This is a genomic window from Pseudomonas sp. Fl5BN2, assembly GCF_009908205.1.
Lineage (GTDB): Bacteria > Pseudomonadota > Gammaproteobacteria > Pseudomonadales > Pseudomonadaceae > Aquipseudomonas.
On the sequence record NZ_JAAARL010000016.1, the window covers coordinates 1 to 57,450 of the forward strand.

Here is a 57,450-nt window from a genome sequence, read left to right on the forward strand (position 1 = left end):
ATCCGTGTGCCAAGGTAAGGGGGGGAGGGAGCCAGTGGGGCCCGACACTGCCCCGTCGTCCGCGCTCTGATCCCCGTGCTAGAGCGCTATACCCGGCTAGATGAGGGTGTGTAATTTATTTTACAACGGCTCAATAGAGGCCCGGCAGCAGGCGCCAGCTGCGAGCGCAGTAGTCGTCGTATTCGTCGCCGAAGTAACCGCGCAGCAAGGCTTCCTCGGCGTGAATGCGTGCAATCAGTGGGATCAGGGTCAGTGCCGCCAGCAGCAGCCCCAATCCGGAACGAAACGCCAGGGCCCAGCCCACGGCGTTCACCAGCAAACCCAGGTAGCTGGGGTTGCGCAGGTAGCGGTACAGGCCATCGACCACCAGTCTGTGGTCCGACTGGATGGCCACCAGCCCGCTGAAGCGCCGGCCGAGGATGAACACCGGCCACAGGCGCAGCACACCGCCGAGGATGAACAGCCAGGCACCGAGCCAGCGCAGGCTTTCGTCGCCAAAGGTCCAGAACTCCACGCGGTCGCTGTAGGCCGGGAGGAAGCCGCTCAACAGACCGATCACGGCGAACACCGGCAGCACCCAGCGATTGCCCTGGTCTTCCTGTTCGCCACTGCTCAGGTTGACCTCGCTGAACAGGGAAGCGACCACCATCAGCAGGGTGGCGATGGCGATCAGCGTCAGCGGCAGATGGGCGAAGAAGGCCGCGAAGCCCCCGCGGCCCCAGATCGCCAGGCCAAGGTAGGCGAGGGCGCCGAGAATGCTCGAAACGGCCAACCGGGGAGAGATTTTCATGATGACCTGCGGCGGTATCAGGGGCTTCCCATGAGTGTAGGAGCCCGCTGACGGGCATCCCCGGTCGTTCGTCCGCCAGCGCCGTGGGCCGCTTCAGGTCGGTGTTTTTTCGCTGAGCTGGCTGATCAGGAAGTCAATAAAGGCCCGGGTTTTCTGCGGCACCCGGCGGGCCGAGGGGTAGACCGCATGGATGCTGATCGGCGGTGCCTGCCACTGGCACAGCACCGGCACCAGGCGTCCGGCGGCCAGGGCCTCCTCGACAATGAAGTTGGGCAGCAGGGCGATGCCCATGCCGGCCTCGGCGGCCTGGGCCAGCAAGTCACCGTTGTTGGCATGCAACGGCCCGGTGACGTGGACCCGCTGAGTGTCCTTGCCGTTGCTCAGTTGCAGGCTGACGCCGCTTTGCAGGTAGCCGTAGTTGAGGCACTGGTGGCTGCTCAAGTCCCGTGGCGTCTGTGGGGTGCCGGCGCGTTGCAGGTAGGCCGGTGCGGCGACCATGATCCGTGGCGCCGGGGCCAGCAGCCTGGCAACCATCGACGAGTCGGCCAGGCTGGCGATGCGAATGGTCACGTCGAAGCCGCCACGCACCGGGTCCACCTGCTGGTCGCTGAGCACCAGTTGCAACTCGATGTTCGGCTGCTGCTCGTGGAACAGCGGCACCAGCGGCCCCAGGCGCCGCAAGCCGAAGGACATCGGCGCATTGACCCGCAGGACGCCACGCAGCTCGCCCATGCCATCGCGGGCCCGTTGTTCGGCTTCGTCCAATGCCGCCAGCACTTCCCGCGCCGACTCGTAGTATTCGGCGCCGGCCTCGGTCAGGTGCAGGCTGCGAGTGGTGCGCTGCAGCAGTTGCACGCCGATGGCCTCTTCCAGGGCCTGGATCTGCTTGCTGACCTTGGAGCGCGGTACGTCCATCGAGCGTGCGGCAGCGGCAAAGCCGTTCTGATCCACGGTGACGACGAAAGCGCGCATGCATTCGATACGGTCCATGATTGTCCCTGATTTGGAATCAATGATTCTCGATTCTAGGGAATTGTTCCTGTTTCAGCCATGGCCTAAATTAGCCACCAAGCCGGACGCACAAGGGCGCAAGCGGCGCCATCAGCCGGTCATGTTCGACCCTCACTCTCTGACTGCAAAAGGAACGCGCCATGTCCATTCGTGAACTGCTGAACCCCACCAACTCGGCCCTGATCCTGATCGACCACCAGCCGCAGATGTCCTTCGGCGTACAGTCGATCGATCGCCAGACCCTGAAGAACAACACCGTGGCCCTGGCCAAGACGGCGCAGATCTTCAAGGTGCCGACCATTCTCACCTCGGTGGAAACCGCCAGCTTCAGCGGCTACATCTGGCCGGAGCTGCTGGCGGTGTTCCCGGATCACCAGCCCATCGAGCGCACCTCGATGAACTCCTGGGAAGACCAGAAGCTGGTGGCGGCGGTCAAGGCCACCGGGCGCAAGAAGCTGATCATGGCGGCGCTGTGGACCGAGGTCTGCCTGACCTTTCCGGCCCTGGAAGCCCTGGCCGAAGGCTATGAGGTGTACATCGTCACCGATGCCTCTGGCGGCACCACCCAGGAGGCCCACGACATGTCGGTGCAGCGGATGATCCAGGCCGGTGCAGTGCCGGTGACCTGGCAGCAAGTGCTGCTCGAATACCAGCGCGACTGGGCGCACAAGGACACCTACGACGCGGTGATGGACCTGGTGCGTGAACACAGCGGTGCCTACGGCATGGGCGTGGACTACGCCTACACCATGGTGCACAAGGCGCCTCAGCGTCAGCTGTAAGGCATCGGTTTGTCGGCCAGGGGCGATCAGCCCCCTTTGCCGGCAAGCCAGCTTCTACGCTTGCCCAAGGTTGCACTGTTCCGGATGCCGTCGGTGTCCGGTGTTCCTCCCCCCAGCACTGTGGAGTCATTGATGGATATCCAACTCACCGACGGTGTCGTGACCTTGCTGGTGCGCCACCGGATCAAGCAAGGCCAGGACCAGGCGTACGAAACCTGGCTGCGCCAGATCATCGCCAAGGCCCGCACCTACCCGGGGCACTTGGGGATCGACGTGGTCCGCGGCCACAGCGGTGGCCTGGGACAGTTCACCAGCGTACTGCGCTTTGCCAGCACCGAGCAGTTGCAGCAGTGGCTGGACTCCGCCGATCGTCGAGAACTGGTGGAACAGGCTCGGCACTTGCTGGCCGACGGCGACCAGACCGAAATCAACGCCGACCGGGAGTTCTGGTTCACCCCTCAGGAAGTCGGGGCGCCGACCCCGCCGCCACGCTGGAAACAGGCCTGCGTGACCTTCCTGGTGATCCTGCCGCTGACGTTCCTGGTGCCCCAACTGTGGAAACCGCTGTTTGCCCAACTGCCCTGGCTGGGTGGCTACGTGCAAGCCAACGTGCTGATCACCCTGAGCATCGTGCTGCTGGTGGTCTACGTCTTCATGCCCCGGGTCACCCGCCTGTTCCGTCGTTGGCTGCAACCGCACAGCGCAGCCTGAAACCCTTCGCAACCTAGATTCGAGCCCCACGTCCTTCATTCGGAGTAGTGCCATGAACCACAACGCAATTGCCGACCTGATTCTCTTCAATGGCCGCCTGCACACCGTGGACCGGGCCAAGCCCCGGGCCAGCGCGGTGGCGATCAAGGACGGGCGCTTTCTCGCCGTGGGCAACGATGCCCAGGCCATGGCCCTGCGCGGCAGCACAACCCAGGTCATCGACCTCCAGGGGCGCACGGTGATTCCCGGCCTCAACGACTCGCACCTGCACCTGATCCGTGGTGGCCTCAACTACAACCTGGAGCTGCGCTGGGAAGGCGTGCCGTCGCTGGTGGACGCCTTGCGCCTGCTCAAGGACCAGGCCCAGCGCACCCCGGCGCCGCAGTGGGTGCGGGTGGTGGGGGGCTGGAACGAATTCCAGTTCGCCGAGAAGCGCATGCCGACCCTGGAGGAACTCAACCAGGCGGCCCCGGACACCCCGGTGTTCGTCCTGCACCTGTATGACCGCGCCTTGCTCAACCGTGCCGCGCTGCGGGTGGTGGGCTACGACCGCAACACGCCGAACCCGCCGGGCGGCGAGATCGTCCGCGACGCCAACGGCAACCCCACCGGCATGCTGATCGCCCGGCCCAACGCGATGATTCTGTATGCGACCCTGGCCAAGGGGCCCAAGCTGCCTTTGGAATACCAGGTCAACTCCACCCGCCAGTTCATGCGTGAACTCAACCGCCTGGGGGTCACCAGCGCCATCGATGCCGGCGGCGGCTTCCAGAACTACCCGGACGACTACCAGGTGATCAACGAACTGGCGGCCAAGCAGCAATTGACCGTGCGCATTGCCTACAACCTGTTCACCCAGAAACCCAAGGAAGAGCTGGCGGATTTCAAGCACTGGACCAGCAGCGTCACCTACGGCCAGGGCGACGACTTCCTGCGGCACAACGGGGCAGGGGAGATGCTGGTGTTTTCCGCCGCCGACTTCGAGGACTTCCTCGAACCACGCCCCGACCTGCCGCAGAGCATGGAGCAGGAACTGGAACCGGTGGTGCGCCACTTGGTGGAGCAACGCTGGCCGTTCCGCCTGCACGCCACCTATGACGAATCCATCAGCCGCATGCTCGACGTCTTCGAGAGGGTCGACCGCGACATTCCGTTCAACGGCCTGCCGTGGTTCTTCGACCACGCAGAAACCATCAGCCCGAAAAACATCGAGCGGGTGCGGGCCCTGGGCGGTGGCATTGCGATCCAGGACCGCATGGCGTTCCAGGGCGAGTACTTTGTCGAGCGCTACGGCGCCAAGGCCGCCGAGATGACCCCGCCGATCCAGCGCATGCTCGCCGAAGGCATTCCGGTGGGTGCCGGCACCGACGCCACTCGGGTCTCCAGCTATAACCCCTGGACCTCGCTGTACTGGATGGTCAGCGGCAGGACGGTGGGCGGCCTGGAGCTGTATCCCCAGGGCTTGAGCCGCGACACCGCGCTGGAACTCTATACCCATGGCAGTGCCTGGTTCTCCTCGGAGCAGGGCCAGAAAGGCCAGATCAAGGTTGGGCAACTGGCGGACCTGGTGGCCTTGTCGGCGGACTATTTCAGCGTCGAGGAAGAGGCGATCAAGTGGATCGAATCGTTGCTGACCGTGGTGGATGGCAAGGTGGTGCATGCGGCAGGGGACTTCGCCAAACTGGCCCCGCCGACCTTGCCGGTGACACCCGACTGGTCGCCAGTGGCGAAGGTGCCAGGGCACTGGAAACCCACCTCGCCACTGCTCAACCAGGTGCACCAGTGCAGCGGGCCGTGTGCGGTGCATGCCCATGGCCATGAACGAGCCCGGCACTCGTCGGTGCCGGTGAGTGACTTCCAGGGGTTCTGGGGCGCGTTTGGCTGTTCCTGCTTCGCCTTCTGACCTCAATCCCGCTTGCAGGAGCTGGCTTGCCGGCTCCTGCAGGCCGTTTGTGCTTCTGTTTATCACTGAAATTTATCGAGATTTTTTTCCTGATTATTAGGATCAATCTGATATTTCGTTCGTCGAGGCGAGTCTAGTATCGGCCGCCATCCAGACACCCTCCATCGGTGACTCCTTCGGCAAATTGACGCCAGAATAGTGGCACTTTAATATTGCGCCTTTCGTCTTGACCCTGCTGCCGTCTGAACCACCGAACAGAGTGTTCGCTTGCCCCGAGGATGAGATCGAGCCGGGCTGCACCTCGCCCTGCTGTTTTCGTGGTGGGCGGCTGTAGAGCAACCCTCAAGCAACCCGCGGGCAAGTGCGTCACCGATTGTCTGGGTGACTCCCCCGCTGCTATCCCGTTGCACTTTTATTTGCGCTCTTTACCTGAGAAACATGACATGGATGTTCGTCAGTTTGCCTTCCTGGTCCGTCAGCCCTCGGCTGCCCTGCAATCCCGTGATTCGTTTTGGGGCCTGTCGAAACGCGGGTTGGCGTTCATCCTGGCCAACGTGATGTTCTGGCAGCCCGTGGTGGCCATGGCCGACGGCATCGTGGTCAACGGTGGCGGCACCACCCTCGGCCAGGCCGGCAATGGCGTGCCCATCGTCAACATCGCCACGCCCAATGGCAGTGGCCTGTCGCACAACCAGTTCAGCGACTACAACGTTGGCCAGCAGGGCGTAATCCTCAACAACGCCACCAACCGTACCCAGCAAACCCAGCTTGGCGGGATCATCCTCGGCAACCCCAACCTGGGCGGTCGGGCGGCCAACATAATCCTCAACGAGGTCAACGGCGGCAGCCCCAGCCAGCTCAAGGGCTACACCGAAGTGGCCGGGCAGTCGGCCCATGTGATTGTCGCCAACCCTTATGGCGTGACCTGCAACGGCTGCGGCTTTATCAACACCCCCAAGGCCACCCTGACCACCGGCAAGCCGGTGATCGAGAATGGCCAGCTCCAGCGTTATCAGGTGGACCAGGGCAGCGTCGCCATCGAAGGCGCGGGGCTGAACGCGAACAATATCGACCAGTTCGAAATCATCACCCGCAGCGCCAGGATCAATGCCGAGATCCAGGCCAAGCACCTGGCGGTGATCGCCGGGGCCAACGACGTTGACGCCCAGACCCTCAAGGCCACGGCGCGGGCGGCCAACCCGGCGGATGCGCCGCAGCTGGCCATCGATTCCTCGGCCCTGGGCGGCATGTACGCCGGGGCCATCAAGCTGGTGGGCACCGAAGCCGGGGTCGGGGTGAAACTCGACGGCAAGATGATCGCCAGCGGTGGTGATATCCAACTCGACGCCAATGGCCAGTTGCGCATGGCCGAGGCGAGCGCCGAGAAAGGCGCGGTGGCGATCAAGTCCCAAAGCCTAGACGCCCAGGGCGCGGTATTCGCCGGGACCGATCTCGAGGTGCAGACCCAGGGCGACCTGAACAACCACAGCACCCTGGCAGCGGCCAACAGCGTCAACCTCAGCAGCGGCGGGCAACTGAACAACCACGGGATCATCGAGGCCGGGGTCAACTTCGACAACAGCCGCAACCCCAATGGCGATGTCACGCTGAGCGCGAAGAGCCTCAACAACAGCGGCAAGAGCGTGGTGGCCAGCCGTGATCTGACGGTTACGGCCAAGCAGACCCTGAACAACCAGGGCGGCACCCTGAGCGGGCAACGCCAGGTGACGGTCAGCGCCGGGACCCTGGACAACCAGAACAAGGGCAAGCTGCTCAGCGCCGAGCGCCTGCAACTCAATGCCGATCAGGTGCTCAACGGCCAGGGTGGCCTGATCAAGAGCCAGCAGTCCCTCAATGCCACCCTGGGCCACCTGGGCAACAGCGGCGGCGAACTGTCGAGCCAGGGCAGCAGCACCCTGGTGCTGGCCGGGCTGGACAACCTCACCGGCGTGGTACTGGCGCAACAGACCCTGACCATCACCGGCAGCGCTGAGCTGGACAACCAGGGCGGGTTGCTGTCGGGCTGGCAGGGCCTGACCCTCAAGGGCATCGGCCTGAACAACAGCAACAAAGGCACCGTCTCCAGCCTCAAGGGCGGTGTCGACATTACCCTCAGCAACGCCTTGAACAACCGCCAGGGCGGTGGCCTGGTCAGCCAGCAGGCCCTGGACGTCAAGGCCGCGAGCCTCGACAACAGCCTCAAGGGCATGATCTCCAGCGCGGGTGCACAGGGCCTCAAACTCAGCGAGCGGTTGGACAACAGCCAGGGCGGCTCGATCGACAGCGCCGCCACCCTGACCCTGCAGGCCATGGCCCTGGGCAACCAGGGCGGCACAGTCAACGCCACCGGCGATCTGGAATTCATTGGTGGTGATCTGGACAACAGCCACGGCACCTTCACTGGCAAGCAGGGCGTCACCCTCGACCTGCTGGGACACTTGATCAACAACCAGGGCACGCTGTCTGCCGCCGGCCCCTTGCTGCTCAAGCGCAGCACTAAGGTTGAGAACCAGGGAGGCGAACTCTCCAGCCAGCAGTGGCTGCGGCTGTTCACCGAGCACTTGGACAACCGGCAGAAGGGCCGGGTCGCGGCCAATGATTCAGTGTTGATCAGCGCCAGTGGCGAAGTGCAGAACAGCGATGGCGGGGAGATCCTCAGCCGCGAAGCCGACCTGCAACTCAATGCCGAGCGCCTGGATAACGCCAAGGGCCTGCTGCAGGCCAAGACCAACCTGGGCCTCGATGTGGCGGCCGACGCCGGCAACCAAGGCGGGCAAGTGATTGCCCAGCAGGGCGACCTGACGCTCAAGGCGGCCCACCTCGACAACCGCGCGGGCAAGGTCTCGGCCCTCAGCGGCGGCGCCACCCTGGAAACCGCCGCCGATGGCCGCCTCGACAATCGCGACGGCGCGCTCTTCGCCCAGCAGGCGCTGCATATCAGCGCCAAGGACCTGGACAACAGCGCCGGCCAGATCAGCGCCCGGCAGATCGAGCTGGAACTGGCTGGTGCCCTGGACAACCGCCAGGGCCTGATCGAAAGCCGCAGCACCCTGGCCACCGCCGCCGCCAGCCTGGACAACCAGCGCGGGCAACTGCGGGCCCTGGGTCTGGCGAGCAAAACCCGCTTCGATATCGGCGGCACTTTCGACAACCGCGACGGCTTCCTGGAAACCGCCAACCATGACCTGGCCTTCGACGCCGGCGGCTTCAACAACCGTGGCGGCAGCCTGCTGCACAGCGGCAGTGGCGTGTTCGGCATCTCCATGGCCAACCTCGAAGACGTCGGCGGCCGCCTGAAGACCGCGGGCCAACTGACCCTGGAAGCCGAGCGCTGGACCAACAGCAGCTCGATCCAGGCCGAGCAACTGACAGTCAACGTCGACCACCTGACCCAGACCGCCGATGGCCAGCTCCTGGCGGGTAACGGCCTGATCGGCAGCGGCAGCCACTGGAGCAACGACGGCCTGATCGGCAGTGACGCCGCGATCAGTGTTGACCTGAGTGGCAACTACGCCGGCAAGGGTCGCCTGAGCAGTATTGGCCAACTGGATCTGCACGCCGCTCAACTGGACCTGACCGACAGCGCCAGCATCGCCGGTGGCGGCAACACCCGCATCAACATCGATGGCGCGCTGAACAGCGCCGGACGCATCACCGGCAACCAGAACCTGCACCTCACCGCCACCAGCATCAACAACCGCGGCACCCTGGGCAGTGGTGATGACCTGACCCTCACTGCCGCCACCCTGGTCAATGACCAAGGCCTGATCTCCAGCGGCGGCAACCTGCAACTGCTGACCACGAGCTTCACCAACCGCTACGCCCAGGTGTACAGCCTGGGCAGCGCACTGATTGCCAAGGACAACCAGCAAACCAAGGCCGACCTGCTGGACAACCGCTCGGGAGATATCGAAAGCCTCGGCAAGCTGACCATCGCCGCCACCACCGTCAACAACGTCATGGACGTGCTGCAGTACATCGAGCACGAAAAAAGTGCCGCCGGCATCACCCGCCTGTCCTGCAACATGATTCCCGGTGCCGGCTGCGACGACCGCGGCGGCGGCCGCATCAACGGCCTGTGGGAACTCGCCGAAACCGACCGCCTGCGGGTGACCAACAGCAGCGCCGCCGCCAGCCTCAACAGCGGCGCCGACCTGCAGATCGACACCCAGGTACTGACCAACACCAGCAGCCTGATCACCGCGGCCGGCGACATCAACGTCAAGGCCGAGACCGTCCACAATCAGGGCTTGCAACCCCAGGAAATCACCACCCTGCGGCGCTACTGGAGCTTCGTCAACGAAACCGGCAACGCCGCCGCCCATGCCGCCGCCTTCAACGCCCGCAACAACCCGACTCCGTCTGCCAGCTTTGCCTCCGACCTCAGCGCCTTTATCGGCTGGACCGGGGTGATGCTGGGCTCCAGCAGCAAAGTGGTGGATGGCGACCAATCCTTCGCCGCCACCATCCAGGCCGGTGGTAAGGTCAACCTCAAGGCTGACAAAACCCTCGACAACAGCGTGATCCGCTCCTTCTACGAGTACGTCGGCGCCGGCAAGACCCTGACCGACACCGGCATTGGCAACGGCTACTCGACGCCGATCCGGATCAACCCGCAACTGCCCCCGGAATTGGCCCAGCAACAGGTCAACCCGCTGGTACTGCCGGGCTTCACCCTGCCCACCAGCGGCAACGGCCTGTTCCGCCTTAGCGGCCAGGGCAGCAGCACCGCACAAGCCCCGACCCCGGCACAGATCGCCGGCCTGCCGGACGCCGCGAGCCTGTCCCGGCCGCACAAATACCTGGTGGAAACCAATCCGGCGCTGACCAACCTCAAGCAATTCATGAGCTCGGACTACCTGCTGTCCAACCTCGGCTACAACCCCGAGGAGAGCACCAAGCGCCTGGGTGATGGTTTCTACGAACAGAAACTGATCCAGCAAGCCATGGTGGCCCGCACCGGCCAGCGCTTTATCGATGGCCAGGACAGCAACGAAAAACTCTTCAAGCACCTGATGGACAACGCCATCCAGAGCAAGCAACAGCTTGAGCTGGCGGTGGGCGTGACCCTGACCTCCGAACAAGTCGCCGCCCTGACCCACGACATCGTCTGGCTGGAAAGCCATGAAGTGAATGGCGAACAAGTGCTGGTGCCGGTGCTGTACCTGGCGCACTCCAACAACCGATTGGCTCCGAATGGCGCGCTGATCGCGGGCAAGGACGTGAGCCTGATAGCCGGCAAGGATCTGAACAACGTCGGCACCTTGCGTGCGGCCAATGACCTGTCGGCGGTGGCGGGGGAGAACCTGGTCAATAGTGGGTTGGCGGAGGCGGGCAAGGGCCTGAATCTGACGGCAGGCAAGGATCTGCTGAACAAGGCCGGTGGTGTTATCGCTGGGCGTGATGTGGCCTTGACGGCAACTGATGGAAACGTGGTTAACGAACGCACTTTGACCTCGCACCAAAGCAACAAAGGGCCCTACGCGCAGCAGCGGGATTTTGTCGACAGTGCTGCACGGGTTGAGGCCGCGAACAACCTCGCCATCAGTGCAGGACGCGATTTCAATAACAGTGCGGGAGTCCTAAAGAGCGCCGCTGATACCCACATCACCGCTGGCCGCGATGTCAGCCTGACGGCTGTGGAGCAGGTGGTCGGCAACCAGTTGAACGCCAACTACCGTGACAAAAGTGTCACCCAGCATGGTTCGACGCTTGAGGCAGGTCGCGATCTGTCCATCAGTGCCGGTCGCGATATCACGGCAATTGCCAGCCAGATTGAGGCCAAGCGTGACGTGTCGATGTCGGCCAAAGAAAACCTGACATTGGCCTCTGCGGCGAATGAGCAGCACTGGTTCAGCCAGACCAAGAGCTTCAAGGGGCAGGAGGATCATGTTCAGCAGGTGGCTACCACTGTGGTCGCTGGCGGCAATGTGGCGCTCAAGGCCGGTGAGGATCTTCAACTGACGGCCAGCCGAGTGACGGCAGGGGATGAGGCGTATCTCTATGCGGGCAACGATCTGAGCCTCAATACTGCAGAGAACAGCGACTACTCCTACTACTCCAAGACCAAGAAAGGTTCATGGGGCAAGAAGAAGTCGACGATGACCGAAAGTGGCAGCGAGGAGGCCGTGTCCTCGGTCATTCAAGCCACAGGCAAAACCACCGTCGTTGCCGCCAATGACATCAATATCAGCGGTTCCACGGTGAACAGTGACAAAGGTGATCTGTCTGTTCTCGCCGGTCACGATATCAACCTGGACGCGGCACAGAACAGCCAGTTCAGCGCTTCAGCGAAATCCAAGTCGGGCGGGTTCGGCCTGTCCAGCATGAGCAAGAAGAGTGCGGATTCGTCGAGTAGCACTTCGCTAACGGGGTCGACCCTCAGCGGTAACACCACGCTGGTACAGGCCGGGAATGACCTGCTGGTGTCTGCCAGTAATGTGGTGTCCACCGAGCAGACCAACCTCCAGGCGGGCAAGGACATCCGCATCGAAAGCGGCATCGAGACCTTCAGCTCGCAGCACAGTCAGTCCACCAGCAAGTCCGGTCTGATGAGTTCCGGCGGGATTGGCGTCACCTTGGGCTCGTCGACGAACAGCTTCAAGCAAGACACCCAGGGCCAGACCGAGAAGGGCAGCACGGTCGGCAGTGTGCTGGGCAACGTAGTGGTCACAGCCGGCAAGGACCTGACGGTCAAAGCCTCGGATGTAGTGGCGGGTAAGGACATCAGCCTGATCGGGCAGAACGTCAGCATCCTCGACGCCGAGAGCAAGAGCAGTACCAGTAGCCGTCAGGAGAGCAAAAAAAGCGGCTTGACCCTGGCCTTGTCAGGGGCTGTGGGATCGGCGGTGAACACTGCGGTACAGACTGCGCAGGACGCCCGGAAGGAAGATGACAGCCGCCTGGCGGCGTTGCAGGGGATTAAAGCCGGATTGTCCGGCTACCAGGCGTGGCAGGGAGCGCAGGCAGTTGAAGCCGGCGCGCAAGAGGGGAGTTTTTTTGGGATTGCCTTGTCTCTGGGAACGCAGAAATCCAGTTCCAAACAGGTGCAGGAACAGAGCCTCAGCCAGGGCAGTAGCCTGACCGCAGGTAACGATTTACGGGTCATTGCCACCGGCGGCGGCCAGTCCGGTATCGGTGGTGACCTGTCGGTGATCGGCGGGAAGCTGCAGGCGGGCCACGATGTGTTGCTATCGGCTGCACGCGATATCGACCTAAGGGCCGGGGCCAATACCCAGAAGCTCGATGGATCGAACAAGAGCGGCGGCGGTGCCATCGGCATCAGCCTGGGAGTGGGATCCGGTGGTGGTGGCCTATCGGTTTTCGCCAATGCTAATAGCGGTGTCGGCAAGGAGAAGGGCAATGGCACCTCCTGGACTGAAACCACCGTCAATGCGGGTAACCAGCTGACACTGAACAGCGGCCGAGACACAACCTTGGAAGGTGCACAGGCCAATGCGCAGAAAGTGGTGGCCGATATCGGCCGCAACCTGACCCTCACCAGCCTGCAGGACAGTGATCGCTTCGACTCCAAGCAGACCAACGTCAGTGGCGGTGTGAGCTACGCAATCATCGGCAGTGGCAGTAGTGCTTCGATGAGTGTCAGCCAGGACAAGATCAAGTCCAGGTTCGACAGCGTGCAGGAACAGACGGGGTTGTTCGCTGGTAAGGACGGTTATCAGGTCACCGTGGGCGAGCACACCCAGCTCAATGGCAGCGTGCTTGCCAGTACCTCAAATGCTGACAAGAACAAACTCGACACGGGCACGCTGGGGTGGTCCGACATTCGCAACAAGGCCGACTTCAGCAGCCAGCATCAGAGCGTAAGTGGCGGCACTGGTGGCGATCTGGGCTCGATGTTCATGGGCAATATGGGCAGCCTGCTCTTGGTGGGGAGCAACAACAGTGGGCATGACAGCAGCAGCACTTACGCCGCTGTTTCTGATGGACAGATCACAGTCCGCAATCCGGACAAACAGCAGCAGGATGTGGCAACCCTCAGTCGCGACGTGGAACACGCGAATAATGCCCTGAGCCCGATTTTCGATAAGGAAAAAGAGCAGAAACGCCTGCGTCAGGCGCAGCTGATTGGCGATATCGGCAATCAGGCGATGGATATCATTCGGACTCAGGGCTCCATCGAGGCGGCCAAGGCTCAGAAAGATCCGCAGATGCTTGAGGCGGCCCGACAGAAGCTGGTTAGGGAAGGCAATCTCTCCCCAACGGGTGAGCAGCTTGCGAAGCAGGTCAACGAGACCGTAATGGAACAATACGGTACCGGCAGCAACCTCCAGCGTGCGGCGCAGGCCGTGACGGCAGCGGTACAAGGACTGGCGGGGGGCAATTTCAGCCAGGCGTTGGTGGGCGCATCGGCCCCTTATCTGGCTGGGCTGATCAAGGAAAGTATTCCCGACAATCTTGAAGCCCGAGTTATGGCTCACGCGGTTCTTGGTGCCGTATTGGCCAAGTCGCAAGAGAACTCTGCTTTGGCCGGTGCGGCTGGGGCCAGTATCGGAGAGCTAGTCGCTACCAAGCTGTTCCCGAACAAATCCGTTGATCAACTGACAGAGGCCGAAAGGCAGCAGATTTCGGCGCTATCGACATTGGCCGGTGGCTTACTGGGCGGGTTGGTTGGCGGCGACTTTGCCAATGCCGTGGCCGGTGGTGAAACCGCCAAGAATGCTGCTGAGAACAATGCCATGGGCATGGAGGTTGGTACTAACCTCGCGCTTTGGTTATCCAATAACAAAGACTGTGACATCGAGTGCAAAGGCAAGATTGCGCAGCAAGGAGCTAGCGGTGGTCTAGTACTTTCTGCTGCTATGTTGGCGGCTGTAACCGCCACTGCAGCGACTCCTGAAGTCATTGCTCTTGCCCGTGCTTCCATGGCTGGTTGCAAGGCTAATCCGGTACTGTGCGTTAACGAAGTCAATATTTGGTTGGCCGAGTTTGTGGCGAGTGAGGCACTACCAGCAGGATTGGTCGCCGGTGGAGCGGCCAAACTGACGGCGGAGCAGCTCAGCGACGTCCGAGCATTGATGGAGCTACAAAAGCAGACTGGGAAGTCGGTGAGTTCCGAGGCGTTGTCTGTTGTTTTGGGGAAAACAACTGGAAATCCTGCTGCTCCTACACTGGCCGGGAAGGGTGGGAGTATTGATGGTTTATCGACCTCAGAAAAAACTTTAGGTGGCGCGGGTGGTAGTTGGAAAGTTATAGATGAGGTAATGGATCCTTCTGTAGTAAAGCAAGTTAATAGCCTTAGTTGCGGGCAAGCCTGTGTTGAAATGATGCTCGGGGATCGCAAAATTAATGCTTCTCAAAGTATTATTTCAAAGCTTGCGGGTGACGGAGCAACTTATGAGACACAGTTGGCCTCTGTACTGAATAAACTAGACTCTTCTGGCTCTCGTAAGTGGGTTGGGTCTGGTGTTGATGCAGACGATATTGGAACGTTTCATGGGCTGAGTTCAACAGGGGCGTGGGCTGCTCAGCTTTGGGAGAGAGGTAGTAAAATTGGACATTGGGTTGTGGTAGATGGTTTGGATGGCGGCGGGCGTGTGATGATTCGTGATCCATGGAAGGGGACTAGCTACAAAATGGATATGAAAGAATTTCAGGGGACGTGGAATGGTTATTCAATCTGGGGGCAGTAGATTATGAAATTAATGGTTGTTAGTTGCGAGGCAAGAAATAAAGGGGTGTACTCGTTTTTTCTAAAGTATGGGGAGCAACTATTTTTGGAGGAGGTAAAGGTGTGTCAAGGTGTCGTGCTATATGTTGAATATGGATTGGGGCTTCAGAGAATATTGCATAAAAATGCAGAGAGTGTGAAAAATATGCATCGATTAGTATTTGAGATTTATCGGGGGGGGGATGTGGTTTTTCCTTTTTATGTTGGTGATTTTTAGTTAGGCAAAGATCTAATTTATGTTGGTTAGAATAATGAAGTAGTCGAGTTCAGGAGTACGGCGGAATCTAGGCGCCAGATTCAGAGCGCCAGCGGTACCAGTTCATCGGCAATCTCCAACGGCACCTTGGAGATTCGTGACCCAGGCCAGCAGAATAAGGACGTCGCTACCCTGAGCCGCGACGTCGAACACGCCAATGGCAATTTCAGCCAGGCGTTGGTGGGCGCATCGGCCCCTTATCTGGCTGGGCTGATCAAGGAAAGTATCACCGACAATCTTGAAGCCCGAGTCATGGCTCACGCGGTTCTTGGTGCCGTATTGGCCAAGTCGCAAGAGAACTCTGAGTTTTTGAAAAATAGGGGCGCGTTTGATTCTGCTGACTGGCTTGATATTTACAAAGGCTAATCGCTGCAAAAGGGGCGACTACATTTCCTGATGGGATTAGTTTCCGAATTGATCAGCCTAAACATCTAGCGACTGTTGATGGATTTACGCAGGAAACTGGGGTTTCAGGTGGACATAATGCTGATGCGTTTTATAGTTTAGTAAAAGACAAAGGTATAAATATTGTAAGTGAAACACCTACAGGTGTTAAGGGAATTACTCATGTTGAGTACAAAGTGCCTGCTAAAGATGCATCAGGGAATTTTACTGGAGGTTATAAAGGTAATGGTTCGAAGCCATTTGAAAAGACAATTTATGATCCTAAGATTTTTACAGATCAGAAAATATTAGAATTAGGTCAACAAGCCGCCGCTAGTGGTTATAAAACGGCTATGGCAACTCCTAATGGAGTTACTAACGTTGCTGCTGGTGGTGTTGGTTTTAGAGTATATGTCGATAAAGCGACTGGTGTAGTAAGAGATTTTCATCCCAACTAATAGCGGAGGATTAATAAAATACATATGAGTGAGAATTTATTTGATATGTCAGATGTTTGTTCTGGGCTGAATGAGATTATAGTAGGTTATTTTAATATTATGCACTCTGATGATAGATTTTTAGATGCCACAGAAAATATTATTCAAAAAGAGTCATTTATGCTTGATGGTGTATATTGTTTTTTCCCAGACATGAGTAGTTGTGAGAAGGAGGAGCATTTTGAAGGAGTTCAGTTTGCTGTTGGCTATCCTCCAACGGAAGATGATATCGTCACAGTTAATGAGGAAACCTGTTATCACTACGTCAGGCTCGCCTGTGAAAGGTATCTAAAATTTCATCCGGAAGATACTGATAAAGTTAATGAGTTACTGGAAAATATACCTACGTAAGCGCGACGGTGGTATTTGTTGGTTGTATTTTAATAAGCATATTAATAATTAATTCTTCTTATCGTTTTTGGGTTTAGTATTTTTAAGTGTAGCGGCAAAAGGAACATTTACACCTAAAGATTTCCCTGAAGTTTCTGCGGAAATTAGTCGCCAGAAACAGTTAAGACATCTAGAGGGAACCCCTCAACTGGCTGAGCGAGGTAAAGGGGGGGATTTGAGCAATGCCGCTGATGCGCAGAAAGTTTTAGATGCTTACCGCTCTGGTAATGCAGTTATTTTAGGTAAAAATGCCCAGGGTTTTCCTGTAGTTCGAGTTGATGGAGTCACTGGAACGAATGTAAATATTGGCGCGGGGATAAGCAGCCAGCCGAAAAATGTTTTCGTAATCAAAGGAACGAAAAACCCAAGCATTGTTCCTACAAGCCCGAATCCTAAATTGGTGGAATGATATGAGTATGGTTATTAGGAATCAAATAATTATCGCATTGATGCAAGCTTTGTTAGGGGCGATCTCTTCTAACTTTAGAGCTGTTTTAATTGACTTTTCGCAAGGGTTGGATGTCAGGTTTTTCTTGGAGCAGGATTTGATTGAGGATACTGACGAGATAGATGATGTAATCACGGAGTTTGACTCGCTCATAATGGGGATTAAGGCATTGCCAGTAAAATATAGTATTGAGGTTGGTGGTGGCAGGATGGACTTTTCTGGTGATAGTGTGATTCCAGTTTATATTAGACGCGAATAACTGCGGCAAAAGAGACCGCGAAAAATCTAGTCTCAGGGGAAACTAAGGTTGTAAGTATTGATAGGTCAGCGGCTAATGATGCTAACTTTATGTTGGCATTAACTTCAGCAAAGAAAGGGTCTGTAGTTAGGGGGCTTTAGAGGAGCACGAGTTTAAACAGGTGTCTGATATCGTTTCATTTAGAGGTGGTGAGTTTAAGGGGGGCGATACACCTAGCTTTGCGGGCATTGATGGCTGGCTTGATGGTGTTTCTGTTCAACTTAAGACAATCAAAGAGGCTAGTATAAATTCGGTTAGAAGAAATATTCTTAGTGGTGCTGAGGATGTGGCTAAAGCTGGGTATAAGGGGGGCTTGTATATTGATGCAGCTAGTGCAGGAGTGTCCATGGAGAAAATGTTAAGTCACTTTAAGTCGGGGGGCAGTCTCAAATGTTGTTGGTGAGGGGCGGTGAGTAATATTTATATAAGACTCAGGATGGCTGGATGAATATATCCTCTGGTCGAGTTTCTCAATATAAATGGTGGGAATGATGTCGGCTGGTTTGTTTGTTCCGATCAGGGTGGTTCCTGATTTTAAGAGTATCTTGGGCGGGCTGTTTAACTTTCTTTCCGGTTTTTTTATATCGGCAGGTCAGCTAAGGGTTGGTGTGAGTCTTGGCGGAGGGGGGGAGCTAATTAATAGTTTTGTCTTTGTGCATGATCAAGAGCAGAAGCCTCTTTGTTGGATTAGTTTTATGGAAGTGGCTGAGGATTTGAGAGAGATCTCAGAAATGGATTTGCCTATTGTTGCTCAGGTTACAAGGGGCTCGAAACATAATATGTTGTTTTCAGTGGCTGTTGCTTGTGCGATAGGAAAAGCGTTCGGAGGGCGAGTGATATATGATGATGCTCAGGTGTATTTTGATTGTAAGAAAGACGTTTATACTCTTTTGGAGAGTGAGGAGTATCTTTCTGTTAGATTGTGAAAGTGGTTGCTGACTTTGGCGGAATGTGTTTTTTGATCTGGACGGATACTGCGCTTTTAGTTAGATATCAAGGTTGAAGCCGGGCGGTTTTATACCACCCCTTTCTGTTTATGTGAATTTTCAACAGGCTGCGTTTTCACACAGCCTGATCAAGCTACCTTTTTGGCTTACTGGAGCACTTGCTCCTGCATCCGCCTCGTCGTCACATCCATCAAGTCACACCCATCGCGCAGCAAAATGCTTCACGCCAGCGACAATTCCTGCAGCACCACTGCGCCTTTGGCGCTTCATCAGAAGTTGCGAAGTTCTCCAGCAGCTGAGTCACGGCACGAGTGCGATACGCCGCTGCATCGTGCAGGACGTCAATGGGGGCTTGGGTATCGATCAGCAGTGAGGGAATATTGCAGTTACGGCCTGTAACAGGCATGTATCGATTGAGAGTCGTCATGGATCTTACTCCTATCTATCGTTGTAACTCCCTACCGCCCGAGCCTCCGCAGCAAAAGGAAATGGTCAAGAAGCGGGGGCCTTGGTTAATGCAGAAAAGGCGGTTTTTGAGCGTATTAGGAGAAACTCGAAAGAGCCTGATCTGACGAATAAGGCGCCGAATACGGTGCTTGATCAGCTTCCTACAAAAGGAGCACTAGTCTCTGCAAAAGACCAACAAGCTCCGAGCCTTTCAAACCAGTTTCCAGGTCATCCAAAAGGGTGGGCAACACTTATCGTAGACACGGAGCTGGCCCAGGGTGCAGGAATATATAATTATGTTGTTATTGAGGATAGTGCGTTGGTGATTGGTCGTAGACTTAGACAGCAGTGGCGAGCGCGGTGGCCAGATCAGCGCCCGGCAGATCGACCTGGAACTCAGTGGCGCCCTGAACAACCGCAAGGGCCTGATTGAAAGCCGCAGCACCCTGGCCACGGCGGCCGCCAGCCTCGACAACCTGCCGACCGGTCATTTGAGTGTTAAAGAGGTTGAGGGGATAAATAAGGTTTTTGAGAAAAATATGGTGTCCGGCAGAGAAAAGGTTAATGTTATTGGTCATCTAGAAAAGGCGGATATTGTGCCGGTCGACTTTAGAGTTCTTAATGATAGTAGTCAGAGGGTTTTTCTAGACTATATTAAGACTTTGTCTGCTGGGCAGTAGTCAAGATTTATTGTTGTGAGGTAGTTATGGGTGGGGCTGTTTGGGTATCTAAAAATATGCCTAGGCCTGAGGGGTATCAATATCTTGGTGGGGTTGTTAATGGCTCTGCATGGGATGCGTTTGGTGAACTTTTGGATGCTGCACTATTGCCGGAATATTTTGGTGTGCACTCTCAAGTTAAGAGTGAGGAAGGACTTTTCTTAAGGTACTATTCTTTTGATGAGTTGAGTCGGTCTGATTTTAATTTGGTTGTCAGAGTTGTTATGGGGTTTATCTTTAATATGCTTGACCCTAGCCCTTGGCAGCTAAAGGGAAAGGCTGTTTGGGATGAGGTAGTGGGGCCATGTATTAAATCGGATCCACGTTATGAGTTGTGAGTTTTTTATGAGTTGTTTTTGGGTTTTTACTTTAGAAAGAGCGGTGGTTTAGGCGTTCAGCCCTTCTTAAGGTTTTTCATGAAGCCCCGGGGGGATGTAGTAGTCTAAGAAAGTGCGAAATAGTCCTATACTTTCGATCGACTTCAGTCCCGCCGACTTTAAAGCGGCAGTAGACCTTTGGTCGATCGGTATCCGACAATCACAAGAGAAGAAGGGCGACCTTCAAGCCGCCCTTTTTTGCTTACTGAAGCACCTGCTCCTGTATTCGCCTTGTCGTCACATCCATCAAATCACACCCATCGCGCAGCAAAATGCTGCACACCAGCGACAGTTCCTGCAGCACCACTGCTACCTGGTTAACCGCGCCGGGGGCATCATCGCCGGGCGTGACGTAACCCTGACCACCACCGAGGGGGACGTGATCAACGACCGCACCCTGACCACCCACCAGAGCAGCAGCGAGGACTTACTCGGTACCCAAAGGTATCAATTGATGATGTGAAAGTGGCCACTTACAAGCTGGCACCTAGGCAGGGTCAAGGGGATAAATTCGAGGCGTGCTCGAACTGCAGCGGTGTACTGAAGCATGCCGATGTGATTACCGGAAGGAAGCACTGATGATTATCAAAAAAAATGCGCTAAGCAACCAGGGTGGATTGTGGACTTTTCGGGGGGTGCCATACACCGGGGGCGTGTTGGAACTCTCGAGTGGTCATGTGGTGGGGGGCGGTATGTATGAGGAAGGCCGCTTTGTTGATGTCTACCGTAGCGAGTTTATTCTTGGGGAGGTGCGCAATGGTATCGAAATGGAACGAGACTATACGGGGGAGCAGTTTTATTGGGAAGGTAAGGTCTACAATGGCTTTTCCTATGAGTTCAGCGGAGATGTATGTGTCAGCGAGCGCTTGTATGAATATGGCTGGGTGATAGAGGAAGTAACATACTTTCCAGATGGCCAGTTGCGTACTGTCGAGATCGGTGAGGATGTTCCACAGAGTTATGAGTGGTTCGAAGGCGGCGGGCTGGAAGCGATGACGGTTCACCAAAATAATGTTTTTATGTTTTCATTGAAATTCTCATTGGAAGGGCTGGAGCGGTTGACTTTGTTGGGCGACTACTTTTCTAGGTTGCCGAAAGTGATTGGCTGCATAAGGTTTCCTGTGTTATGTGATAAAGCGGAGCTCTCCTCTCTTAAGTGTGCGGGCCGAGTTTTACTCAGTGGGGATGGTATTGACACGGCCGTGATTGATTACATTTTTTTGGGCGAAAATGAGCGGCGTATCAGAGAGTTGGAGTTGGATGGTGTCAATGGGACACCGGAACTCCTGCAGTGTTTGAAGAATCTTCAGCAGTTGAGTGTATTGAAAATTGTGGCTGCTAAGCGTTGCTTTGACTGGTGGCGTGAAGGGTGCGTACAGTTTCAGATGCTTCGACCCGAATGTGATGTGTATTTAAACAATCGGAAGGTTAGTTTGGCGGGGTGATGAGGTGTTTGTTCTGTTCGTAGAATTGCCTTCCATATCGATCTGCAAGTCGAGTTGTTTCTGGTAATCGATAGTGGCGTGTGACGTTCAATACCCAGTGGCAGGCGGTTTCAAGGGAGATTCGGTGGCCGATTGAAACGAACACAGGTTTCACATTTTTTTGAGTCCTGAGCGCGGCCCCGATTAGTTCGTCGCCGTCGAACAGGCCTGATTGGCATCCCCTTTCATTAAGGGGAGGTGCGTAGTTTGTGAAAAAGGTCCGAAATTTTTGAGATTTGTTTTTCAGATACAGTTCCTGAGTCATCCGGAATAGTATTGGAATGGGATCGTAAGGAGTTAGAGTCAAGAGCTGTTGCAGGTGGTGGCGGTCAGTATACTCACTATGCAAACAGTTTGATTGCCTTGAAAGAGATTGAAAGTGGTCTCTACCAAATAATTGATCTTGATATGTTTTATCCTGGGTTTGGATGGTGTGAAGTTCTTAAAAAGGGAGAGTATTCATTATCATCTGGTTTCTGGGGCGAAGAGTGAAAAATAGCCCCGGAATTGCTGGGCTATTCATTTGAAATGTCTCTGTTGAGGATTTTGGAGTTTGTCAGGGGCAATTTAGAGTATAAAAAAGAATTCATCTGTGGATTTGAATATATATTAATGTCTACTAACTCTCCATTTGAGGTTGTGGCGTTTTGTATGCGAGAGCTTCAGTGGCCGGAAATTAAAGAGTTTGTGGTTGCAAAAATGAACCCTCCGTAAAATCCCCGTAGTGAAGCTCTACGAGGAGTGCTTACGGCATATGACGAGTTTTGGCCAGATGCCGATTTATACAGATATTATGACGCTGAGAGCGATGGGTGAATCTATATACGACAAAATGAGCTGGGGAATTACCTGAGCCATTAGCCTCGTAAGGCTCCCATGTAACACCTGCAATTATTCAATAAGCATTTCAAATCCAGCTACTAGTGCGCAAAAATCTATGTCACTTCCCATGGTGTCAGTGATAGACTTTTGATGGACGGTATAACGTTAGCATTGGACCTTTAAGTAAGTACTCCCGGCATTGCCGGGGATAGCCCTATTTTATTGATGGAGAGATACAAAGTGAGTCAGGTAGAACCAATTAGCTCAATAGGTACTTATGATCTGGCAAGCCCTATAAAGCGGCTGGCTGGATACGTTGTTGATATGGCAGTTGTATTTTTTGTTCTGTTTTTGAAAAGCGTCATGCTGCACTTGTCCGTCCGCTTCAGTTCAGAGCTGAGCCTGACGGTTTTTCAGGGGGTTGATTATTTCCTGACCTTGCTTGCTTTCGCCTATTTTCTGTTTTGCGATGCGCTGCCCAATGGGCAAAGTCTGGGCAAGCGTCTATTCAAGATGTCTGTGGTTGGCTTTCCTTATGGCCCGCCCTGTACCGTTCTGCAATCAGCCTTGAGAAATGTGCCTAAGGCGCTGTTCAGCATTCTGGATGGTGTATTTGTCTTCTTTGGTTTTCGTCGTCGACTTGGCGATATGTTGGCTAGAACCGTCGTTGTCAATTTGTGAAAAAATGGGGTCGAAAAAAACGGTGCAAAGGGGAGGGGCAACTCCGATAGCGCCTTGCGCCAGAGTCAGTTGCTAGCCTGTTGATTGGCTCGATTTTATAAGGGGTCTTTGCGGAAGCATTGCATGCGCCTAGCATGGTTTGTAAGCGTCTGCAGGTGCTGAGCGATGTGGAGAATCGGTATCTGGTCAAAGATGCCGGGTTGGGTACTATCGGCAAAGAAAACAACTGAGTTCTTGAACGTCGGTTTTTCGATCAGTTTTGAATTTAGGGCCGGCTCCGTTGCCGATGCTCAACCCAATAAAAAAGGGCGCTCTTGAAGGGCGCCCCATTTTTATTATTGTTTCAATAGTCTGTGATTAACCAATTGACCACATGACTCAGCAATACCGATCAATGACCCGAACTTCCGAGCTGTCCCGAAACAACTGCCATTCGCTCTTCAGGGTTTGCAGCACCCGGGCGATGAAGTCCTTGTCGGCGGCGGCCTTTTTGCCGACGTAGCCCTGGCCACGGCGGTACATCTTCAGGCGGGCCGCGAGGTCCCGGTTGTTCTGGTCGAACTCTGCTTCATGGCTGTGGGGCGACAGGCAGTCGATATGCACTTGGCCCGACTTGGCAATCCACAGGATGTGGCTGTCGTGGCTGTCTTTCTGTGCGGCGAACATACGTGCCAATTCATCAGTAGTGGGTTGGTTATTAAGATTCATTTGTAGCCCCCTTGACCATTTATCGATCTGTCTAAGTTGTTTCGCTAAGTCATCTTGCTACGTCGGTAAGTTGAACCCTGATACCGTAAACAGGGCGACAGAGGGTGTCTGTCGGATACAGATAAGGCCCAGAGCCTGATGCGTGTAGTGGTCTTGATTAACTGCTACGCAATAGCGTCACAACGAAGAAAAGCAGCGCAAACCTGGATCAAGCTGCCGATATCCCTGCCATCGGCCACAAGCATCTTGAAGAGTTTTTGCCAGCTTTCTGTCCTTTGTACTGGACGATCTTGCCAGGTCAGTTTCATCAATCTGCCTTGTGGGCAGTACACATCCGGGTCACAGCTCGGCGGTCAGACGAGCTTGCTCATAACACCTTTGCCTTGTCCCCCGATCGGGGAGACGTCTGCATCATGCAAGGGCGAAATCCTCTCGTCAACGGTTTTGTAGTGAAAATTTCAAGGCACTACATATTGTCTGACAAAAGCCGCAAAGCCATCATCCAGACACCCTTTCACCGGCCAGGGCAGGTAGAATCGGCGTCTTGAAAAACTCTGAGGTTGCAGCGGTGGATGTACAACAAGGCTTCGTCCTGACTCGGCACTGGCGCGATACGCCGGCGGGCACGGAAGTCGAGTTCTGGCTGGCCACCGATCAGGGGCCACGTCGGATCCGCTTGCCGCTGCAGACCTCTGTGGCCTTTGTCCCGGTGTTCCAGCGTGCCCAGGCCGAGCGCCTGCTGGCCGACGACCGCGATGTCGAGCTGCGGCCCTTGCAACTTCGTGACTTCCACCAGCGTCCGGTGCTGGGGATGTATTGCCCGCAGCACAATCAACTGATGCGCCTGGAAAAGACCCTGCGCCGTGCCGGGGTCGAAGTGTTCGAGGCCGATGTACGGCCGCCGGAACGCTACTTGATGGAGCGCTTCATCACCGCCCCGGTGACTTTCGGTGGCCAGCCGGGCCCCGCTGGCCTGTTGCTGGAAGCGCAGATGAAGCCGGCGGCAGATTACCGGCCACGGCTCAAACTGGTGTCCCTGGACATTGAAACCAGTGAACGCGGCGAGCTGTATTCCATCGCCCTGGAAGGCTGCGGCCAGCGCCAGGTGTACATGCTCGGCAAGCCCCGGGACGACGACAGCGCGGTGGATTTCGACCTGGAGTTCTGTGCCAGTCGCGAGCTGTTGCTGGAACGGCTCAACCAGTGGCTGGCCGTGCATGACCCCGATGCCATCATCGGCTGGAACCTGGTGCAGTTCGACTTGCGGGTACTCCACGAGCACGCCCGGCGCCTGGCGGTGCCCCTGCGCCTGGGGCGCGACGGCGCGGAGATGCAATGGCGCGAGCACGGCAGCCGCACCCATTACTTTGCCTCGGCGGCGGGGCGCTTGATCATCGACGGTATCGAGGCGCTGCGTTCGGCGACCTGGAGCTTCCCGTCTTTCAGCCTGGAAAACGTCGCCCAGACCCTGCTCGGGGAAGGCAAGTCGATCGACAACCCCTACCAGCGCATGGACGAAATCAACCGCATGTTCGCCGAGGACAAGCCGGCCCTGGCCCGCTACAACCTCAAGGACTGCGAACTGGTGACGCGGATTTTCGCCAAGACCGAGCTGCTGACCTTCCTCCTGGAGCGGGCCACGGTCACCGGCCTGCCCGTCGACCGCAACGGCGGTTCGGTGGCGGCGTTCACCCATCTGTACATGCCGTTGATGCACCGCCAGGGTTTTGTTGCGCCCAACCTCGGCGAGTTGCCGCCCCAGGCCAGCCCCGGCGGCTTTGTCATGGATTCGCGGCCTGGCCTCTACGAGTCGGTGCTGGTGCTGGACTACAAGAGCCTGTACCCGTCGATCATCCGCAGTTTCCTGATCGATCCCGTGGGCCTAGTGGAGGGCTTGCGCCAGCCCGACGATGAACACTCGGTGCCGGGCTTTCGCGGCGCCAGGTTTTCCCGCACCCGGCATTGCCTGCCCTCGATCATCACCCGGGTCGCCGAAGGCCGCGAGGTGGCCAAGCGTGAGCACAACGCACCGCTGTCCCAGGCCCTGAAGATCATCATGAATGCCTTCTACGGCGTGCTCGGCTCCAGTGGCTGCCGCTTCTTCGACACACGCCTGGCGTCCTCCATCACCCTGCGTGGCCACGAGATCATGGCGCGGACCCGGCAGTTGATCGAAGCCCAGGGGCATCAGGTGATCTATGGCGACACCGACTCGACGTTCGTCTGGCTCGGCGGCCTGCATGACGAGGAGCAGGCGGCGCTCATTGGCCGTGGGCTGGTGGCGCACGTCAACCAGTGGTGGGCTGAACATCTGCAGCAGCAGTACGGCCTGGAAAGCGCTTTGGAGTTGCAGTTCGAAACCCACTACAAGCGTTTCCTGATGCCCACCATCCGCGGCGCCGAGGAGGGCAGCAAGAAGCGTTATGCGGGGCTGGTGCAACGCGCCGATGGCCGCCAGGAGATGATCTACAAGGGCCTGGAAACCGTACGTACCGACTGGTCGCCGCTGGCTCGGGAGTTCCAGCAGGAGCTGTATCAGCGGATCTTCCATCGCCAGCCCTACCAGGACTATCTGCGTGACTACGTGCAACGCACCCTGGCCGGGCAACTGGATGAACTGCTGATCTACCGCAAGCGCCTGCGCCGGCCCCTGGGTGATTACGAGCGCAATGTGCCGCCGCACGTGCGTGCGGCGCGCCTGGCGGATGACTACAACCGTGAACAGGGCCGGCCGCTGCAATACCAGAACGGCGGCTGGATCAGCTACGTGATCACCCTGGCCGGCCCCGAGCCTCTGGAAAACCGCCGCGCTGCCATCGACTACGAGCACTACCTGAGCCGTCAGTTGCAGCCAGTGGCGGACGCCATCTTGCCGTTCGTGCAGGACGATTTCAGCACCCTGGTGGGTGGGCAGATGGGCTTGTTCTGAAGCGCTTCAGTCGACCACGAACAACTTGGCGCCTACCGCGGTGAAGGACCTGTGGGGTTCGGCGTTGTCCGCCACCTGGTAGCTCATGCCCGGGGTCAGCACGAACAGCCGGCCGTCCTCCAGTTCGGTGTGCAGTTCACCCTCCAGGCACAGCAGGATATGGCCCTTGGAGCACCAGTGATCGGCCAGGTAGCCCGGGGTGTACTCCACCATGCGCACGCGCATCGCGCCGAACTGCCGGGTGCGCCAGAAGGCGCTGCCGGTTTCGCCGCGATGCTCGGTAGGAGTGATGCTGGACCAGTCAGTGGTGGCGAAGGGGATTGCGGTAATTTGCATGGGCGACTCTTGGCGGTCGGGTGAGGGAAGGGCGAAGGTAGCTCAATCGTCCACGGCTTCACAAAGACCGCTGGCACCGTGCTTGTCGGTGTACTTCACGGTCACCGCATCGTCGTCTTCGACGCTGATGGCGAGACTGATTTCTGCTGTCTTGACCTGGAAATGCCGGTCATCCACAGCGCTGTTCTTGACCTCCTTACCGTTGATATACACCGGCCCGCCCTGGTCGGCGCTGACGGCCAGGTTGCCGGGGCAGGAGACATTGAACAACGGGATGCCTTCGGCGTGGGCGACGCCGGCAAAGATCAACAAAGGGCCCAGCAGCAGGATTTTGCGCATCATCGACTCCTTTTGGAAAAGGCGCAGGTGCCGTCGTTGCAGCCCCCTTTTGCGCCCCGGATCAGTGCCTAGACTATCGCCTGCCCGGGTCTTGCGCGAGTGGAATATTTGCCCCGGGCCAGAGCGGTTTCGGGCTTTTGTAGGACAAAAAAAACCGTGGACGCAAGGCCGACGGATATGTCAGGTTTCTTGCGCCTCAATGGGCGAGTGATAGGACGATCTCGCAGGCGGGGTCGCGTGTGTTCTATCAGATTTTTTTTGTCTGGAACAAGGACGTAGCAATGTCAAAAGCAACTGAGTACGGGATCAATTCGGCCGCCGAGGCCAGCAATGCCTTTCAACAGGTCCAGGCCTTCAGCCACTTGTATGACCGTGGCGGTAGCCAGTTGGTGAACGGCAAGCCATCGTTCACCGCGGACCAGGCGGCAGACTCGATCCTGCGCAAGGGCCTGTCCTGGCATGACCAGAATGGCGACGGCAAGATCGACCTGAGCTACAGCTTCCTCACCGACAAACCGGCCAACTACAACTCGAAGCTGGGCACCTTCAGCGAGTTCAGCGCACTGCAGAAAGCCCAGACCCTGCTGTCCCTGCAATCCTGGGCCGACGTGGCCAACGTCACCTTCAGCGAAGCCGCCAAGGGTGGCGACGGGCACATGACCTTCGGCAACTACAACGTCAGCACCGGCGGCGCCGCCTTTGCCTACCTGCCCTCCGGCGGCAGCTACGACGGCCAGTCCTGGTACCTGATCAACGACCAATACCGGGTCAACGAGACTCCAGGCAACGGCAACTACGGCCGCCAGACCCTGACCCACGAAATCGGTCACACCCTGGGCCTGTCCCATCCGGGGGTGTACAACGCCGGCAGCGGCAACCCGACCTACAACGACGTGACCTATGCCCAGGACACTCGCGGCTACAGCCTGATGAGCTACTGGAGTGAGGGCAATACCGGGCAGAACTTCAGCAAGGACGGCAGTGGCGCCTACGCCTCGGCACCGTTGCTGGACGATATCGTGGCGGTGCAGAAGCTCTATGGCGCCAACCATGAAACCCGCGCCGACGACACCGTGTACGGCTTCAACTCCAACACCGGCCGTGACTTCTACAGCGCCCATTCCAACACCGACAAGCTGGTATTCGCAGTGTGGGACGGCGGTGGCAACGACACCCTGGACTTCTCCGGTTTCAGCCAGAACCAGAAGATCAACCTCAATGCCGGCGGCTTCTCCGATGTCGGCGGCTTGGTGGGCAACGTCTCCATCGCCCACGGCGTGACTGTGGAAAACGCTATCGGTGGCTCGGGCAATGACCTGCTGATCGGCAACGCGGCGGCGAACATCCTCGAAGGCGGTGCCGGCGACGACATCATCTATGGCGGTGGTGGCGGCGATACGCTGTGGGGCGGTGCCGGGGCCGATACTTTCGTGTTCGGCGCAGCATCGGATTCGACCTTCGATGCCCCGGACTGGATCATGGATTTCGTCAGTGGCGAGGACAAGATCGACCTCACCGGCATCCCGCAATTTGCCAGCGGTGGCGCCACCCTGAACTTCGTCAGCGGCTTCACCGGCCATGCCGGCGACGCGATCCTGACCTACTACGCTGAAACCAACCAGACCAGCCTGATGATCGACCTGACCGGTCACGGCACGGTAGATTTTGCCGTGGGTACCGTCGGCCAGGCGGCAGTGACTGACATCATTGCCTGATCAAACGCTGTCACGGGAGCGGCGCGCAATGCGCCGTTCCTTGAGCGCTATGCCCCTCTGAATCGTCCGTTTCCCTAGCCCGATAAAAATCCCTGGCGGTGCTCCGACGCTGGTCTACGCTGCCTTTCAGATGCCTATCCAGCGCTGCGACAAGGAGGTCGCCCATGCACTCGACAGCCCGTATTTCGTTGTTCCTGGGGTGGACTCTGCCCCTGGCATTTTCCGCCCTGGCGGCCCAGCCGCCGCTTGATCCGCTGCTGACCCTGGAGCGCATCAACCGCAACTACAACAGCCTGAGCAGCGCCTGCCAGGAACCCGACACTGGCGCGCCCCGCGGGCACTACTATTGCAGCGGCGTGACCTTGCGCATGGTCAACGACGGGCCCTTCAACCCCTGGGACTACAGCCCCTACGCGATCAAGATCGGCGCCACTTCCTACTCATGGATTCGCAAAGACCTGAGCACCCGCATCCTCATCCATCCGGCGGGTTTCATCCTGCGCACTCCCATGGATGCCCGCGCCTTGAGCCTGCCGGTCAAGGAGCAGGGCTGGACCTGCATCTACGCCTTCGACGGCGGTACCGGGCCGGAGCGCAAATGGTACGGCTGCGGCTATTTCGACAACCGCGAACCGCCCCGGGCCGCGCAACCGGCGATGAGCAACCGCAACGCGCAACTGGCCTACGGTACCTGCTCCGAAGCCGGGGTGACCACCGCCCAGCAATGGACCCAACGTTACACTGGGCTGCTCAAGGGACCGATCCAGACCAACCAGTGTTCGTGGAACGTCGAGCACCCCAGTGACTGGCAGGCGATGATCCAGGTGCATGAGTCGCGGACCGGCACCAGCGCCAAGGACCCTTTTGCCTACAGCGCCCAGGTCAATGAACTGATGCTGAAAAATGCTTCGGCGAGCAATGATGGCAGCGCCAACCTGCCGTACATCGATGCCTTTATCTACAACGTCCACAGCACTCAGAATTTCGCCACTCGGGGCGACCAGGCGCCGCCCAAGCCCGAGGACGGGCTGAGCAGCGCGCGCAATTTCCAGAAGAAGCTCCAGGCCCAGGGCTATACGGTGCCGATCCTGCGCCTGGACTTCACCCAGCCCCCGGAGCGGCGCTTTAGCTATGTCGCGGCGGATCAGGCGGTGGACTTCGCCCAGGCTTCGGCGCCTGAGCCCATCAAGCCGGCCCGGCAATACATCGCCTCGGCGGCTTGGGTCGAGCGTTTTGACCCGGGTACGCAGCAGAACGAATGGACCCTGAATGTCATCCCGACAGCCCAGGGCAAGGCGATTCAGAGCAGCAATCAAGCAGCCCTGTACCAGGAACTGCTGGCCCTGCACGGTGCCGATCGCCAGTGGCGCGACAATGAGCAGTCAGCGGGCAGCATGCGTGCGCAACTGGCATGCCTGATCCACAACTATCCGGGCAAGAACGAGTGGAACCTGGAGCCATTCCGGCCCACCGTCAGCCCGCAGGAGGCGGCCAAGGCAGGTTGCAATCCGCTGCCGGCCAAGGCCCCGCAGTACATTGCTTCCGCCGACTGGATCCAGCGCCACGATCCGGGCAGCGGCAAGCAGGAATGGACCCTCAGCGTGGTGCCCACCGCCGCCGGCCGGGCCTTGCCGGAGGCGCAATTGAGCGCGTTGTATGACCAGCTGTTTGCCTTGCGGGGCAACGATGACAACTGGCGCAACGAGGAAAAGGCCACGGGCAGCATGCGCGTGCAGTTGGGGTGTGTGCTGGTCAATTACCGCAACAAGACCCCGTGGAACCTGGAGCCATTTCGCCCCGCAGTGTCGGCCAGCCAAGCCAAGGCCGCCGGGTGCAATCCACTCTGAGCCAGGGTGCGTAGCCGGGTGACGGCCTGAGGTGCAGGTGATCCCTGGTCTTCAGTCGCCACCTCCGCCGCCACAGCCCCCGCCGCCGCAACCGCTGCTGTCGCCACCGCTCCCGTCACTGCTGGCGCTGTCGCCATCGCCGCCAAAACGCGAGCTGTCGCTGCTGTCACTGCCGGAGTCACCCCCGTGCAAGTCGCTGCCGCAGTGAATCAGCGTACTGCTGGTGCCGTTGTCCGTGAGGCGGCGCAGGGACTGGCAGTCGGCGACATAGTGAAAGCCGTTGGCAATCTTCAGCTTGGTGTCCAGGGCGAACAGCAACGGCAAGCGACTGGGGCTGGCCGGGTTGATGTTTTCCTCCAGGCAGGCCTGGCGCCAGACCCGGCGCAGGCCTTGGTTGCTCTGCTGCTCGGGGTTCTGGCCGAGGGCCGCCGCCGGGGTGTGATGGAGGAATTGGACGAAAGCCTGATCACAGAAGGCTTGGTAGTCGCGGGTGTGCAGGATGAATTCGTGCCACAGGTCATCCACTACCTGGGACGGCATTGACACATAGCGCTCGCCGCTTTTCAGATAGGCCAGGAAGAACTGGCGCAAGCCCTGGGCCACCAGTTGGCAGTCCTTGAGGCTGAGGTGCGGATGCTGGGTACGCAGCGGTGCGAACAGCCGCGGCGGCAGGCTGAAGTTGCGGATATGGACTTCGCGGCGCAAGGCCGCGAGGGCCTTCTGCCGGCGCCAGAGCACCAGGATCAAGGCCAATGCAACGACTGCTGGAAGGATGAACAGCATGTTCGGGCTCCGCCGGAAAAAGTGCCGAGACAGTGGCGCAAAGCGTTGCGTTGTTCAAGCGACGCTGATCCGCAACCGACCCCGACCCCGACCGCGGTCGGCGCGGGTGTCGGCTGCAGCGTCGGGCGGGCCTGCATCGGGCTTGGATGCGGTGGTCATGGGGGACAAGCGGGGCAAAGATTCAAGAAGCGGTAAAAAGCGTTTCTATTCTGTGTGCATCGCCAGCCGGGCCAAGCGGCTGGCCAGGGATTTCACACCACACGGAAGTCTTGTCATGAAACCAAGCAGCACCTCGATCGCCTGCGCTGTCAGCCTTGCCAGCCTGTGTTTGTTGTCCACCGCCCACGCCGATCAGGGCAGCGACACGGTGGCCCGCCTGACCCAGTTGTACAACGACACTCGCCAGGATTGCGGCGGCCCGTCGAAGCCGGCATTCCTCTGCTCCGGGGTGCTGTTTCGCGCCACCTGGCCCTCCACCGACTATCAGTTCTACAGCATCAGCCCGAAAAGCCAGGCCAGCGGCGGGGTCTCGGCGTCTTACCTGCGCAAGGATTCGAAGTACCGCAAGCTGGCCTACGGGCTGCAGAGCGGGTTCATCTTCGACACGGTTTTCGGCAACCCCAAGGATCACCAAGATTACGCGGTGCTCTGCTCGTTCCCCATCGACGCTGCCACCGATGATCGTCAGCAGCAAGGTTGCACCGATTCCCGGCGCACTCCCGGCAATGTGGAAAAGTACTGCCACGAAGTCGGCGTGACCACCGCTGAACAGTGGGGCACCCACTATCGCCAGAACGGTGGCGACCACTCCCGTCAGTGCTCCTTCGACGTGCGTGACGAACGCAACAGCGCGGCGGGCCCGGCGTTCTACCAGAGCATTCGCGCCATGGCGCAGATCGCCGGCGAATCCTTCACCACCCAGAACGAGTTGCGCCTGGGCAAATGGGAGGAGAAGCCGCCGAAGTCGCCGTCGATCCTGGCGCTGTTCTACACCGAGGATGGCGGCCTGGAAGGGGCGCGGTTGAACCAGATCCAGTGGTACAAGGCGGTCCAGCAGTACCTGCCGGTGATCAACATGAAGTTGCCGCAGAGCCAGCAGCAGGACGCCAGCTTTGTCTACGACAGCAAGAAGCAAGTGATCCAGCCCGTCACCGAGAAGGACAGCTGCGAGCGTTATGTGCAGAGTGCCGCCTGGATCGAGCGCGACGATCCGGGCTTCGGCAAGAAGCTCATGACCCTGGAAGTGACGCCTACTGACTGCGGGCGCAAGGTCAAGGACAACCAGACCAACAACTTCTTCAACGAACTGGCCAGCGATCACTACCTGGACGCCCAGTGGAAGAACAACCCGGACAATCGTGACAGCACCGTAGGCAGCATGCGCCGCCAACTGGTGTGCCACTTCAACATCGCCCGGGACAAGCCGCAGTGGAACCTGGAGCCGTCGCGGCCTTATACCTCCAACGAAGACTCCATTGCCAAGGGTTGCAACAACACCTGACCCCGCCCCCTGTAGGAGCTGGCTTGCCAGCGAAGAGGCCCGCAAACCCGGCGCCGCCTGTACGTACGCCTTCGCCGGCAAGCCGGCTCCTACAGAACCGCGCTCGCCGGCAATCCCCGTGTAGGAGCTGGCTTGCCAGCGAAGAGGCCCGCAAGCCCGGCGCCGCCTGTACATACGCCTTCGCCGGCAAGCCGGCTCCTACAGAACCGCGCTCGCCGGCAATCCCCGTGTAGGAGCTGGCTTGCCAGCGAAGAGGCCCGCAAACCCGGCGCCGCCTGTACGTACGCCTTCGCCGGCAAGCCGGCTCCTACAGAACCGCGCCCGCCGGCAATCCCTGTGTAGGAGCTGGCTTGCCAGCGAACCACCCGTCAGACGTGGTCGATATCCACATCCCGCGTCTCATGCAGGCACAGCAGCCCCACCACCAGGCTGACCCCGGTGATCAGCACCGGGTACCACAGGCCATAGAAGATATCGCCGGTGTACACCACCAGGGCAAAGGACACGGTGGGCAGGAAACCGCCGAACCAGCCATTGCCGATGTGGTAGGGCAGGGACATCGAGGTGTAGCGGATACGGGTCGGGAACAGCTCGACCATCAGCGCCGCCAGCGGGCCGTAGCACATCGCGGCAATCAGGATCAGGGCCACGATCAGCACCACCACCATGGTTTTGTTGACGTTCTGGCTGTCAGCCTGCTGCGGATAGCCGGCCAGGGTGACTGCGCCGCGCAGGGCGGCCTCGTCGAAACCGTCGATCTTCACCTCCCCGACATTCACCTGTACCGGGCTGCCGGCCGGGGCGGCGATGCTGCTGTAGGGCAGGCCCTGTTTCACCAGGAAGGTCTTGACCTTGTCACAGGGGCTGTCGAAGCGCGCCTTGCCCACCGGGTCGAACTGGAAGGTGCAGGTGGCCGGATCCGCCGTGACGCTGATGGGCGCCTGGCGGCTGGCCTGGTCGATGGCCGGGTTGGCGTAGTGGGCCAGGGCCTTGAAGATCGGAAAGTACAGCACCGTGGCCAGCAGCAGGCCGAGCATCAGCACCGGCTTGCGCCCGACCTTGTCCGAGAGCCAGCCGAAGAAGATGAACATCGGTGCGCCGATCACCACGCTGATGATCAGCAGGCTGTTGGCCAGGGCCGGGTCCATCTTGAGGAACTGGGTGAGGAAGAACAGCACATAGAACTGTGCGGCGTAGAAGGTCACCGCTTGCCCGGCATTGATGCTGAACAGGGCGATCAGCACCACCTTGAGGTTTTCCCATTTGCCGAAGGACTCGCGGATCGGCGCCTGGCTGGCCTTGCCTTCCTCCTTCATTTTCAGGAACGCCGGCGACTCGTGCAGGCTCATGCGGATCCAGGTGGAAATGCCCAGCAGCACGATCGACAGCAGGAACGGCAGGCGCCAGCCCCAGACCTCGAACTGGTCGCCGGTGAAATAGCGACAGGCCAGCACCACCAGCAACGACAGCAACAGGCCGAGGGTCGCGGTGGACTGGATCCAGCTGGTGTGCAAGCCGCGCTTGCCGTGGGGCGCATGCTCGGCGACATAGGTCGCGGCGCCGCCGTACTCACCGCCCAGGGCCAGGCCCTGGAGCATGCGCAGGGCCACCAGGATGATCGGCGCGGCAATGCCAATGCTCGCGTAGTTGGGCAGCAGGCCCACGGCGAAGGTCGCCAGGCCCATGAGGATGATGGTGGCGAGGAAGGTGTACTTGCGCCCGATCATGTCCCCCAGGCGACCGAATACCAGGGCCCCGAACGGTCGCACGACGAAGCCGGCGGCGAAGGCCATCAGGGCGAAGATGAACGCCGTGGTGTCGTTGACCCCGGCGAAGAACTGCTTGCTGATCACCGCCGCCAGGGCGCCATACAGAAAAAAGTCGTACCACTCGAACACCGTGCCGAGGGACGAGGCGAAGATGACCTTCTGGCTGCCCTTGGCGGCGGAGTCGTCCAGGGACGCATTGAGAGGCTGAGCGTGCTCTGACATAGGGGGTTCCTTACAGTGATTATTGTTGTTGTTCCACTGCCGGCGCCGTGACCGGTGCCGTTGTTGCGATTCACCGCGACTGTGCGCTGAACCCTCGTTTTCCTCACCCGTAGGAGCTGGCTTGCCAGCGAAGAGGCTGCCGGCCTTGCAGACGCCTTCGCCGGCAAGCCGGCTCCTACGGTCATGCCGGGGTGGCGGGTTCTCTGGTCTGGACGCTGCTCCTGGGAACGTTGGCGAGAATCAGCTCGGCGGCCTTCTCGGCGATCATCAAGGTGGGTGAACAGGTATTGCCCGAGGTAATGCGCGACATGATCGAGGCATCGGCGATGCGCAACCCCGGAATCCCGTGCACCCGCAGTTGCGCGTCGACCACGGCATTGGCATCGGTGCCCATGCGGCAGGTGCCCACCGGGTGGAAGATGGTGGTGCCGATGCGCGCAGCGGCTTCGTGCAATTGCTCATCGCTTTGCAGCTCGGGCCCGGGCAGGTATTCGCTGGGTTTGAACGGCTGCAGGGCCGGGGCGCCGACGATGCGCCGGGTCAGGCGGATGGCATCGGCGGCGACCCGCAGATCCTCCGGATGGCTAAGGTAGTTGGGCTGGATCAGCGGGGCATCCCCTGGCTCCACGGAGCGAATCTCGACCCGGCCACGGCTTTGCGGGCGCAGGTCGCAGACCGAAGCGGTGAAGGCCGGGAAGCTGTGCAGCGGCTCGCCGAAACGCTCCAGGGACAGCGGCTGCACGTGGTATTCGAGGTTGGCGCGGGTTTGCTCCGGGCCCGAGCGGGCGAAGGCGCCCAGCTGGCTCGGGGCCATGGACAGCGGCCCGCTGCGGTCGTACAGGTAGCGCAGGCCCATGCCCATCTTGCCCCACAGGCTGCCGGCAATCTGGTTCAGGGTCCGGGCGTTTTCCAGCTTGTAGATCAGCCGCAACTGCAGGTGATCCTGAAGGTTGCCGCCGACCCCGGGCAGGGCGTGGCTGACGCCAATGCCCAAGCGTTGCAGGAGTGGGCTGGGGCCGATGCCGGAGCGTTGCAGAATGCTCGGCGTGCCGATGGCGCCGGCGCAGAGAATGATCTCCCTACGGGCCTTGAAGTTCTGCAGGCGCCCCTGGCAGTGGGCTCGGACCGCCACCGCACGACCGTCCTCGAGGATCAGCCGCTGCACCTCGATATCGGTCAGCACGGTGAGGTTGGGCCGCTGGGCAATCGGTTTGAGAAAGGCCTTGGCGGCGTTCCAGCGCACCCCGGCCTTCTGGTTGACCTGGAAGTAGCCGCAGCCCTCGTTGTCGCCGCCGTTGAAGTCATCGGTGTTGGCAATACCGCTCTGCTCGGCGGCTGCACGGAAGGCGTCGAGGATCGGCCACGACAGGCGCTGGCGCTCGACCCGCCACTCGCCCTTGGCGCCGTGCAGTTCGCTGTCCCCGGCAAAATGGTTCTCGCTCTGCTTGAACAGCGGCAACACCTCATTCCAGCTCCAGCCCGGGTTGCCCTCGGCGGCCCAGCCATCGTAGTCGGCGGCCTGGCCGCGCATGTAGATCATGCCGTTGATCGACGAGCAGCCCCCCAGCACCTTGCCTCGCGGGTAGCTCAGGCTGCGGCCTTGCAGGCCGGGCTCGGCCTCGGTCTTGAAGCACCAGTCGGTACGCGGGTTACCGATGCAGAACAGATAGCCGACGGGAATGTGGATCCAGGGGTAGTTGTCGCGACCACCAGCTTCCAGCAGCAGCACCCGGTGCTGGGGATTGGCGGACAGCCGATTGGCCAACAGGCAGCCGGCGGGACCGGCGCCAACCACGATGTAGTCGTAGGCGTCAAAGGCAGGAAGCATCCGTGACCTCGTTTCTTATGGTTATTGCGCTTCATCCTAGTTGTTAGCTTTCGTTAAAAGAATGTTAGTTTTTACCCACCCGCTGTGCGTTTTCGAACAGCGTTGACCTGCGGCATCGACAAGGAATTTCTATGTTCGACTGGAATGACCTGCGGTTTTTCCTGGAACTGCAACGCAGTGGCCGGCTGCTGACCGCGGCGCGGCGGCTGAACACCACCCACGCCACGGTGGCCCGGCATATCGAGGCGGTGGAAAAGGCCCTGGGCACTGCGTTGTTTGTCCAGCATGCCCAGGGCTACGAGCTGACCCCGGCGGGGGAGGCGCTGCTCAAGCATGCCGAGGCGATGGAAAACGTCGCCTTGCTGGTGCAGGAGGAAATCACCCAATCCAGCGCGCCCCTGGGCAAAATCCGCGTCGGCGTCACCGAGGGCCTGGGGGTGAAGTTCCTCGCCAGTCGCATGTACGGCCTGTTCGAGCGTTATCCGGGGCTGGAAGTGGAACTGGTGGCGGTGCCGCGCTTTGTCAGCATCCTCAACCGCGAGGCGGAAATCAGCATCCACCTGGAGCGCCCCAGTGCCGACATGCTGGTGACCCGCAAGCTCACCGACTACTGCCTGGCCCTGTACGCCAGCCCGGCCTATCTGGACCGTGCGCCACCGCTGCGCAGCCGCGAGGACCTGGGCCGGCATGCCTGGATCGGCTACGTCGACGATCTGCTGTTCAGCCAGGAACTGATGTTCCTCAACAGCTTCTGCCGCAATCCCCAGGTGGTGTTCCACAGCACCAGCGTGATCGCCCAGCAAGAGGCGGCGCGCTCCGGCCTGGGGATCGCCGTGCTGCCGTGCTACATGGCGGCCGGTGATCCGCAGCTGGTGCCGTTGTTGCCGGCCGAGAGCATCCAGCGCGCCTACTGGATCAGCACCCGCCGCGAGCTGCACAAGTCGGTGCGGCTGCGGGTGGTCTGGGATTATCTGGTGGAGTTGTGCGCGGCGCAGCAGGAAGTGTTGTTGGGGCCAGGACCTGTCCAGGCATAGCGCAGGTCAGAGAATCGGCCCGCAATGGGCCGAGTTGCGGATCAGCTCCCCGGCCTGGATATCGACAAAGCGCGAGCCATAGGAGTGCGGGTTCAACGGCCCGCCGTCGCGGCCCATGCCGAGCCCGCCGGCACTGCGGGTTTCGCCCTCCTGCAGCAATGGGTCCAGGCATGCCCGCCAGTCCACCAGTCGCAGGCTCACGGCCTGGCGTCGATCCCATTCACCGGCCAGCAAGGGGCTGGAGCGATGCCACAGGTACTTGCTGAAGAGCAAGGCATCGCCGGGCTCGAAGGCCTCTTCGATACGCTGCTGCTCGAAGCAATCGGTGAGCACCCCGGGGGTGGCGTAGGTCTGGCGCAGCAGGGCGGAGAACTCGTCGACCGATTCGCCCCGGGCGAGCTTGGCCGCCAGCAGGCGCGAGAACTGGAAGTTCTCCTGGGCCGAGAACAGTGACAACGGCACCCAGGCCATGCCGCCACCCTGGCCTTCAGGGCGGACCGGCTGCAGCGGCAGCCACAAGCTGAAGGCCGGGTCCTGGGGGCGGATGTAGCGAAAGTTCAGCGAGTCGTAGTGCCAGGCAAAACCCGTGCGGCCGACCCCCAGCTCGAAACTCTGGGCCTCGCTCATGATCAGCCGGCAGTCGGTGAGAAAACTCAGGGCCTGAGCGAACGCCGGTTGCCGATAGAGGCGTTCGAGAATGCCGGTCTGTCCCAGGCGGTGAGTCAACCGGCTGAAACCGTCGCCAGGGGCCGAGGTTACCGGGGGCGTGGTACGCAGTTGGCTGTCGGCCAGCTCGCGCAATTGCTCGATGGCGCTGGGTGTCAGCAACTGGCGCAGGGTGATGTATCCGCGCTCCTTGAACTGCCACCGATCGTCCTGGTCCAGGCGCATCGGGTTGACCAGGGCAGGGGAGGTGTCAGGCAGGATCGATGGCAGGTTCACGGGGGCATTCCATTACCGGGGGGACAAGGCCTTTGAGTATGGACAGCGAACGCCACGACGGCAGGCTGGATTCGACCTCGAACAACGTCTTTGCGACATCCGGCGTCCTAGCCGTCAGGCCGGATGTAGCGGTCCTGGGTCTGAATGAAGGCATCGAAGGCCCGGGAGTTGTAGACCTCAAGGCAGGCATGGGTCACCACCTTGCTGCGGCTGTACTTGCTGCTGCCCGACGCCTGCTCATAGGCCGCCGTCACGTAGTCGTTGGTGGCGGCGTAGGGGTTGTGCAGGGTCTGCAGGGTGTCTTCGTTCTGCAGCACGTTATACAGGCCGGCGCCCAGCACACCGTACATGCCGACGGCGCGGCCGACGTCCTGGCGCATGGCCGAAGGTTCCGGGAAACGGTCGGCCAGGCAGTGGGCCAGGCCGTAGTTCTTCAGGGACTGGCGTGCGGCGTCGACCTCGCTCGTGGCCTGGGCCGTGCTGCATGCGGTGGCCGCCCATAGCAGCAGTGCGATTGTCCTTTTCACTCTTGCAACTCCTCGCTGCCGGTCTGCGCCTTGCGGGCGGTCGCAGATGGTCGGCGGCGCCAGGGTGCTTGTCAACGCAGCGGTCTGTTGCCGGGGTTATCGGCAGGTCTGGGTGATAGGTTCGCCGGACGGCGATAAGGTTGCATCAAGCGACTCCCTCGCAGGGTTGGAAAAGCAGCTGGCAGCGTCAGGTAAATATTTCGACTGACCATCGGTCAATTGAGGGGGGCAAGGATTCTCAACTCTCTTTTTCCGGACAATTTCCCTAGAATGGCGGCCTTTGTCGATCAGCCGGATTGGTTCTTGAGCGTGAAACCCTCCCAGGCCCCGAAGCGCGTAGCAGGCCAGCCGCGACCGCGGAGCAAGCCCGCCGAAGTGCGCCTGGAAGAGTTGATGGCCGCCGCGCAAAGCCTGTTTCTCAGCCAGGGCGTGGAGGCCACCACTGTCAGTGAAATCGTCTCCCGCGCCGAGGTGGCCAAGGGCACCTTCTATCACTACTTCGACTCCAGGAACGACATGCTGGTGGCCCTCGGCGAACGCTATACCCGGCACTTCCTCGAACGCCTGGAGCAGGCAGTGAACGCTTGCGCCGAGGAGGACTGGGTGGCACGGATCAGCAACTGGATCGGCACCAGCGTGCAGGCCTACCTCGACACCTATCGCCTGCACGACATCGTCTACCCCAGCCAGCATCACCATGACCGCGGCAACCCGGAGAAGAGCGCGGTCCTCCAGCAATTGCTGGGCATCCTCTGGTCCCTGGCCCAGCCGGGTGTTATCGCCTCGCTGATCTATGCCGGGGTGCATGGCGCCACCGACGATGTGATCGCCGCCGGTGAACAAGATCGCCAGCCCCTGGCCGAAGCAATTGTCCAGGCCTGCCTGCGCAGGCTGGATGTGCCGCACCCCTGAAGCTCCCCTTACGGATAAAAGGAAAGATCCCCCGATGAAAACCACCAAGCGCATTCTCGGCGCCGCACTGGCCGTGTTCCTGGTGTACCAGGGTTATGCCTGGTTCTACTACGGCACGCCCTACGAGGAGCGCAACTACAGCCCCAACCAGGCCTTCTACTACCAGAAGTATCGGATGTTCAGCTGGCGCGCCTGGATTCCGACCATGACCATGCCCGGTGATGGTGACAGTTCACGCTATGCCATCGGTGGCTACCTGCGGGTATTCAACGCCGACGGCACGCTGCAGGGGCAGTCCTATGACCGCTGCATTGCGGTGGTTGATGTGTTCTGGAGCGTTGACGGGGTGGTGGGTTTTGGTTGCACCGACCACCTGATTGCAGTGTCCGGGAGAACCAAGCAGGACTAATCCGCTGCAGCCCCTGGCTAGATCCCTGCGCGGGTGTAGCCAAGGGGCTGGCGCTTCAGGTGCTACTGTCCGGACGGGCCGGCGGTCGCCCGGGGCCGCGGCTCAAAAACCGTTGGCCTTGGCGAAATCCAGTTTGGGATCACGCACGTTGGTGAGGTTGACCGCAGCCCCTGACCAGCCACCCTCCATGTCGTCGCTGATGTGGTACTTGAGCAAGTTGTACTGGATGGCCGTGCCCCCCAGTTGCTGGTAGCCGATCCGTGAGGTGACGGTTTCCAGCAGGCTGGAAATCAGGTACTGCAAGGGTGCCTCGAAGGCCTTGATGGCGATCCCGTAGTCGAAGCCCGCTGCAGGGCTGTCGCGGAAATAGCTGAAGAAATCATGCTTGTTCAGCTCCCGGCCCATGGTGCTGTTGTAGGCCTGGCGGCAGGCTTCGAGGTCGTCGCCGGCGGCCCGTGGCAACTTGAGAAAGTTGTTGAGGTTCTTCAGGGTCACGCAGCCCTGGGTGGCGATCACTTCCGGCATCAGGGTGACGTCCAGTTCGCCGGCACTGTTGGGAATGTTATGCCAGGCGTTGAGGCTGGCCCGCAGTTGCTCGACGCTGTTGCCGGTATAGCCGCGGTAGCTGTAGATGTAGGCCGGAGGCAGCACCAGGCCCATGATCGAGTTCATCTGCGGCACGCTGAGTTGCTGGAAAGGGTGCTCATAGATCCGGCTGCTGTATTCATCGAGGGAGGCCTTGAGCAGGGAGGGGCGCAGGTTGCGCACCGACTTGCCGTTCTCCAGGGCCTCGAACAACTGCACCTCGTTGAGCTGCGACTTGACCTCCACCGTGGCGACTACCCCCTCGATCAGGTACACGTCGGCCGAGCCGAAGGTGCGCAGGGTGGGGAAGTCGTTGCGGTAGATGATCAAGTCGATCTGCTTGGAAATCCCGCCTTCGCTGTCGATGATCTGCCCCGAGCCGATGCTGATGTTGGTCGGCAGGAAACGCTTGAGAACGTCACGGATGAAACTCTCTCGGGCATCGCCGAGCACCGTCGAGTGGCTGGCGATGCTGCTGCTGACGCTGAAGCTGCTTTCCAGGACCTTGGCGATGGACTTCGCCCACTTGCTGATGATTGCCACGGGAGTTTCCTTAAAGAGGGGGCAGGCTTGTTGGGTGGACGGGCGCGGCGCGGGCGCCCGGTGTTCAGGGCAGCAACAGATCGAAATGACTGCTGGCCAGGCGCTCGCCGTTGACCAGCAGGTGCACGGCGTGACGTCCCGGGTAATGCCGGCGGGTGGTGAATTCGCGGATCGGCTGCTGGCGTGCCAGGGTTTGCCGGCCATGCCCCGGCAGGGTGAAGGTCTTGAGCTTGAACACCTTGCTTGCCGTGGCGCCCGAGGCCTTGACGTAGTCGATGGCGTAATCCACCACCAGGCGCTGGGGCTCGGGGTGGGTGGAGAGCAACTGCAGCGACAGGCTCAGGGTCTGGCCGAGATGCAGCGCGCTCGGGGCCACGGCGAAGCCATGGACCTCGACCTCGGCCCGGGCACCGGCGCCGATCAACGTCAGGGCCTGCCGGTCGCCCTGCTTGATCAGGCTGCGCAAGGCATGGCGGGCGATCCAGGCACTGTGGGGCTGCTCCAGCGGCCAGCCCTGCAGGCGCTCCAGCACCCACTGTGGGTGATCCTTGGTGATGTCGTTGAGGTGGTTGGCCACCGATTTGCGCACATACAGGCTGGGGTCGTTCTTCAGCCGTTCGAGGATCGGCGCTGCCAGTTGCGGATCGGCTTGCAACTGTTCCAGGCGGAATGACCAGGGCAGGCGCGGGCGGCTGCCTTCGCTGGCCAGGCGGCGCACATGTTCGTCCGGGTCCAGGGCCCAGTCCTGCATATGCTCCAGGGTCGCGTGCTGATGGCTGACGAGGAACGGGCGCACGGCAAACTCCGAGGAGCCGAAGCCGGTAAAGAACTTCAGTGCGGCCATGGAACGGGCAAAGTCATGGGCGCCGTGGCTGGCGACGAAATGTGGCAGGAAGATGCACACAAAGCGGCTGTTCAGCCGTGGAGCCAGGGCGTAGAGCAGCTCCAGGCTGTGCTCGTAGGAGCCCGGCAATACCTGGTGCAGGCTGTCGCTGACCTGGGCCAGGCGCTGCATCAGCGAGCGTTCTGCAAGGTGGTGACTGGCGCGTTGCAGGAAGCCTCGGTGGTCGAAGGCCGGGTACACCGCGAGCATGGCGTCGGCGATATGGGCCAGGCGTTCGGCGTTGAAGATTTCCTTGAGGGCAGGGGCGGCGTCGGTCATCGGCGGTTCCGGTCGGGAAGAAGGAGCCGCCCAATCTAGATCAGGCGGCTGACAGAATCTGTCAGTAGGCTGCGACCTCAGCGCATCGGCGGCAACGGGCTCTCGGTCTGTTCATCCAGCTCATCGGCTTCGAACAGCCGGGCCAGTTCGGCGCGGGCTTCCTGGGCGGTCTGCAGGACCTTGGCCGCATCGTCGTACACCGCATGCTGGGCCACCAGCAACTGTTCGTCATGCTGTGTGAAGCGCTGGATGCGCGAGTCGGCCTGGGCCTGGCTGAGCCCCAGGCCGACCAGGGTCCGGCGGCCCATTTCCAGGCTCGAGTAGTAGGTTTCGCGGATCGCCTGGGCGTCCAGGTCCACCAGCCGGTGCACGTGTTGGCGGTTGCGCGCCCGGGCGATGATCTTCAGGTGCGGGTAGAGCTTGCGCACCTGCTCGGCGGTCTTGATGTTGGTCTCCGGGTCATCGGTGGCGATGACGAAGTACTCCGCCTGGCCGACCTTGGCCGCCTTGAGGATCTCCGGGCGCATCGGGTCGCCATAGAACACCGGCATGCCGCCGAAGCTGCGGATCAGCTCGATGGTGTCCACCGAGGTGTCCAGGGCCACGAAGGGGATCTTCTGCGCCCGCAGGATCCGCGCCACGATCTGGCCCATGCGGCCCATCCCGGCAATCACCACCCGTGGGCTGTCGGCGTCGATCTGGCGGTACTCGGGGGGCATTTCCAGCGGCTTGGCCTTGGGCTTGAGCAGCCGCGAGCATGCCAGCAACAGCAGCGGGGTCAGGGCCATGGACAGGGTGATGGTGAGCACCAGCAAGTCATGCAGGCCGGCTTCGAACAGGCCCTGGTCGCGGCCGATCTTGAACACCACGAAGGCGAACTCACCGCCCGCCGCCAGCACCACGCCCAGGCGCAACGCACTCTCGCGATTCAAACTGCCGGCCAGGCGCCCGACCACGTACAGCAGCGGCAGCTTGAGGCCAATCAGCAGCAGGGTCAGCCCCAGCACCGCCACCGGCATGCTGAACAGCAGGCCGATATTGGCGCCCATGCCGACGCTGATGAAGAACAGCCCCAGCAGCAGGCCCTTGAACGGTTCGATCTGCGCTTCCAGTTCATGCCGGTATTCGGAATCTGCCAGCAGCAGCCCGGCGAGGAAGGCCCCCAGGGCCATGGACACCCCGGCCAGGTCCATCAGCCAGGCGGTGCCGATCACCACCAGCAGGGCGGTGGCGGTGGACACTTCCGGCAGCCGGGTCTTGGCCACGATGCGAAACACCGGGCGCAGCAGGTAGCGTCCACCGACCACCACCACCGCGATGCTGCCCAGCACCTGCAGGCCATGGCTCAAATCCTGGGCGGTACTGGTGTCGTGGTTGCCACCGGCGAGCACTGGCACCATGGCGATCAGCGGGATCGCCGCGATGTCCTGGAACAGCAGGATGGCGAAGGCCAGGCGTCCGTGGGGGCTGTTCAGCTCCTTGCGTTCGGCCAGGCTCTGCAAGCCGAAGGCGGTGGACGACAGCGCCAGCCCAAGGCCGAGGACGATGGCGCTGTTGAGGCGCTGACCGAACAGGAACAGGGCCACGGTGCCGATCACCATGCCGGTCAGCAGTACCTGGGCCAGGCCGACGCCGAACACCGCTTTGCGCATGACCCATAGACGCCGGGGCGAGAGCTCCAGGCCGATGATGAACAGCAACAGCACCACCCCCAGCTCGGAGATATGGCTGACGCTTTGCGGGTTGCCGATCAGCCCCAGCACCGACGGGCCGATCAGTACCCCGGCCAGCAGGTAGCCGAGCACGGCCCCCAGTTGCAGGCGCTTGGCCAGGGGCACGATCAGCACCGCGGCGCAGAGAAACACGACGGCGGCTTGTAGCAGGTTGCCTTCATGGGGCATGGGCAGGACTCCAGGTAAAACGCAGTGCGGATTGCTCGATGGCTGATGATAGACAGCCATCGGTGAAGCTTTCACCGCCGGCCAATCGCCGCGGTGCTTAGCGCAATAATAAATGCAGGATAAATCGTGTAGCCGGGTTTACGGTCCTTCAGCGCAGGTCACGCCAAAGGCTGTGGGCCCCCTTGATGCTCGGCGGCAACTGGTTGAACAGGGCAACGGCCTCATCGCCCTGATTGTAGAAAACCACAAAGTCGCCGCTGTCGAAGCCGATCCGAAAACCGCAGAGAAAGGTTCTGCCCAGCTCTTGCCAGTCATCGAACAGACCCTGCACCTGGACAATCATCGCGCCGCGCAGGTGGCTGGCCGCCAAGCGCTGCAGCAGGTCTCGAGCCTCCCACGCGCAGCGCACACCGGCCTCAAGCTCGAATCCTGCGGGCAGGTGCATGGGCATTTGCGCGGCGCCGACGCTTTCCCCGTCAGCGAGCAGGAACAGGCTGACCTGGCTGCCGTCCTGGCCATCGAATTGCAGATCGCCGCACTCATCGGTCAGCACCTGTCCGTTGTACAGGTACTGGGCGTGGGTCAGTGCCTGCAGGCGCTGGCCCCGCAAGCTGGCGGCGGCCCGGAGGTGTTCGGGTTGTGCGGCCGGAGTCGGGCGCTGATCGTCGGGCATGGGGTACTCCTATAGAACGGCAAAGCGTCCATCCCACTGTGGGTCCAGGCGCTGTATGCGCGTGGCCAACGGCGGATGGGTGGCCAGCAGGCGACCCAGGCGGCGCTTCAGCCCCTGGTGGAAGAACATATGGCTGTATTGCGTGGCGCTGAAGACCTCCAGGCGTGAGCCTGCGCTGCAGCCGCCGATCTTTTTCAAGGCGCCGCTGATGCCCAGTGGGGTGCGGGTGAACTGCACCGCCGAGGCATCGGCGAGGAACTCCCGCTGGCGGCAGATCGCCGCCTTGATCAGGTTGCCCAGCAGGGTGCCGAGCGAGCCGAGGATCAGCAGGGCCAGGCCCAGCAACGCGAAGACGATCTGCCAGATGAAGCGATTGCGATCGCTGGACAGGTGCTGCTGCTCGGCCTGGCGCAGCAGCGCCATGCCCGCCAGGCTGAACACCAGTAGCCCGTGGATCACCGACAGCAGTCGGGTATTGAGGCGCATGTCGCCGTTGTGAATGTGGCTGAACTCATGGGCGATCATGCCCTGCAACTCTTCGCGATTGAGGTGGGTGATGGCGCCGCGGGTGACCCCGAGCACTGCATGCTCGGGGTCGAGGCCGGCGGCGAAGGCATTGATCGAGGCGTCCGGCAGCACGTATACCCCGGGCATCACGGAGCCTGAGGCCAGGGCCATTTCCTCGACGATATTCAACAGCCGCTGTTCATCGTGGTCCCTGGGGGCTGCGTTGATCAGGCGCCCGCCGAAGAACTCGGCGATCACCTTGCCGCCGGCCCTGAGCCGCCAGGTCTTGTAGCCACTGCCCAGCAGCACCACCAGCAACATGAGCAGCGCCACGACCGTGACTATGGTCCAGCTGAGCTCCTTGGGCTGGCTGGATTCATGGAGCAGCTCGCGCAACAGCAGGCCGATGCCCAGGCTGCTGACGCTGATCAGGCAGCTTACGGCCAGGGCCATCAGCAGCAGTAATTTGAGGGTGCGATGCTTGGCGCGGGCCTGGTGCTGGAAAAACTTCATGCAGGTTTCCGAGGTTAGAGCGAATTGTCGGGAGCGGTGTCATGGGGCAGGTTTACTGAAAAGAACACCTTGGATGGGGTGTGAATCACGGCGCTGGCCGAAGAGCCCAGTGAGCCGTGGTGTCGTCAACGTTCGACGGCAGCGCTGTTGCGGATGGTCGCGTCCTTGTGCTGGGGCACCGAATCGCCGCCAAGCAGCGGAGGCATCGGGCAGTCCAGCAGGTCAGCGACCGCGCGCATCAACTCCGCCTCGGCCACCGTGACGTGGCCGTCATAGGTGATGCACCGGGCCATTGTACTGAGCAGGGTGTGACGCTCTTGCGGGAGTAACTGGCGCAGAAGAGCAATGGCGCTGTCCAGCTGTTCGAGAGTTCCCTCGACGGCCGCTGGTTGCGCAAAGGGCAGCCCGCTCCAGGCGTGATTCCTCGCGCTGGCGCTTTGTTGCGGGGTTGAATGGCCCGCGTTCGCCAGGGCGCTCAGCAGGACCGCCACTTCGTTACTGCGCTGGGCCAGGGTGTACTTGGCGTAGGTGGCGGGCTGGCTGCGGATGTTGCGTTCGATGATGCGCAGCAGCGTCCATTCCATCAACTCTACCTGCTGGTCCGCATTCACCAACTGATTGAGGTTATCGATGAAATCTCGAGCGCTGGTTATAGGCAGTTGCTTGAGTGCGGCAAGGCTCAAGTCGATCAACGGCAGGCGCAGGTCCGGGCTCAAGGCGCGCAACAGGCTCTGCAAGGCCTGCAGGTGCTTGAAGGTGCGGGTTTCGAGGTTGTTGCGTAACAGTTCGAGCTGACGGGCAAGTACCTGGGCATCGGACGACAGCAGCAGGCCATAGATCAGTGCTTGTGCCTGGTCACTGTTACGGGCGCTGCCGAGAAGCAGCTTTGGCAGTCGTCGCAGAATGCTTCGGGCCTGTTGCAGGTGACCCTCCTGCGGTGCTCCGATGCTGTCGATCGAGTGCCGGATGGTGCCCAGGTCAAACCGCGCTTCGACACTTACAGGGGCCTCTGAACTGGGTGTGAACAGCTCGAGTGCGCGGGTGGGCATGCCGCCGGGCTTTGCTGCTGTCAGGGCTGTTTCTGAGGCTGGTTCATACCGGCCACCGAAACCTGCGGGCTGGGGTGAGGACGGGGTCAGTTGCGGTGCAACGGAGCTGAACTGGCCATCCCACTCAGACTCAAGGCGGCGGATACGCTCAGGCAGCGGAGGGTGGGTGGCAAACAGGCCAAATAATGAAAACCCACCACTGTTGCCAAAAAACATGTGGCGGTATTGCGCCGCATTGTCCGCGCTGATGTGCGAACCGACCGCGCTTTCGGCAATTTTTTTCAGTGCATTGGCAATGCCTTTGGGGTTGCGAGTGAACTGTACGGCGGATGCGTCGGCGAGGAACTCTCGCTGGCGACTGACCGCCGACTGGATCAGCCAGCCAAACAAAGTGCCAATCGAGCCGAGGACTACCAGTACCACCCCGAGAAACATCAGGATCATTGCCAGGCCAAAGGAGAAGCGGCTGTTGCCCTTGATCTTGGTCAGCGCATACAAGAACCCGACGCCCAGAATGCTCAGCATCATGATGCCGAAAACAGCGGAGACCAATCGGGTATTCAGTCGCATGTCGCCGTTGTGGATGTGGCTGAACTCGTGAGCGATCACCCCTTGCAACTCGTCGCGATTGAGCGCCTGCAAGGCGCCCCTGGTGACACCGATGGCCGCATCCTGAGGCGTCAGGCCCGCTGCGAAGGCGTTGATGCCCTCTTCTGGTAGCACATAGATCGCCGGTGCCGCACAACCCGAAGCCAAGGCGATTTCCTCGACGATGTTCAGCAGGCGATGCTCCTGGGCATCCATTTGCGTGGTGTCGATGGCCAAGCCACCGAGTTCCTGCGCGACCACTTGTCCGCCGGCACTGAGTTTCAGGCTTTCCCACAGGCTACCGAGCACTATCACCAGCAGGGTGATACCGGCCACGATCAGCATCAGTTCCCAATCCAGTGCCGCAGACGCTCCTGCAGTGCCATGGGAATCTTTCATGAGCAGGCCCGCGCCCAGACCGGCCAAGGAAACCAGGCCAGTGATCGCCAATGTCATCAGCAGCACCAGGGTGCTGGTACGGCGCTTGGCGCGCTCCTGGTGTTGAAAGAAATTCATGCTGCCTTCCATGGACGCTGGACAGTGGAGGGGCTGGGCCAGCCCCGGCCATTAAGTGAAGGATACGACTGGGGCGTCCTGGGTCGCGGCGCTGTTGGCGAACTGCAGCAGGGTGGCGTCGCTGCTGTGGCCGAACCATTTGACCAGCATCAGCGCTGGAAAACTCTGCTTGTAGGAGTTGTAGGCGGTCACTGCATCGTTGAAGGCCTGGCGGGCGAAGGACACTTTATTTTCAGTGCTGGTGATCTCTTCCGTCAGTTGGATCATGGCGTGCGAGGCTTTGAGATCAGGGTAGGCCTCGACGATGACCTTCATCCGTTCCATGGCGCTGGCCAGTACGCCTTCGGCCTCGCCCAATTGTGCGATGGTCCGAGCGTTGCCTGGCTGTGCAACAGCGGCTTGCAAGCTGACCTGGGCCGAGTTGCGGGCATTGATCACGGCTTCGAGAGTGTCTCGCTCATGCTTGAGGTAACCCCGGGCGGTTTCCACCAGGTTGGGGATGAGGTCGTAGCGGCGTTGCAGCTGGACTTCGATTTGCGCAAACGCATTCTGGAAGGCGTTTCGCAGCCTGACCAATGTGTTGTAGATACCGATGATGAATAGCACCAGCAGGGCGATAACAACCAGGGTAATGATGTCGGGGGTTGTCACGGGATGTCCTTATCAGCCGGTTTGAGAGGGCGGCAATGGTAACTGAATATCCTCAGGCATCAACCCGCGTGGCCAGCGTTGTTGCCACTCTTGCGCTGCCGGCTTGCTCCAGCCGCGTCGATCAACTCCCTGGGGCTGCGGTCAGGCGACAGTGGAGGATTGCCAAATCCCGGCAATTCTGCGAAAAAGCGCTCCGCGTTGCGCGGCCCGAATCGTGGCCGGGAACAGGTTTTTGCAGCTCCAGGGACAGGTAATGGACAAGATCATACTCAGGTTGTCGGTCGTCGACGACTACCCGCCGGCAGCCACTGAAGGGGTCTGGGCCGAGCGCCAGCCTTCGGGTTTCTACCGTATCGCCAATATTCCGTTCTACTCCCAGGACGTCTGCCTGGACGACGAAGTAGAGGTGCGAGTCGAGGCTGACGGTCTGAAGTGGTTTCAGCAGGTCGGCATAAGCAGTGGCAATAGCACTTTGCGCCTGGTGTTCATGACCTCGGAGGACCAGCGGGTGCCCGAGGTGCTGGAGCGGATCAACGCTCTGGGGTGCAGTTGGGAAGGGTTCAGCTCACGCTTCTACTCGGTGAATGTGCCCGCCACGGTGCTGCTCGACAGCGTGCTGGAGTACTTGCAGGAACGCTTCGAGCAGGGCTGGCTGGACTACGAGTCCGGGCTGCTGCGGCAGTGACGGCGCTAGCCGCCAGGCGAGCGTTCCCGGGCGCAATGGGCCATAACAGGAGTAAGCCTTGATGAGTTGGACCTTTGATGCAACGACCTACAGCGCCTATGTCGAGGACGAGGTGCGGTTCTTCGGGTTGGCCGATGACCCGGCCGAGCCCGAGCACTACCTGCTGTTGCAGCGCGCCGAAGCCTTTGATGAGCAGGACCGGGCGCTGGGTATGGCGACCTACTACGTTGAATTGGCTGGGCCAGGTGCGGCCGGCTACGGCGGTATTGAACGGGTGCAGCTGGCAGAGGGGCAATTGACCCTGCATTTTTCGCCGGCGCTGTCCTGGTGCCAGGCCCTGCCCAGCCTGCAGGTGCGCTGGAATGCCGAACTGGCGACTCTCGCGCAGGTTGAGATGGCACTTGAGGGGATCTTCATCGACACGGACACCCTGATCCAGACGCCGAGCCGATGATTGCCAAATACCGGCAATTCTGCGAAAAAGCGCCCCGCAGTCCCGAGACGGGGCGATGCTTGAGCGAGAGTGAATGATGAGCGACGAGTTACAGGTGATCGATATCCAGTTGGGCGAGGGCAAGGCGGTGGTCAAGGGCGCCCTGATCACCACCCAGTACCGGGGTTTCCTGGAGGACGGCACAAGCTTCGATTCCTCCTACGATCGCGGCAAGCCGTTCCAGTGCGTGATCGGCAGCGGGCGGGTGATCAAGGGTTGGGACCAGGGCCTGATGGGCATGCAGGTTGGCGGCAAGCGCAAGCTGCTGGTGCCGGCGCACCTGGGTTATGGCGAGCGCTGCGTGGGCGCAATCCCGCCTAATTCCAACCTGACGTTCGAGATCGAGTTGCTCGAAGTCCTGACCCGCGACGACTGAGGCAGCCCCCGTAGTGACTTTGAAAAGGCAAACCGATGTTGGCCAATAAAGCGTGCCCGGTGGTTCTGCGTCGCCAGGGCGCACTGGAAATCCTCGCGTTCCGACACCCCTTGGCGGGGCTGCAACTGGTCAAGGGCACACTGGAGCCAGGCGAGGCTACGTCTGTCGCGGCTGTCCGTGAACTGGCGGAGGAGGCGGGCATCCAGGGGCAGGCGCTCCGCCCACTGGGGATCTGGCAGTGCGCGGTGAGCGGCCAGGTCTGGGCCTTCCATGAGTGTTCCGTGGCCGCCGCGCTGCCGCAGGCCTGGAGTCATTTCTGCGAGGATGACGGAGGGCACGAGTTCCGGTTTTTCTGGCATCCCCTGGCCTGTGAACCCTCGGATCAATGGCACCCGTTGTTTCAGGGCGCCCTGGCCTTTTTGCGCGAGCGGCTGCTCGCAGCGGCCAGTGACACCTGAGTCCGGCTCAGGCTGGCCAGGGCCTTATTGCCCCAATCGGTACTGGTTGTTGCCACTGCGCTTGGCCTCATACATCGCCAGGTCGGCAACGTGCAGCAGTTGGTCCATGTGCCCGGCGTGATCGGGAAACATCGCCACGCCCAGGCTGCTGCCGATGCTGTGCCGGTGGCTGTCGACCTCCACCGGCGGTGATAGCAGGCTGAAAATCTGCTCGCCGATGCGCCGGGCCTCCTCCGCCAGGTCGAGCCCTGGGGCCAGGCCCTCGAGAATCACCACGAATTCATCGCCGCCAATGCGCGCCACCGTGTCGCTGGCCCGCAGGATGCCTTGCAGGCGCTGGGCGGTGGCACTGAGTACGCGGTCTCCGGCGGCATGGCCGAACTGATCGTTGATCGCCTTGAAGCCATTCAGGTCGACGAACACCAGGGCCACCCGGGTCTGTTCGTGACGCGCCTGTTCCAGGGCCCGGGACAGGCGCTGCTCGAGCATCAAGCGGTTGGGCAGGCCGGTCAGCGGGTCGAAATGCGCCAGTTGCTGCAGGTGGTGGGTGGAGACCTTTTCATCGGTGATGTCACGCACCACGCCCATCATCTTCAGGGTGGTGCCATGCACATTCTTCACCACGTTGCCGGTTTCCCGCAGCCAGTGGATGCTGCCGTCGGGCCACACCACGCGGTATTCCTCATCATGGTTTTCGCCGGTTTCCAGGCAGCGCAACTCGCCAGCGCGGATCCGCGCCCGATCCTCCGGGTGCACGCAGGAACAGAAGAGCTCGTAGGACGGCAGCACTTCGCCGACCTTGAACCCGAACATGCCGTAGATCGCTTCCGACCAGTACAGGCGCTGGGTGTCGACCTCCCAATCCCAGGTGCCGATTTGCGCGAAGTACTGGCTGCGCTTGAAGCGCTCGGCGTCGTCGGGCAAGCCTTCGGCGAGTTCTCGATAGACCTTCAGCAACGCCTGGGCACGGCGTTCGCGGCGCAGCAGCCACAACGCCAGTGCGGCCAGCAGCAAGGTCAGGCAGAGCAGGGACCAGACAGCAATCATAGGATTCTGGACAACATGGAAAGAGAGGGGATGAGCGCGGATGGCCCTTGGCTATGTTAATCCACGACGTGGGCCGGGCAGCAGTTTTTTCTGCAGCGCGGTGTTGCTCATCGACGGTGCGAGTGGCAGCCCCGTTCGTGGGATTTTTTGTTCGCCGGGTGGCTTGCGCAGGATGGGCCACGGGAGCATGATGCTTCGCACATAGGTATAGGGGGTATGGGTATGTCGCACACGCACGCACAGAAGGATGAACTGCTCAAGCGGGTCCGGCGCATTCTCGGCCAGGTCCAGGCCGTGGAGCGGGCGCTGGAGACCGGTGCCGACTGTGGCAAGACCCTGCATCTGGTGGCGGCTACCCGTGGCGCCATCAGCGGGCTGATGGGCGAGATCATTGAAGCCCATGCCCTGGAACACGTGGCCAACCCCGAGCTCAGCGACGCCGAGCGGGCCCAGGGCGTTGACGAGTTGCTGCAAGCCATTCGCCGTTATTCCAAGTAGGAGCATCCCGATGAATCTGTCTCAGCGCGCTGCCCACTTGGCCCACGACCACCAGTTTCTCGGGGCCGACCACGATGACAATGCCCGGCGCACCCTGTGGGTGGTGGTGTTGACGGTGGTGATGATGACGGTGGAAATCGTCGCCGGTTATCTCACCGGTTCCATGGCCCTGCTGGCTGATGGGTTGCACATGGCCACCCACGCCGGGGCCCTGGGCATCGCCGCGGCGGCCTATGGTTTTGCTCGGCGCAATGCCGGCAATACACGCTTCAGTTTCGGTACCGGCAAGGTTGGCGACCTGGCGGGTTTCGCCTCGGCGATCATCCTCGGCCTGGTGGCCCTGGGAATTGCCGGTGAATCCCTGGTGCGACTGCTGCAACCGACCCGCGTGGCCTTTGGCGAGGCCACGCTGATCGCCGTGGTGGGGCTGCTGGTGAATATCCTCAGCGCCTGGCTGCTGGGCGGCGGTCACGGGCATCACGCCCACGCCCATGGGCATCCTCATGATCACGAGCATCACGAGCATCATCAGGCGCACGGTGACAACAACCTGCGTTCGGCCTATGTGCATGTGCTGGCCGATGCCCTGACTTCAGTGCTGGCCATCGCCGCGTTGCTCGCCGGGCGCTATCTGGGCTGGGTCTGGCTCGACCCGGTGATGGGCATCGTCGGCGCGCTGGTGATCGCTCGTTGGTCCTATGCGCTGATCAAGTCCAGTGCCGCAGTGCTGCTGGACGCCAGTGACGAGCGGGTCGCGGCGCAGATCCGCGCTTCGGTGGAAGGACCGGGGGACGCCAGCATCGTCGACCTGCATGTGTGGCAAGTAGGGCCTGACGCGCGTGCGGCGATTGTCAGCGTGGTGGCCCAGGCTTCCCTCAGCGTCGAGGCGCTGCGTGGGCGCCTGGCAGTGCTGCCCGGTTTGTCACACCTGACTCTGGAACTGCGCAGCGTTTGAACGCTGCCGGCCGGGCGCTTCACATGGCGCCCGGGCGGCACAGTTCAAGCACCGAGTAGGTCATCCCCACCAGCGCCACCGCCAGCAGTACCAGGCTTGAAACTGTGGTCACCAGGCGTTTGTACTTCAGCGAGAAACCCTGGCGAGCCACCAGGATATAAGCCCCCAGTACGGCAAAGTCGATCAGGACCCAGACCAGCGTCAGCAGCAGCGCGCTGTGCTGCAGGGAGCGGCTGACCTGGATGAACTGGGGAAAGAACGAGACAAAGAAGATGATGTCTTTGGGGTTGCCGATTCCCACCAGGAACCCAGTCAGCAGCCCTTGGCCACGACGTCGTTCAGCTCCTGCGACAGGTTCCCCGGTTGCAGTGCCCAACACCTCCCGCAACCCTTGCAGCGCCAGCCAGGCAATGAAGCCGCAGCCCAGCAGGCTCACCCAACTGATCAGCCTCGGGTCCAGCGCCAGGCCGCTGGTCAGCATCAGCACCGCCAGCAATGCCAGCAGCAATGACGCCGCATTGGTGCCCAGGGCGGTCAACAGGGCCTGGCGTGGTCCGGCGTTCATGCTGGTGTTGACGATCAGCGCCACCACCGGCCCGGGGGTCGCCACCAGCATCAGCACACTGAGCATGTAGACCAACAATAACGACAGATTCAACTCCACGTAAAAACTCCTCGGCAATGGCACAAGGGGCCAGCTTGGGGGCTTTTAGCCGCGTTGAAAAACGTAAAAAGCTGTGACCTACTATGAGTATTAATCACAGTGAGTGCTTGTCGATGGTTGAGTCACTGCCACCGCTTTATGCCTTGCGGGCCTTCGAAGTGGCCGCCCGTTCCAGCTCCTTCACCCGGGCCGCCGAGGAGCTGTCCCTGACCCAAAGCGCCATCAGCCGGCATATCCGTACCCTGGAAAGCCAGTTCGGTTGCCGCCTGTTCGAGCGCCACGGGCCGCGCCTGGTGCTGACTGACGCTGGGCAGCGCCTGGCCCGTGAACTCAAGGCCGGTTTCCGGATCATCGAGGATGCTTGTCTGCCGCTGCGCAGCGGCAGCGCTCAGTTGCGCCTGAAAGCACCTTCGACCCTGACCATGCGCTGGCTGCTGCGGGCCCTGGAAAAACTCAAGAGCGACAGCCCGGAGCTGGCGGTACAACTGGCCAGTGTGTGGATGGATTTCGACCACGTGGACTTCTACGCCGAGCCCTACGATTGCGCGATTCTCCTGGGCAACGGTCACTTCGGCACCGGGGTCGAAGCCTGCAAGCTGTTCGATGAGTGGCTGATCCCGATTGGCCCGGCCGAAGCGGCGGACGCGCTGCCTTGGTCCCTGGAACGGCTCAGGGATGCGCCGCTGATCCACCCCTCGGCGGATCGTCGGGATTGGCGCCGCTGGCTGCAGGCCCACGGGGCGTTGGACCGGGTGCGGCTGGATCGGGGCACGGTCTTCGACACCCTGGACCAGGCAATCTCCGCAGCCGTGGCTGGGCATGGCCTGTCCATTGGCGACCTGCACCTGGTGGCCGAGGACATTCGCCGTGGCCAGGTCGGCTTGCCGTTCCCCAGCGCGGTAGCTTCAGGGGACGGCTATTACCTGGTATGGCTGCGGGACAGCCCGCGCCAGGAGCGCCTGGTCCGGCTGCGGGCATTTCTGTTGAGCCAGGTAACACCGATCGACGACCTCGACCTCGACTATCTTCAGGCCGGTGCCCCGGCGACACCGGCCTGAGTGGCGCTCAGGGGCGCAGCATGACCCAGTCGCGATGCAGGTCGGCGCCACAGTGAAAGGTGGTTTCACCGACGATGGCAAAGCCATTGCGCTGATAGAAACGGATGGCCCGGGCATTGGCTTCGTTGACTGTCAGGCGCAGCGGCCCGGGCTGTTGCGCCAGGGTATGGCTCAGCAGGTACTGGGCAGCGCCACTGCCATGGTGTTCGGCGTCCAGGTAGCAGCGGGTCAGTTCGGCGATGCCGTCCGCGGCGCTTACCCCGAGCGCTTCGGGCTGTTGGCTGATCAGGCTGTAGCCGATGACCTGCGGCCCCTGCAACAGCACCCGCAGTTGCTTGTCGGGTTGCTGCAGCAGTGCGGCAAAATGTTCCGGTAACAGGTGCTCTTCAATAAATGCCTCGATTTCCTTCGCCGGGGTATCTGGCGGGCAGGCGAGGGCGAAGGTCTGGCGGGCGATCTGGCTCAGGCGCTGGCTGTCCGCGGGTTGTGCTGGGCGAACCTGCAAAGGCATCGATTTCTCTCCTTGAACGATCATTGGCTTGGGCTCGCCGAGCATACCGTTAACTTCCGGGCGCTGGCGTGCCGGCGAAGGGGCCGGCAGCCGGGTGCTAACGCTCAGCCCAGGATGATGTAGTCGTTGTGCTGGACGATGCCGTTGTGCGGCCCTGGCACGAGGTGCACATAACGCCCTTGCAACAGATCGACCGGCAGGCAGTCGTCGACATCCAGCAACGCATCGGTGTGGGACTTGTGCCAGTGGGCGAGCATCTGCTGCTTGCCCTTGGCCTTGGCTTCGAGCTTGTCCCGGGCCACTACCAGCAGGTAGCTGTGGGCCTCGCCGAAGGTCGCCGTCTCGTAGCCGCCCAGGTTCAGGAAATACAGGCGTGGAGCACCTGGGGCCGGGGCCAGGTTGCTCAGTTCGACTTTGTAGTCCTCGACCCCGTCGACCTTCATCCAGGAGTCGATATGCAGGCCTGTCGGGCTGCCGAACCAGCCGTCACGCAGTTGCGGATGGGCCGCTTCAAGGCTCTCGGCGACCACGAACTGGACATCGTGGACTTCGATTTTCGCTCTGGGGTGTTTTCCTCCCAGCATCACCACGAACAACATGCTTGTTCCTTTTTTCGATAGGGGGTTGCGCAGCTGGCTGCAGGGTGCACGTTTTACCGCAAGCGTGGTGCTGATGCACTTGCTGGCTGTCCAGCGGCGCTTGCTGGCGCGCCTGCAAGCCGTAGTCGCGCAGCACGCTGGCGACTCGCAGGCGGTAGTCGGCGAACAGCGAGTCGCGCCCCAGGGCTTGGGCCTGGCGGTGGCATTCCAGATTGCGCCACTGGGCCACCGCCTGCTCATCGCGCCAGAACGACAGGGACAGCAGTTTGTCCGGCTGGTTGAGGCTCTGGAAGCGCTCGATGGAGATGAAACCATCGATTTCACCGAGGCGCTCCCTCAGCTCGGCCGCCAGCGCCAGGTAGCGTTCGCGGTGCGCCGGGTGCGGTATCAGTTCAAAGATCAGCGCAATCATGGCCGGGCCTGCGCGCTGTCGCTGAACCGCGGGATGCGGCCGTTGACCGAGGCCTGGTACTGCCAGTCCAGTGACAGGCTGCTCAGGTCCGTTGACTGCAGCAAGCCGTGCAGCAGCGTCTGGACGATGTTCAGTGCCAGCTCGCGGCCGGGGCACTGGTGCGCCCCGGCGCCGAAACTGAAACCCTGGCGCGCTGGGTCGGTGCCAGTGACCGCGGCAATTGCCGGGTCATGATTGGCCGCTGCCAGCAGCACCAGCACCGCATCGCCAGCTTGCAGCGATACACCGTTGAGGGTGCAGTCCTGGATGACGAAGCGCCGAGTGTTTTGTACGGGCGGGTCCAGGCGCTGCTTTTCCAGCAGCCAGCCGCTGAGCTGGCTCGGGTCGTGCCGCAGGCGCTGGCACAAGGCCGGGTTGGCCAGGAGGGTGACCAGGCTGTTGCCGATGAGCCCGGCGCAGGCGTCATGGGTCTGCGCCAGCAGGCCCACCAGGTTGGCCCGCAGATCCTGTTGGTCGAGGTCGCCGCGCTGCTGCAGGATCGCCCGCAGCAATGGGCTGGGTTGCGGC

Annotated in this window: 54 protein-coding genes and 2 pseudogenes (1 of these 56 only partly in view); 31 read left to right on the top strand and 25 right to left on the bottom strand. The window is 60.6% G+C overall.

Going from position 1 to position 57,450, the window contains the following annotated elements:
- Positions 1-130: 130 nt before the first annotated feature.
- Positions 131-790 carry a methyltransferase family protein gene (locus GV819_RS21570; RefSeq protein ID WP_161758076.1) on the bottom strand — a complete coding sequence of 220 codons (660 nt, stop codon included), beginning with the start codon at positions 788-790 and terminating at the stop codon, positions 131-133.
- Positions 791-883: 93 nt separating this feature from the next.
- The gene (locus GV819_RS21575; RefSeq protein ID WP_161758077.1) at positions 884-1,780 is read right to left on the bottom strand and encodes a LysR family transcriptional regulator; all 897 of its coding nucleotides are present in this window, start codon (positions 1,778-1,780) and stop codon (positions 884-886) included.
- Between the two features lie 161 nt (positions 1,781-1,941).
- Here GV819_RS21575 and GV819_RS21580 point away from each other — a divergent pair, with 161 nt between their 5' ends.
- From GV819_RS21580 to GV819_RS21630, 11 genes are all read left to right on the top strand, one after another.
- Complete coding sequence (locus tag GV819_RS21580) at positions 1,942-2,583, top strand: hydrolase (RefSeq protein ID WP_161758078.1); 642 nt, start codon at positions 1,942-1,944, stop codon at positions 2,581-2,583.
- A 132-nt stretch (positions 2,584-2,715) separates the two neighbouring features.
- The gene (locus tag GV819_RS21585) at positions 2,716-3,294 is read left to right on the top strand and encodes an antibiotic biosynthesis monooxygenase (protein WP_161758079.1); all 579 of its coding nucleotides are present in this window, start codon (positions 2,716-2,718) and stop codon (positions 3,292-3,294) included.
- Between the two features lie 52 nt (positions 3,295-3,346).
- The gene (locus tag GV819_RS21590) at positions 3,347-5,197 is read left to right on the top strand and encodes an amidohydrolase (RefSeq protein WP_161758080.1); all 1,851 of its coding nucleotides are present in this window, start codon (positions 3,347-3,349) and stop codon (positions 5,195-5,197) included.
- A gap of 443 nt (positions 5,198-5,640) precedes the next feature.
- Positions 5,641-14,850, top strand: a complete 9,210-nt coding sequence (locus GV819_RS21595) for a hemagglutinin repeat-containing protein (RefSeq protein ID WP_161758081.1) — start codon at positions 5,641-5,643, stop codon at positions 14,848-14,850.
- Between the two features lie 381 nt (positions 14,851-15,231).
- Positions 15,232-15,510, top strand: coding sequence for a hypothetical protein (locus tag GV819_RS21600; protein ID WP_161758082.1), 279 nt, complete (start codon positions 15,232-15,234; stop codon positions 15,508-15,510).
- Between the two features lie 47 nt (positions 15,511-15,557).
- The gene (locus GV819_RS21605) at positions 15,558-15,986 is read left to right on the top strand and encodes a CdiA family toxin C-terminal domain-containing protein (RefSeq protein WP_368668930.1); all 429 of its coding nucleotides are present in this window, start codon (positions 15,558-15,560) and stop codon (positions 15,984-15,986) included.
- A gap of 24 nt (positions 15,987-16,010) precedes the next feature.
- Complete coding sequence (cdiI, locus tag GV819_RS21610) at positions 16,011-16,376, top strand: ribonuclease toxin immunity protein CdiI (RefSeq protein WP_161758083.1); 366 nt, start codon at positions 16,011-16,013, stop codon at positions 16,374-16,376.
- A gap of 67 nt (positions 16,377-16,443) precedes the next feature.
- Positions 16,444-16,824, top strand: a complete 381-nt coding sequence (locus GV819_RS21615) for a hypothetical protein (RefSeq protein ID WP_161758084.1) — start codon at positions 16,444-16,446, stop codon at positions 16,822-16,824.
- Between the two features lies 1 nt (position 16,825).
- Positions 16,826-17,122 carry a hypothetical protein gene (locus tag GV819_RS21620; protein WP_256667561.1) on the top strand — a complete coding sequence of 99 codons (297 nt, stop codon included), beginning with the start codon at positions 16,826-16,828 and terminating at the stop codon, positions 17,120-17,122.
- Between the two features lie 160 nt (positions 17,123-17,282).
- Positions 17,283-17,564, top strand: a complete 282-nt coding sequence (locus GV819_RS21625; RefSeq protein WP_161758085.1) for a hypothetical protein — start codon at positions 17,283-17,285, stop codon at positions 17,562-17,564.
- Positions 17,565-17,652: 88 nt separating this feature from the next.
- Positions 17,653-18,087, top strand: coding sequence for a hypothetical protein (locus GV819_RS21630; RefSeq protein WP_161758086.1), 435 nt, complete (start codon positions 17,653-17,655; stop codon positions 18,085-18,087).
- Between the two features lie 167 nt (positions 18,088-18,254).
- On the opposite strand, the pseudogene GV819_RS21635 reads toward GV819_RS21630, so the two are convergent.
- Positions 18,255-18,535: pseudogene (locus GV819_RS21635) on the bottom strand (hypothetical protein).
- Positions 18,536-18,881: 346 nt separating this feature from the next.
- On the opposite strand from GV819_RS21635, the gene GV819_RS21640 reads away from it, so the two are divergent.
- From GV819_RS21640 to GV819_RS21655, 4 genes are all read left to right on the top strand, one after another.
- Complete coding sequence (locus GV819_RS21640) at positions 18,882-19,235, top strand: hypothetical protein (RefSeq protein WP_161758087.1); 354 nt, start codon at positions 18,882-18,884, stop codon at positions 19,233-19,235.
- 26 nt (positions 19,236-19,261) lie between these two features.
- Positions 19,262-19,612 (top strand): hypothetical protein, encoded by a 351-nt coding sequence (locus tag GV819_RS21645; protein WP_161758088.1) that lies wholly within the window; start codon positions 19,262-19,264, stop codon positions 19,610-19,612.
- A 112-nt stretch (positions 19,613-19,724) separates the two neighbouring features.
- Positions 19,725-20,114, top strand: coding sequence for a hypothetical protein (locus GV819_RS21650; RefSeq protein WP_161758089.1), 390 nt, complete (start codon positions 19,725-19,727; stop codon positions 20,112-20,114).
- Positions 20,115-20,229: 115 nt separating this feature from the next.
- Positions 20,230-21,096, top strand: coding sequence for a hypothetical protein (locus tag GV819_RS21655; protein ID WP_161758090.1), 867 nt, complete (start codon positions 20,230-20,232; stop codon positions 21,094-21,096).
- Here the strand turns inward: GV819_RS21655 and GV819_RS33560 are convergent.
- Positions 21,080-21,400: an endonuclease V gene (locus GV819_RS33560; protein WP_161758091.1), complete on the bottom strand. Its 321-nt coding sequence runs from the start codon at positions 21,398-21,400 to the stop codon at positions 21,080-21,082. The genes GV819_RS21655 and GV819_RS33560 overlap by 17 nt on opposite strands.
- A gap of 11 nt (positions 21,401-21,411) precedes the next feature.
- Here GV819_RS33560 and GV819_RS21665 point away from each other — a divergent pair, with 11 nt between their 5' ends.
- Together GV819_RS21665 and GV819_RS21670 are read left to right on the top strand one after the other, a co-directional pair.
- Complete coding sequence (locus GV819_RS21665; protein ID WP_178126053.1) at positions 21,412-21,627, top strand: hypothetical protein; 216 nt, start codon at positions 21,412-21,414, stop codon at positions 21,625-21,627.
- Positions 21,628-22,197: 570 nt separating this feature from the next.
- Complete coding sequence (locus GV819_RS21670) at positions 22,198-22,638, top strand: RDD family protein (RefSeq protein WP_368668928.1); 441 nt, start codon at positions 22,198-22,200, stop codon at positions 22,636-22,638.
- Between the two features lie 378 nt (positions 22,639-23,016).
- Here GV819_RS21670 and GV819_RS21675 read toward each other — a convergent pair whose 3' ends face one another.
- Complete coding sequence (locus GV819_RS21675; RefSeq protein WP_161758093.1) at positions 23,017-23,346, bottom strand: hypothetical protein; 330 nt, start codon at positions 23,344-23,346, stop codon at positions 23,017-23,019.
- A gap of 568 nt (positions 23,347-23,914) precedes the next feature.
- Here GV819_RS21675 and GV819_RS21680 point away from each other — a divergent pair.
- Entirely contained in the window at positions 23,915-26,275 is a 2,361-nt protein-coding gene (locus GV819_RS21680) for a DNA polymerase II (RefSeq protein WP_161758239.1), read from the top strand.
- A gap of 6 nt (positions 26,276-26,281) precedes the next feature.
- On the opposite strand, the gene GV819_RS21685 is transcribed toward GV819_RS21680, so the two are convergent.
- Entirely contained in the window at positions 26,282-26,611 is a 330-nt protein-coding gene (locus GV819_RS21685; RefSeq protein WP_161758094.1) for a DHCW motif cupin fold protein, read from the bottom strand.
- Between the two features lie 42 nt (positions 26,612-26,653).
- Positions 26,654-26,950: a hypothetical protein gene (locus GV819_RS21690; protein ID WP_161758095.1), complete on the bottom strand. Its 297-nt coding sequence runs from the start codon at positions 26,948-26,950 to the stop codon at positions 26,654-26,656.
- A gap of 281 nt (positions 26,951-27,231) precedes the next feature.
- Between GV819_RS21690 and GV819_RS21695 the strand changes: the two genes are divergently transcribed.
- Positions 27,232-28,665 (top strand): serralysin family metalloprotease, encoded by a 1,434-nt coding sequence (locus GV819_RS21695; protein WP_161758096.1) that lies wholly within the window; start codon positions 27,232-27,234, stop codon positions 28,663-28,665.
- Between the two features lie 164 nt (positions 28,666-28,829).
- Positions 28,830-30,512, top strand: coding sequence for a DUF2599 domain-containing protein (locus GV819_RS21700; RefSeq protein ID WP_161758097.1), 1,683 nt, complete (start codon positions 28,830-28,832; stop codon positions 30,510-30,512).
- A gap of 51 nt (positions 30,513-30,563) precedes the next feature.
- On the opposite strand, the gene GV819_RS21705 is transcribed toward GV819_RS21700, so the two are convergent.
- Positions 30,564-31,295 (bottom strand): glycine-rich domain-containing protein, encoded by a 732-nt coding sequence (locus GV819_RS21705; RefSeq protein ID WP_161758098.1) that lies wholly within the window; start codon positions 31,293-31,295, stop codon positions 30,564-30,566.
- 274 nt (positions 31,296-31,569) lie between these two features.
- Between GV819_RS21705 and GV819_RS21710 the strand changes: the two genes are divergently transcribed.
- Complete coding sequence (locus tag GV819_RS21710; protein ID WP_161758099.1) at positions 31,570-32,796, top strand: DUF2599 domain-containing protein; 1,227 nt, start codon at positions 31,570-31,572, stop codon at positions 32,794-32,796.
- A gap of 368 nt (positions 32,797-33,164) precedes the next feature.
- On the opposite strand, the gene GV819_RS21715 is transcribed toward GV819_RS21710, so the two are convergent.
- Entirely contained in the window at positions 33,165-34,787 is a 1,623-nt protein-coding gene (locus GV819_RS21715; RefSeq protein WP_161758100.1) for an MFS transporter, read from the bottom strand.
- 181 nt (positions 34,788-34,968) lie between these two features.
- Positions 34,969-36,615: a GMC family oxidoreductase gene (locus GV819_RS21720; protein ID WP_161758101.1), complete on the bottom strand. Its 1,647-nt coding sequence runs from the start codon at positions 36,613-36,615 to the stop codon at positions 34,969-34,971.
- 131 nt (positions 36,616-36,746) lie between these two features.
- On the opposite strand from GV819_RS21720, the gene GV819_RS21725 reads away from it, so the two are divergent.
- On the top strand, positions 36,747-37,649 hold the full coding sequence (locus GV819_RS21725) for a LysR family transcriptional regulator (protein WP_161758102.1): 903 nt from the start codon (positions 36,747-36,749) through the stop codon (positions 37,647-37,649).
- Positions 37,650-37,655: 6 nt separating this feature from the next.
- Here GV819_RS21725 and GV819_RS21730 read toward each other — a convergent pair whose 3' ends face one another.
- Together GV819_RS21730 and GV819_RS21735 are read right to left on the bottom strand one after the other, a co-directional pair.
- Positions 37,656-38,591, bottom strand: a complete 936-nt coding sequence (locus tag GV819_RS21730; RefSeq protein ID WP_161758103.1) for a phytanoyl-CoA dioxygenase family protein — start codon at positions 38,589-38,591, stop codon at positions 37,656-37,658.
- 107 nt (positions 38,592-38,698) lie between these two features.
- Entirely contained in the window at positions 38,699-39,118 is a 420-nt protein-coding gene (locus GV819_RS21735; RefSeq protein WP_161758104.1) for a hypothetical protein, read from the bottom strand.
- 303 nt (positions 39,119-39,421) lie between these two features.
- Between GV819_RS21735 and GV819_RS21740 the strand changes: the two genes are divergently transcribed.
- Together GV819_RS21740 and GV819_RS21745 are read left to right on the top strand one after the other, a co-directional pair.
- Positions 39,422-40,030: a TetR/AcrR family transcriptional regulator gene (locus GV819_RS21740; RefSeq protein WP_161758105.1), complete on the top strand. Its 609-nt coding sequence runs from the start codon at positions 39,422-39,424 to the stop codon at positions 40,028-40,030.
- Positions 40,031-40,064: 34 nt separating this feature from the next.
- Positions 40,065-40,439: a hypothetical protein gene (locus tag GV819_RS21745; RefSeq protein WP_161758106.1), complete on the top strand. Its 375-nt coding sequence runs from the start codon at positions 40,065-40,067 to the stop codon at positions 40,437-40,439.
- A gap of 102 nt (positions 40,440-40,541) precedes the next feature.
- Here GV819_RS21745 and GV819_RS21750 read toward each other — a convergent pair whose 3' ends face one another.
- From GV819_RS21750 to GV819_RS21780, 7 genes are all read right to left on the bottom strand, one after another.
- On the bottom strand, positions 40,542-41,567 hold the full coding sequence (locus GV819_RS21750) for a DUF6602 domain-containing protein (protein ID WP_161758107.1): 1,026 nt from the start codon (positions 41,565-41,567) through the stop codon (positions 40,542-40,544).
- Positions 41,568-41,631: 64 nt separating this feature from the next.
- Positions 41,632-42,729, bottom strand: a complete 1,098-nt coding sequence (locus GV819_RS21755) for a DNA alkylation repair protein (RefSeq protein ID WP_161758108.1) — start codon at positions 42,727-42,729, stop codon at positions 41,632-41,634.
- Between the two features lie 77 nt (positions 42,730-42,806).
- Complete coding sequence (locus tag GV819_RS21760; RefSeq protein ID WP_161758109.1) at positions 42,807-44,630, bottom strand: monovalent cation:proton antiporter-2 (CPA2) family protein; 1,824 nt, start codon at positions 44,628-44,630, stop codon at positions 42,807-42,809.
- Between the two features lie 148 nt (positions 44,631-44,778).
- Positions 44,779-45,303, bottom strand: a complete 525-nt coding sequence (locus tag GV819_RS21765) for a hypothetical protein (protein WP_161758110.1) — start codon at positions 45,301-45,303, stop codon at positions 44,779-44,781.
- A 9-nt stretch (positions 45,304-45,312) separates the two neighbouring features.
- Positions 45,313-46,323: a M48 family metalloprotease gene (locus GV819_RS21770; RefSeq protein WP_161758111.1), complete on the bottom strand. Its 1,011-nt coding sequence runs from the start codon at positions 46,321-46,323 to the stop codon at positions 45,313-45,315.
- A gap of 125 nt (positions 46,324-46,448) precedes the next feature.
- Positions 46,449-48,476, bottom strand: coding sequence for a M48 family metallopeptidase (locus GV819_RS21775; RefSeq protein ID WP_161758112.1), 2,028 nt, complete (start codon positions 48,474-48,476; stop codon positions 46,449-46,451).
- Between the two features lie 51 nt (positions 48,477-48,527).
- On the bottom strand, positions 48,528-49,127 hold the full coding sequence (locus GV819_RS21780; protein ID WP_161758113.1) for a LemA family protein: 600 nt from the start codon (positions 49,125-49,127) through the stop codon (positions 48,528-48,530).
- 253 nt (positions 49,128-49,380) lie between these two features.
- On the opposite strand from GV819_RS21780, the gene GV819_RS21785 reads away from it, so the two are divergent.
- The 4 genes from GV819_RS21785 (at position 49,381) to GV819_RS21800 (ending at position 51,139) form a co-directional block, all read left to right on the top strand.
- Positions 49,381-49,812 (top strand): DUF4265 domain-containing protein, encoded by a 432-nt coding sequence (locus GV819_RS21785; RefSeq protein WP_161758114.1) that lies wholly within the window; start codon positions 49,381-49,383, stop codon positions 49,810-49,812.
- A gap of 61 nt (positions 49,813-49,873) precedes the next feature.
- Positions 49,874-50,266: an Imm10 family immunity protein gene (locus tag GV819_RS21790; protein ID WP_161758115.1), complete on the top strand. Its 393-nt coding sequence runs from the start codon at positions 49,874-49,876 to the stop codon at positions 50,264-50,266.
- 76 nt (positions 50,267-50,342) lie between these two features.
- A complete protein-coding gene (locus GV819_RS21795; protein WP_161758116.1) occupies positions 50,343-50,681 on the top strand; it encodes an FKBP-type peptidyl-prolyl cis-trans isomerase in 339 nt (112 codons plus the stop codon).
- A 35-nt stretch (positions 50,682-50,716) separates the two neighbouring features.
- The gene (locus tag GV819_RS21800; RefSeq protein ID WP_161758117.1) at positions 50,717-51,139 is read left to right on the top strand and encodes an NUDIX hydrolase; all 423 of its coding nucleotides are present in this window, start codon (positions 50,717-50,719) and stop codon (positions 51,137-51,139) included.
- Between the two features lie 24 nt (positions 51,140-51,163).
- Here GV819_RS21800 and GV819_RS21805 read toward each other — a convergent pair whose 3' ends face one another.
- A complete protein-coding gene (locus tag GV819_RS21805) occupies positions 51,164-52,186 on the bottom strand; it encodes a sensor domain-containing diguanylate cyclase (protein WP_161758118.1) in 1,023 nt (340 codons plus the stop codon).
- 222 nt (positions 52,187-52,408) lie between these two features.
- On the opposite strand from GV819_RS21805, the gene GV819_RS21810 reads away from it, so the two are divergent.
- Both GV819_RS21810 and dmeF read left to right on the top strand, forming a co-directional pair.
- Positions 52,409-52,684 (top strand): metal/formaldehyde-sensitive transcriptional repressor, encoded by a 276-nt coding sequence (locus GV819_RS21810; RefSeq protein ID WP_161758119.1) that lies wholly within the window; start codon positions 52,409-52,411, stop codon positions 52,682-52,684.
- A gap of 10 nt (positions 52,685-52,694) precedes the next feature.
- Positions 52,695-53,639 (top strand): CDF family Co(II)/Ni(II) efflux transporter DmeF, encoded by a 945-nt coding sequence (gene dmeF, locus GV819_RS21815; RefSeq protein ID WP_161758120.1) that lies wholly within the window; start codon positions 52,695-52,697, stop codon positions 53,637-53,639.
- Between the two features lie 19 nt (positions 53,640-53,658).
- On the opposite strand, the gene GV819_RS21820 is transcribed toward dmeF, so the two are convergent.
- Entirely contained in the window at positions 53,659-54,297 is a 639-nt protein-coding gene (locus GV819_RS21820) for a LysE family translocator (RefSeq protein WP_178126063.1), read from the bottom strand.
- A gap of 119 nt (positions 54,298-54,416) precedes the next feature.
- Between GV819_RS21820 and GV819_RS21825 the strand changes: the two genes are divergently transcribed.
- A complete protein-coding gene (locus GV819_RS21825) occupies positions 54,417-55,361 on the top strand; it encodes a LysR substrate-binding domain-containing protein (protein ID WP_161758122.1) in 945 nt (314 codons plus the stop codon).
- 7 nt (positions 55,362-55,368) lie between these two features.
- Here the strand turns inward: GV819_RS21825 and GV819_RS21830 are convergent, their stop codons facing one another.
- From GV819_RS21830 to GV819_RS21845, 4 genes and pseudogenes are all read right to left on the bottom strand, one after another.
- Positions 55,369-55,872: a GNAT family N-acetyltransferase gene (locus GV819_RS21830; protein WP_161758123.1), complete on the bottom strand. Its 504-nt coding sequence runs from the start codon at positions 55,870-55,872 to the stop codon at positions 55,369-55,371.
- A gap of 104 nt (positions 55,873-55,976) precedes the next feature.
- On the bottom strand, positions 55,977-56,471 hold the full coding sequence (locus tag GV819_RS21835) for a DUF1543 domain-containing protein (protein ID WP_161758124.1): 495 nt from the start codon (positions 56,469-56,471) through the stop codon (positions 55,977-55,979).
- A 73-nt stretch (positions 56,472-56,544) separates the two neighbouring features.
- Positions 56,545-56,883, bottom strand: a pseudogene (locus GV819_RS21840) (antibiotic biosynthesis monooxygenase family protein); the annotation flags it as partial.
- On the bottom strand, positions 56,880-57,450 hold the 3' end of the coding sequence (locus tag GV819_RS21845; protein WP_161758126.1) for a cytochrome P450. The gene runs 572 nt beyond the window's last position; only the last 571 of its 1,143 coding nucleotides appear in the window; the start codon falls outside the window, past its right edge; its stop codon occupies positions 56,880-56,882. The gene GV819_RS21845 and the pseudogene GV819_RS21840, both read right to left, overlap by 4 nt.

Coding starts and splice junctions, on each gene's coding strand:
- GV819_RS21570 (WP_161758076.1), bottom strand. CDS start 790: ATGAAAATCTCTCCCCGGTTGGCCGTTTCGAGCATTCTCGGCGCCCTC.
- GV819_RS21575 (WP_161758077.1), bottom strand. CDS start 1,780: ATGGACCGTATCGAATGCATGCGCGCTTTCGTCGTCACCGTGGATCAG.
- GV819_RS21580 (WP_161758078.1), top strand. CDS start 1,942: ATGTCCATTCGTGAACTGCTGAACCCCACCAACTCGGCCCTGATCCTG.
- GV819_RS21585 (WP_161758079.1), top strand. CDS start 2,716: ATGGATATCCAACTCACCGACGGTGTCGTGACCTTGCTGGTGCGCCAC.
- GV819_RS21590 (WP_161758080.1), top strand. CDS start 3,347: ATGAACCACAACGCAATTGCCGACCTGATTCTCTTCAATGGCCGCCTG.
- GV819_RS21595 (WP_161758081.1), top strand. CDS start 5,641: ATGGATGTTCGTCAGTTTGCCTTCCTGGTCCGTCAGCCCTCGGCTGCC.
- cdiI (WP_161758083.1), top strand. CDS start 16,011: ATGAGTGAGAATTTATTTGATATGTCAGATGTTTGTTCTGGGCTGAAT.
- GV819_RS21620 (WP_256667561.1), top strand. CDS start 16,826: ATGAGTATGGTTATTAGGAATCAAATAATTATCGCATTGATGCAAGCT.
- GV819_RS21630 (WP_161758086.1), top strand. CDS start 17,653: ATGTCGGCTGGTTTGTTTGTTCCGATCAGGGTGGTTCCTGATTTTAAG.
- GV819_RS21645 (WP_161758088.1), top strand. CDS start 19,262: ATGGGTGGGGCTGTTTGGGTATCTAAAAATATGCCTAGGCCTGAGGGG.
- GV819_RS21655 (WP_161758090.1), top strand. CDS start 20,230: ATGATTATCAAAAAAAATGCGCTAAGCAACCAGGGTGGATTGTGGACT.
- GV819_RS33560 (WP_161758091.1), bottom strand. CDS start 21,400: ATGACTCAGGAACTGTATCTGAAAAACAAATCTCAAAAATTTCGGACC.
- GV819_RS21675 (WP_161758093.1), bottom strand. CDS start 23,346: ATGAATCTTAATAACCAACCCACTACTGATGAATTGGCACGTATGTTC.
- GV819_RS21685 (WP_161758094.1), bottom strand. CDS start 26,611: ATGCAAATTACCGCAATCCCCTTCGCCACCACTGACTGGTCCAGCATC.
- GV819_RS21690 (WP_161758095.1), bottom strand. CDS start 26,950: ATGCGCAAAATCCTGCTGCTGGGCCCTTTGTTGATCTTTGCCGGCGTC.
- GV819_RS21695 (WP_161758096.1), top strand. CDS start 27,232: ATGTCAAAAGCAACTGAGTACGGGATCAATTCGGCCGCCGAGGCCAGC.
- GV819_RS21700 (WP_161758097.1), top strand. CDS start 28,830: ATGCACTCGACAGCCCGTATTTCGTTGTTCCTGGGGTGGACTCTGCCC.
- GV819_RS21705 (WP_161758098.1), bottom strand. CDS start 31,295: ATGCTGTTCATCCTTCCAGCAGTCGTTGCATTGGCCTTGATCCTGGTG.
- GV819_RS21710 (WP_161758099.1), top strand. CDS start 31,570: ATGAAACCAAGCAGCACCTCGATCGCCTGCGCTGTCAGCCTTGCCAGC.
- GV819_RS21715 (WP_161758100.1), bottom strand. CDS start 34,787: ATGTCAGAGCACGCTCAGCCTCTCAATGCGTCCCTGGACGACTCCGCC.
- GV819_RS21720 (WP_161758101.1), bottom strand. CDS start 36,615: ATGCTTCCTGCCTTTGACGCCTACGACTACATCGTGGTTGGCGCCGGT.
- GV819_RS21725 (WP_161758102.1), top strand. CDS start 36,747: ATGTTCGACTGGAATGACCTGCGGTTTTTCCTGGAACTGCAACGCAGT.
- GV819_RS21745 (WP_161758106.1), top strand. CDS start 40,065: ATGAAAACCACCAAGCGCATTCTCGGCGCCGCACTGGCCGTGTTCCTG.
- GV819_RS21755 (WP_161758108.1), bottom strand. CDS start 42,729: ATGACCGACGCCGCCCCTGCCCTCAAGGAAATCTTCAACGCCGAACGC.
- GV819_RS21760 (WP_161758109.1), bottom strand. CDS start 44,630: ATGCCCCATGAAGGCAACCTGCTACAAGCCGCCGTCGTGTTTCTCTGC.
- GV819_RS21765 (WP_161758110.1), bottom strand. CDS start 45,303: ATGCCCGACGATCAGCGCCCGACTCCGGCCGCACAACCCGAACACCTC.
- GV819_RS21770 (WP_161758111.1), bottom strand. CDS start 46,323: ATGAAGTTTTTCCAGCACCAGGCCCGCGCCAAGCATCGCACCCTCAAA.
- GV819_RS21775 (WP_161758112.1), bottom strand. CDS start 48,476: ATGAATTTCTTTCAACACCAGGAGCGCGCCAAGCGCCGTACCAGCACC.
- GV819_RS21785 (WP_161758114.1), top strand. CDS start 49,381: ATGGACAAGATCATACTCAGGTTGTCGGTCGTCGACGACTACCCGCCG.
- GV819_RS21790 (WP_161758115.1), top strand. CDS start 49,874: ATGAGTTGGACCTTTGATGCAACGACCTACAGCGCCTATGTCGAGGAC.
- GV819_RS21795 (WP_161758116.1), top strand. CDS start 50,343: ATGAGCGACGAGTTACAGGTGATCGATATCCAGTTGGGCGAGGGCAAG.
- GV819_RS21800 (WP_161758117.1), top strand. CDS start 50,717: ATGTTGGCCAATAAAGCGTGCCCGGTGGTTCTGCGTCGCCAGGGCGCA.
- GV819_RS21805 (WP_161758118.1), bottom strand. CDS start 52,186: ATGATTGCTGTCTGGTCCCTGCTCTGCCTGACCTTGCTGCTGGCCGCA.
- GV819_RS21810 (WP_161758119.1), top strand. CDS start 52,409: ATGTCGCACACGCACGCACAGAAGGATGAACTGCTCAAGCGGGTCCGG.
- dmeF (WP_161758120.1), top strand. CDS start 52,695: ATGAATCTGTCTCAGCGCGCTGCCCACTTGGCCCACGACCACCAGTTT.
- GV819_RS21825 (WP_161758122.1), top strand. CDS start 54,417: ATGGTTGAGTCACTGCCACCGCTTTATGCCTTGCGGGCCTTCGAAGTG.
- GV819_RS21830 (WP_161758123.1), bottom strand. CDS start 55,872: ATGCCTTTGCAGGTTCGCCCAGCACAACCCGCGGACAGCCAGCGCCTG.
- GV819_RS21835 (WP_161758124.1), bottom strand. CDS start 56,471: ATGTTGTTCGTGGTGATGCTGGGAGGAAAACACCCCAGAGCGAAAATC.